54 protein-coding genes (1 of these 54 only partly in view) are annotated in these 57,297 nt (G+C 66.6%); 29 read left to right on the top strand and 25 right to left on the bottom strand.

From position 1 onward, the window contains the following. The 3 genes in view from ACWEO2_RS14565 to ACWEO2_RS14555 are tightly spaced (each overlapping or abutting the next) and all read left to right on the top strand, a layout consistent with a single transcriptional unit that may run on beyond the window. Positions 1 to 489, top strand: the 3' portion of a protein-coding gene (locus ACWEO2_RS14565) for a CoA transferase subunit A (RefSeq protein ID WP_452405746.1). Its footprint begins 384 nt before the window's first position; the window shows 489 of its 873 coding nt (coding positions 385–873); its start codon lies beyond the left edge, outside the window; it ends in the stop codon at positions 487 to 489. Next, positions 486 to 1,295, top strand: coding sequence for a CoA-transferase subunit beta (locus ACWEO2_RS14560; RefSeq protein ID WP_452405745.1), 810 nt, complete (start codon positions 486 to 488; stop codon positions 1,293 to 1,295). Before ACWEO2_RS14565 ends, ACWEO2_RS14560 begins: the two co-directional genes overlap by 4 nt. Further along, a complete protein-coding gene (locus ACWEO2_RS14555; RefSeq protein ID WP_452405744.1) occupies positions 1,292 to 2,377 on the top strand; it encodes an NAD(P)H-dependent flavin oxidoreductase in 1,086 nt (361 codons plus the stop codon). Before ACWEO2_RS14560 ends, ACWEO2_RS14555 begins: the two co-directional genes overlap by 4 nt. 319 nt (positions 2,378 to 2,696) lie before the next feature. Here ACWEO2_RS14555 and ACWEO2_RS14550 read toward each other — a convergent pair whose 3' ends face one another. After that, on the bottom strand, positions 2,697 to 3,671 hold the full coding sequence (locus ACWEO2_RS14550) for a DJ-1/PfpI family protein (protein ID WP_452405743.1): 975 nt from the start codon (positions 3,669 to 3,671) through the stop codon (positions 2,697 to 2,699). 98 nt (positions 3,672 to 3,769) lie between these two features. Here ACWEO2_RS14550 and ACWEO2_RS14545 point away from each other — a divergent pair, with 98 nt between their 5' ends. Next, positions 3,770 to 4,717: a GlxA family transcriptional regulator gene (locus tag ACWEO2_RS14545; protein ID WP_452405742.1), complete on the top strand. Its 948-nt coding sequence runs from the start codon at positions 3,770 to 3,772 to the stop codon at positions 4,715 to 4,717. A gap of 168 nt (positions 4,718 to 4,885) precedes the next feature. Here the strand turns inward: ACWEO2_RS14545 and ACWEO2_RS14540 are convergent, their stop codons facing one another. From ACWEO2_RS14540 to ACWEO2_RS14520, 5 genes are all read right to left on the bottom strand, one after another. Continuing rightward, positions 4,886 to 6,076: an acetyl-CoA C-acetyltransferase gene (locus tag ACWEO2_RS14540; RefSeq protein WP_452405741.1), complete on the bottom strand. Its 1,191-nt coding sequence runs from the start codon at positions 6,074 to 6,076 to the stop codon at positions 4,886 to 4,888. An 86-nt stretch (positions 6,077 to 6,162) separates the two neighbouring features. Beyond that, the gene (locus ACWEO2_RS14535) at positions 6,163 to 6,768 is read right to left on the bottom strand and encodes a TetR/AcrR family transcriptional regulator (protein ID WP_354954432.1); all 606 of its coding nucleotides are present in this window, start codon (positions 6,766 to 6,768) and stop codon (positions 6,163 to 6,165) included. Positions 6,769 to 6,806: 38 nt separating this feature from the next. After that, entirely contained in the window at positions 6,807 to 7,538 is a 732-nt protein-coding gene (locus ACWEO2_RS14530) for a hypothetical protein (protein WP_452405740.1), read from the bottom strand. 261 nt (positions 7,539 to 7,799) lie between these two features. Further along, the gene (locus ACWEO2_RS14525) at positions 7,800 to 8,624 is read right to left on the bottom strand and encodes an SDR family oxidoreductase (protein WP_452405916.1); all 825 of its coding nucleotides are present in this window, start codon (positions 8,622 to 8,624) and stop codon (positions 7,800 to 7,802) included. 23 nt (positions 8,625 to 8,647) lie between these two features. Further along, positions 8,648 to 9,775: an acyl-CoA dehydrogenase family protein gene (locus ACWEO2_RS14520; protein ID WP_452405915.1), complete on the bottom strand. Its 1,128-nt coding sequence runs from the start codon at positions 9,773 to 9,775 to the stop codon at positions 8,648 to 8,650. 199 nt (positions 9,776 to 9,974) lie between these two features. On the opposite strand from ACWEO2_RS14520, the gene ACWEO2_RS14515 reads away from it, so the two are divergent. The 9 genes from ACWEO2_RS14515 (at position 9,975) to ACWEO2_RS14475 (ending at position 18,274) form a co-directional block, all read left to right on the top strand. Then, positions 9,975 to 11,528 carry a FadD3 family acyl-CoA ligase gene (locus ACWEO2_RS14515; protein WP_452405739.1) on the top strand — a complete coding sequence of 518 codons (1,554 nt, stop codon included), beginning with the start codon at positions 9,975 to 9,977 and terminating at the stop codon, positions 11,526 to 11,528. After that, a complete protein-coding gene (locus ACWEO2_RS14510) occupies positions 11,528 to 12,454 on the top strand; it encodes an enoyl-CoA hydratase (RefSeq protein WP_452405738.1) in 927 nt (308 codons plus the stop codon). Before ACWEO2_RS14515 ends, ACWEO2_RS14510 begins: the two co-directional genes overlap by 1 nt. Then, positions 12,454 to 13,596: an acyl-CoA dehydrogenase family protein gene (locus tag ACWEO2_RS14505; RefSeq protein WP_452405737.1), complete on the top strand. Its 1,143-nt coding sequence runs from the start codon at positions 12,454 to 12,456 to the stop codon at positions 13,594 to 13,596. Before ACWEO2_RS14510 ends, ACWEO2_RS14505 begins: the two co-directional genes overlap by 1 nt. After that, on the top strand, positions 13,593 to 14,609 hold the full coding sequence (locus ACWEO2_RS14500) for an acyl-CoA dehydrogenase family protein (RefSeq protein ID WP_452405736.1): 1,017 nt from the start codon (positions 13,593 to 13,595) through the stop codon (positions 14,607 to 14,609). The genes ACWEO2_RS14505 and ACWEO2_RS14500 overlap by 4 nt, the downstream gene beginning before the upstream one ends. A gap of 138 nt (positions 14,610 to 14,747) precedes the next feature. Beyond that, on the top strand, positions 14,748 to 15,803 hold the full coding sequence (locus tag ACWEO2_RS14495) for an acyl-CoA dehydrogenase family protein (RefSeq protein WP_452405735.1): 1,056 nt from the start codon (positions 14,748 to 14,750) through the stop codon (positions 15,801 to 15,803). A 124-nt stretch (positions 15,804 to 15,927) separates the two neighbouring features. Next, the gene (locus tag ACWEO2_RS14490; protein WP_452405734.1) at positions 15,928 to 16,386 is read left to right on the top strand and encodes a MarR family winged helix-turn-helix transcriptional regulator; all 459 of its coding nucleotides are present in this window, start codon (positions 15,928 to 15,930) and stop codon (positions 16,384 to 16,386) included. A gap of 53 nt (positions 16,387 to 16,439) precedes the next feature. Beyond that, on the top strand, positions 16,440 to 16,634 hold the full coding sequence (locus ACWEO2_RS14485; RefSeq protein WP_452405733.1) for a hypothetical protein: 195 nt from the start codon (positions 16,440 to 16,442) through the stop codon (positions 16,632 to 16,634). Then, entirely contained in the window at positions 16,618 to 17,091 is a 474-nt protein-coding gene (locus tag ACWEO2_RS14480; protein WP_452405732.1) for an NUDIX hydrolase, read from the top strand. The genes ACWEO2_RS14485 and ACWEO2_RS14480 overlap by 17 nt, the downstream gene beginning before the upstream one ends. A 430-nt stretch (positions 17,092 to 17,521) precedes the next feature. Continuing rightward, a complete protein-coding gene (locus ACWEO2_RS14475; protein ID WP_452405731.1) occupies positions 17,522 to 18,274 on the top strand; it encodes a DUF427 domain-containing protein in 753 nt (250 codons plus the stop codon). 182 nt (positions 18,275 to 18,456) lie between these two features. On the opposite strand, the gene ACWEO2_RS14470 is transcribed toward ACWEO2_RS14475, so the two are convergent. From ACWEO2_RS14470 to ACWEO2_RS14460, 3 genes are all read right to left on the bottom strand, one after another. Then, positions 18,457 to 19,377: an AraC family transcriptional regulator gene (locus ACWEO2_RS14470; protein WP_452405730.1), complete on the bottom strand. Its 921-nt coding sequence runs from the start codon at positions 19,375 to 19,377 to the stop codon at positions 18,457 to 18,459. A gap of 10 nt (positions 19,378 to 19,387) precedes the next feature. Beyond that, the gene (locus ACWEO2_RS14465) at positions 19,388 to 21,997 is read right to left on the bottom strand and encodes a LuxR C-terminal-related transcriptional regulator (protein WP_452405729.1); all 2,610 of its coding nucleotides are present in this window, start codon (positions 21,995 to 21,997) and stop codon (positions 19,388 to 19,390) included. Between the two features lie 80 nt (positions 21,998 to 22,077). Then, positions 22,078 to 23,367: an adenylosuccinate synthase gene (locus ACWEO2_RS14460; protein ID WP_452405728.1), complete on the bottom strand. Its 1,290-nt coding sequence runs from the start codon at positions 23,365 to 23,367 to the stop codon at positions 22,078 to 22,080. A 304-nt stretch (positions 23,368 to 23,671) separates the two neighbouring features. Between ACWEO2_RS14460 and ACWEO2_RS14455 the strand changes: the two genes are divergently transcribed. From ACWEO2_RS14455 to ACWEO2_RS14445, 3 genes are all read left to right on the top strand, one after another. Further along, on the top strand, positions 23,672 to 24,331 hold the full coding sequence (locus ACWEO2_RS14455; RefSeq protein WP_452405727.1) for a hypothetical protein: 660 nt from the start codon (positions 23,672 to 23,674) through the stop codon (positions 24,329 to 24,331). Next, positions 24,328 to 25,116 (top strand): site-2 protease family protein, encoded by a 789-nt coding sequence (locus ACWEO2_RS14450; protein ID WP_452405726.1) that lies wholly within the window; start codon positions 24,328 to 24,330, stop codon positions 25,114 to 25,116. Before ACWEO2_RS14455 ends, ACWEO2_RS14450 begins: the two co-directional genes overlap by 4 nt. Before the next feature lie 299 nt (positions 25,117 to 25,415). Then, positions 25,416 to 26,264 carry a glycosyltransferase family 2 protein gene (locus ACWEO2_RS14445; protein ID WP_452405725.1) on the top strand — a complete coding sequence of 283 codons (849 nt, stop codon included), beginning with the start codon at positions 25,416 to 25,418 and terminating at the stop codon, positions 26,262 to 26,264. A 292-nt stretch (positions 26,265 to 26,556) separates the two neighbouring features. Here the strand turns inward: ACWEO2_RS14445 and ACWEO2_RS14440 are convergent, their stop codons facing one another. The 3 genes from ACWEO2_RS14440 to ACWEO2_RS14430 all read right to left on the bottom strand — a co-directional run bounded on the left by ACWEO2_RS14440 (position 26,557) and on the right by ACWEO2_RS14430 (position 30,303). Then, positions 26,557 to 27,660, bottom strand: coding sequence for an FUSC family protein (locus tag ACWEO2_RS14440; RefSeq protein ID WP_355181912.1), 1,104 nt, complete (start codon positions 27,658 to 27,660; stop codon positions 26,557 to 26,559). 105 nt (positions 27,661 to 27,765) lie between these two features. After that, entirely contained in the window at positions 27,766 to 28,215 is a 450-nt protein-coding gene (locus ACWEO2_RS14435) for a DUF3151 domain-containing protein (RefSeq protein ID WP_452405724.1), read from the bottom strand. A gap of 87 nt (positions 28,216 to 28,302) precedes the next feature. Further along, positions 28,303 to 30,303: a hypothetical protein gene (locus tag ACWEO2_RS14430; protein ID WP_452405723.1), complete on the bottom strand. Its 2,001-nt coding sequence runs from the start codon at positions 30,301 to 30,303 to the stop codon at positions 28,303 to 28,305. A gap of 13 nt (positions 30,304 to 30,316) precedes the next feature. On the opposite strand from ACWEO2_RS14430, the gene ACWEO2_RS14425 reads away from it, so the two are divergent. Further along, on the top strand, positions 30,317 to 31,417 hold the full coding sequence (locus ACWEO2_RS14425; protein WP_452405722.1) for an Rv0361 family membrane protein: 1,101 nt from the start codon (positions 30,317 to 30,319) through the stop codon (positions 31,415 to 31,417). A gap of 144 nt (positions 31,418 to 31,561) precedes the next feature. Further along, positions 31,562 to 32,587, top strand: a complete 1,026-nt coding sequence (locus ACWEO2_RS14420) for a fused (3R)-hydroxyacyl-ACP dehydratase subunits HadA/HadB (RefSeq protein ID WP_452405721.1) — start codon at positions 31,562 to 31,564, stop codon at positions 32,585 to 32,587. Between the two features lie 10 nt (positions 32,588 to 32,597). Here the strand turns inward: ACWEO2_RS14420 and ACWEO2_RS14415 are convergent, their stop codons facing one another. Further along, positions 32,598 to 34,055, bottom strand: a complete 1,458-nt coding sequence (locus ACWEO2_RS14415) for a DUF4185 domain-containing protein (protein WP_452405720.1) — start codon at positions 34,053 to 34,055, stop codon at positions 32,598 to 32,600. Positions 34,056 to 34,370: 315 nt separating this feature from the next. Between ACWEO2_RS14415 and ACWEO2_RS14410 the strand changes: the two genes are divergently transcribed. Next, entirely contained in the window at positions 34,371 to 34,706 is a 336-nt protein-coding gene (locus ACWEO2_RS14410) for an excalibur calcium-binding domain-containing protein (RefSeq protein WP_452405719.1), read from the top strand. Positions 34,707 to 34,749: 43 nt separating this feature from the next. Continuing rightward, the gene (locus ACWEO2_RS14405; protein WP_452405718.1) at positions 34,750 to 35,085 is read left to right on the top strand and encodes an excalibur calcium-binding domain-containing protein; all 336 of its coding nucleotides are present in this window, start codon (positions 34,750 to 34,752) and stop codon (positions 35,083 to 35,085) included. 55 nt (positions 35,086 to 35,140) lie between these two features. Here ACWEO2_RS14405 and ACWEO2_RS14400 read toward each other — a convergent pair whose 3' ends face one another. Further along, a complete protein-coding gene (locus ACWEO2_RS14400; protein WP_452405717.1) occupies positions 35,141 to 36,259 on the bottom strand; it encodes a BTAD domain-containing putative transcriptional regulator in 1,119 nt (372 codons plus the stop codon). Between the two features lie 154 nt (positions 36,260 to 36,413). Further along, positions 36,414 to 37,448 (bottom strand): class II fructose-bisphosphate aldolase, encoded by a 1,035-nt coding sequence (gene fbaA / locus ACWEO2_RS14395; RefSeq protein WP_452405716.1) that lies wholly within the window; start codon positions 37,446 to 37,448, stop codon positions 36,414 to 36,416. Positions 37,449 to 37,772: 324 nt separating this feature from the next. On the opposite strand from fbaA, the gene ACWEO2_RS14390 reads away from it, so the two are divergent. Further along, positions 37,773 to 38,429 (top strand): DedA family protein, encoded by a 657-nt coding sequence (locus ACWEO2_RS14390; RefSeq protein WP_452405914.1) that lies wholly within the window; start codon positions 37,773 to 37,775, stop codon positions 38,427 to 38,429. 19 nt (positions 38,430 to 38,448) lie between these two features. Continuing rightward, positions 38,449 to 39,132 (top strand): DedA family protein, encoded by a 684-nt coding sequence (locus ACWEO2_RS14385; protein WP_452405913.1) that lies wholly within the window; start codon positions 38,449 to 38,451, stop codon positions 39,130 to 39,132. Positions 39,133 to 39,135: 3 nt separating this feature from the next. On the opposite strand, the gene ACWEO2_RS14380 is transcribed toward ACWEO2_RS14385, so the two are convergent. The 3 genes from ACWEO2_RS14380 to ACWEO2_RS14370 all read right to left on the bottom strand — a co-directional run bounded on the left by ACWEO2_RS14380 (position 39,136) and on the right by ACWEO2_RS14370 (position 41,386). Beyond that, positions 39,136 to 40,224 carry a glycoside hydrolase family 76 protein gene (locus ACWEO2_RS14380; protein ID WP_452405912.1) on the bottom strand — a complete coding sequence of 363 codons (1,089 nt, stop codon included), beginning with the start codon at positions 40,222 to 40,224 and terminating at the stop codon, positions 39,136 to 39,138. Positions 40,225 to 40,341: 117 nt separating this feature from the next. Beyond that, positions 40,342 to 41,022: a TrmH family RNA methyltransferase gene (locus tag ACWEO2_RS14375; RefSeq protein WP_355181620.1), complete on the bottom strand. Its 681-nt coding sequence runs from the start codon at positions 41,020 to 41,022 to the stop codon at positions 40,342 to 40,344. 28 nt (positions 41,023 to 41,050) lie between these two features. Then, positions 41,051 to 41,386: a DUF4190 domain-containing protein gene (locus ACWEO2_RS14370; RefSeq protein WP_452405715.1), complete on the bottom strand. Its 336-nt coding sequence runs from the start codon at positions 41,384 to 41,386 to the stop codon at positions 41,051 to 41,053. Positions 41,387 to 41,481: 95 nt separating this feature from the next. Here ACWEO2_RS14370 and ACWEO2_RS14365 point away from each other — a divergent pair, with 95 nt between their 5' ends. The 3 genes from ACWEO2_RS14365 (at position 41,482) to ACWEO2_RS14355 (ending at position 44,162) form a co-directional block, all read left to right on the top strand. Continuing rightward, positions 41,482 to 42,846 (top strand): sensor histidine kinase, encoded by a 1,365-nt coding sequence (locus ACWEO2_RS14365; protein ID WP_452405714.1) that lies wholly within the window; start codon positions 41,482 to 41,484, stop codon positions 42,844 to 42,846. Next, positions 42,843 to 43,496 (top strand): response regulator transcription factor, encoded by a 654-nt coding sequence (locus tag ACWEO2_RS14360; protein ID WP_354954488.1) that lies wholly within the window; start codon positions 42,843 to 42,845, stop codon positions 43,494 to 43,496. The genes ACWEO2_RS14365 and ACWEO2_RS14360 overlap by 4 nt, the downstream gene beginning before the upstream one ends. Before the next feature lie 213 nt (positions 43,497 to 43,709). Then, the gene (locus tag ACWEO2_RS14355) at positions 43,710 to 44,162 is read left to right on the top strand and encodes a hypothetical protein (RefSeq protein WP_452405713.1); all 453 of its coding nucleotides are present in this window, start codon (positions 43,710 to 43,712) and stop codon (positions 44,160 to 44,162) included. On the opposite strand, the gene ACWEO2_RS14350 is transcribed toward ACWEO2_RS14355, so the two are convergent. After that, positions 44,140 to 44,874 (bottom strand): lysoplasmalogenase, encoded by a 735-nt coding sequence (locus ACWEO2_RS14350; protein ID WP_452405911.1) that lies wholly within the window; start codon positions 44,872 to 44,874, stop codon positions 44,140 to 44,142. The two genes, ACWEO2_RS14355 and ACWEO2_RS14350, sit on opposite strands and share 23 nt — an antisense overlap. 2 nt (positions 44,875 to 44,876) lie before the next feature. Beyond that, complete coding sequence (locus ACWEO2_RS14345; RefSeq protein WP_452405712.1) at positions 44,877 to 45,935, bottom strand: beta-ketoacyl-ACP synthase 3; 1,059 nt, start codon at positions 45,933 to 45,935, stop codon at positions 44,877 to 44,879. A gap of 299 nt (positions 45,936 to 46,234) precedes the next feature. On the opposite strand from ACWEO2_RS14345, the gene ACWEO2_RS14340 reads away from it, so the two are divergent. Beyond that, complete coding sequence (locus ACWEO2_RS14340) at positions 46,235 to 46,528, top strand: putative quinol monooxygenase (protein WP_355181609.1); 294 nt, start codon at positions 46,235 to 46,237, stop codon at positions 46,526 to 46,528. 106 nt (positions 46,529 to 46,634) lie between these two features. Here the strand turns inward: ACWEO2_RS14340 and pyrE are convergent, their stop codons facing one another. From pyrE to clpB, 5 genes are all read right to left on the bottom strand, one after another. Then, positions 46,635 to 47,201, bottom strand: a complete 567-nt coding sequence (gene pyrE / locus ACWEO2_RS14335; protein ID WP_452405711.1) for an orotate phosphoribosyltransferase — start codon at positions 47,199 to 47,201, stop codon at positions 46,635 to 46,637. Between the two features lie 5 nt (positions 47,202 to 47,206). Next, positions 47,207 to 48,067, bottom strand: a complete 861-nt coding sequence (locus ACWEO2_RS14330) for an SDR family NAD(P)-dependent oxidoreductase (protein WP_452405710.1) — start codon at positions 48,065 to 48,067, stop codon at positions 47,207 to 47,209. A 69-nt stretch (positions 48,068 to 48,136) separates the two neighbouring features. Next, positions 48,137 to 49,276 (bottom strand): hypothetical protein, encoded by a 1,140-nt coding sequence (locus ACWEO2_RS14325; protein WP_452405709.1) that lies wholly within the window; start codon positions 49,274 to 49,276, stop codon positions 48,137 to 48,139. Between the two features lie 158 nt (positions 49,277 to 49,434). Next, positions 49,435 to 50,274, bottom strand: a complete 840-nt coding sequence (locus ACWEO2_RS14320) for a DUF5666 domain-containing protein (RefSeq protein WP_452405708.1) — start codon at positions 50,272 to 50,274, stop codon at positions 49,435 to 49,437. Positions 50,275 to 50,750: 476 nt separating this feature from the next. Beyond that, positions 50,751 to 53,309 carry an ATP-dependent chaperone ClpB gene (gene clpB, locus ACWEO2_RS14315; RefSeq protein ID WP_452405707.1) on the bottom strand — a complete coding sequence of 853 codons (2,559 nt, stop codon included), beginning with the start codon at positions 53,307 to 53,309 and terminating at the stop codon, positions 50,751 to 50,753. A gap of 300 nt (positions 53,310 to 53,609) precedes the next feature. On the opposite strand from clpB, the gene ACWEO2_RS14310 reads away from it, so the two are divergent. From ACWEO2_RS14310 to ACWEO2_RS14300, 3 genes are all read left to right on the top strand, one after another. After that, positions 53,610 to 54,545, top strand: coding sequence for an NADP-dependent oxidoreductase (locus ACWEO2_RS14310; protein ID WP_452405706.1), 936 nt, complete (start codon positions 53,610 to 53,612; stop codon positions 54,543 to 54,545). Positions 54,546 to 55,103: 558 nt separating this feature from the next. After that, a complete protein-coding gene (locus tag ACWEO2_RS14305; RefSeq protein WP_452405705.1) occupies positions 55,104 to 56,261 on the top strand; it encodes an FAD-binding oxidoreductase in 1,158 nt (385 codons plus the stop codon). A gap of 8 nt (positions 56,262 to 56,269) precedes the next feature. Further along, a complete protein-coding gene (locus ACWEO2_RS14300) occupies positions 56,270 to 57,046 on the top strand; it encodes an FAD-binding oxidoreductase (protein WP_452405704.1) in 777 nt (258 codons plus the stop codon). Positions 57,047 to 57,297 lie beyond the last annotated feature (251 nt).

Raw genomic sequence — 57,297 nt, 5'->3', positions numbered from 1 at the left:
GTCGTCAATTTCTGGGATGGCGAGCTGAAGACCGTCGCTTCGCCCTACGCGGACGGCGAAACACTCATCGCAATGCCCGCGCTGAATCTCGATGCGGCACTTGTCCATCTGAATATCGGCGATAAGCACGGCAATGCCGCTTACACCGGTGTCGATCCGTACTTCGACGATCTGTACTGTCTGGCCGCCGAGCGTCGCTATGTATCGGTGGAGCGGGTGGTGGAGACCGAGGAGCTGGTGAAAGCCGTTCCGCTGCAGTCGTTATTGCTCAACCGGATGCTGGTCGACGGTGTGGTCGAGGCGCCCGGCGGCGCGCACTTCACGCTGGCCGCGGACAGCTACGGCCGGGACGAGAAGTTCCAGAAGCACTATGTGGAAGCGGCCAAGACGCCGGAGTCCTGGCAGCGGTTCGTCGACAAATATCTCGCGGTTTCCGAAGACGAGTACCAAGCCGCGGTTCGCGAGTTCGCACAGGAGGTACAAAAATGACAGCATCGCGTAGCGATTCCGTGCGGGGTGGCGGTCGGGCGACGGGTGGGCCGACAACCGAAACCGTTACCCGGGCCGAGATCTGCGCGGTGGCCTGTGCCGAGATCTTCAGCGGCGCGGGGGAAATCATGGCCTCGCCGATGTCGCCGATGTCGATCATCGGTGCGCGCCTTGCCAAGTTGACCACCGAACCCGATCTGCTGCTCTCCGATGGCGAAGCGCTGTTCTTCGCCGACACTCCCCCGCTGGGCGGCAAGGCGCCGACCGAGGGGTGGATTCCGTTCCGCAAGGTCTTCGATGTGGTGGCCTCCGGTCGCCGCCATGTGGTGATGGGGGCCAACCAGATCGATCGGTTCGGCAATCAGAACCTGTCGGCATTCGGCCCATTGCAGCAGCCGACCAGGCAGATGTTCGGTGTGCGCGGCGCACCGGGCAACACCATCAATCATCCGACCAGCTACTGGGTTTCGCGGCATAACCGCCGGGTCTTCGTGGATCGGGTCGATATCGTCTCCGGCGTCGGCTACGACAAGGTCGATCCGACCAATCCGGCGTATCGGTTCCACCACCTGCACCGGGTGGTCACCAATCTGGGCGTATTCGATTTCGAAGGGCCCGAGCACACCATGCGGGCACGCAGTCTGCATCCGGGCGTCACCGCCGCCGAGGTCGCCGAGAACACCTCGTTCGAGATCGCGGGTCTAGGCGATGCGGGTGAGACCCGGCTGCCGACCGCGGAAGAGCTGCGGTTGATCCGGGATGTGCTCGATCCCAAAAAGGTTCGGGAATCGGAGGTGCCGTCGTGAGCGTGCTGCGGACACCGCTGACCGAGCTGGTCGGCATCGAACATCCGATCGTGCAGACCGGTATGGGCTGGGTGGCCGGGCCGAGTCTGGTCTCGGCCACCGCCGAGGCGGGTGGGCTCGGGATTCTGGCCTCGGCGACCATGACCTTCGCCGAATTGGAAGCCGCGATCGCGAAGACCAAGGCGCATACCGACAAGCCGTTCGGCGTCAATATCCGCGCGGACGCCTCGGACGCACCCGAACGGATCGATCTGCTCATCCGCGAGCAGATCGCCGTCGCGTCATTCGCGCTCGCACCCAAGCAGGAGCTCATTGCCAAGCTGAAAGATGCCGGCGTGGTTGTGATTCCGTCGATCGGCGCCGCCAAACACGCGGTGAAGGTGGCCTCCTGGGGTGCCGACGCGGTGATCGTGCAGGGCGGCGAGGGCGGTGGGCACACCGGTCCGGTGGCCACCACGCTGCTGCTGCCCTCGGTGCTGGACGCGGTCGATATTCCGGTCGTCGCGGCGGGCGGATTCTTCGATGGCCGTGGTTTGGCGGCCGCGCTGGCCTACGGCGCAGCGGGTGTCGCGATGGGTACGCGCTTCCTGCTCACCAAGGAGAGCACCGTCCCCGATGCCGTCAAACAGGAATACCTGAAGCGGCAACTACAGGACACCGTCGTCTCGCTCAAGGTCGACGGTATGCCACATCGCGTGCTGAACACCGAACTCGTCGACCGTCTGGAACATTCCGGCCGCTGGCGCGGCCTCACCGCCGCGGTATCGAACGCTGCGAAGTTCAAGGGCATGACCGGCATGAAGTGGTCGACCATGGTCCGCGACGGCCTGGCCATGCGAAAGGCCAAGGACCTCACCTGGTCCCAGGTGATCATGGCCGCCAACACCCCCATGCTCCTGCGCGCCGGTCTGGTCGAGGGCAACACCCAGGCCGGTGTCCTGGCCGCAGGCCAGGTAACCGGCATCATCGACGACCTCCCCACCTGCAAGGAACTCATCGACCGCATAGTCGCCGAAGCCGTCACCCGAATCGACACCATCGCCAGCCTCACCACAGACTCCGGCGCAACCCCGAGCACGTAGAAACGGCAGCGCGGCCTCGATCCACCAAAGGCCGCCCCGAGTCCTCTTGGCCGGGGCGGCCTTTCACATGCCGGTCCCGCCGATAACGAAGGGTGCTCGACCACAGCAGATGTCGCGATCGGCGGCGGCCTTGCCGAGGCCGGGGCGACGGCGGGTGCACGCAGGGATGCTGCTGAGGATGCCGTCGTTGCTTTTCCTGCGGTGACTCTCGCTCGTCTTCGGTCGGCCTCGGTGATGAGCCGGTGGCATTTCTCGACGAGTGTGGATCGCCGGGCAGCTGCTACGAATGTAGGCATGTACCTCCGGATTGCATTGTGTGTCAGAAATATTCGTCGGTAACCCGATACAGAGCCGGGTGGGCCGTCGCGATCGCTCGCGCCTCGTCGACGGAGGCCACGACGGTTCGATTTAGACCGGCTGCCTCGCATGCTTCGACGCTGTCCCAATGTGCGATGTTGACGAGTTGGAACCGCGCGTCCGGCAGTATCGCCCGGTGCAGGCGGACATCACGGAATCCGGGCGCCGTCCGCATGAGCGCGGCACGTTCACGCCACTGTTCGACGAATTCTTCGATCCGCTCGGCAGGGAGTTCGATGGCATTGACGAATGTGACGCCCTCGGTCGTCGGGTGCTCGTCTCCGTCCTGGGTAGGCGACAGCTCTGCCGCCGGGGCAGGTCGTGCTGGTCGTCCGCGACCACCGTCACGACTTGCACTCCAGACAGCGCTGCGGCGTTCGTGCTCGAGAACCTCTTCGGCGAACCGCGCGGTCTCGGCTCCGAAGAGCCGTTCGACAAGCCACAGGCCGAGGTCGATACCGGAGGTGACCCCCGCTGAGGTGACCAGGTCGCCGTCATCGACGACGCGATCGCCGACCACGATCGCACCTTGCCGCCGGAGATCGTTCTCGGCGACATGGTGCGTCGTGCACGGTCGTCCGGTGGTGATCCCGGCCGCCGACAGCAGCAGTGTTCCAGTGCAGGTGGCCGCGAGGATCAGTCCTGGACGCCGGGCCTCGGCCAATGCACGAGGCAACGCGCCACGGCGGATCTGCTCCTGGACGGAAGATCCTTCGCCATAGCCGCCGCCGGGTACCACGATCAGGTCGGCGGAATCCGGAGACCACTGCGAACGGATGGTGACCTCGAGACCTGCGGCGGTAGTGACGATGCCGGGACCGTCGACGGTGACGAAGCTGTGTTGTACATCATCCACGACGCCGAGCGCCGTAGCCGGGCCGATGAAGTCCTGGTCCTCCACCCCGTCGTAGAGCACCGTGTGCACGCAGAGAGTCATCGAATCCTCCAGTAGGAGTTGCGGTTACCTCCTGAGTATCTCGGTGATCGACCCGATCGAACAGTGGCGTTATCGACATGGTTGCGTAAGATCTGGCCATGCATTCTGTCGCCGTGCTGGCCGTTGACGGAGTCGTAGGTTTCGAGCTGGCCATTCCGTGCCAGGTCTTTTCCATCGCGCCCGGTTACCGGGTTCGGGTGTGTGCCCAGCGAAAGAGGAACGTGATCGCAACGGCCGCAGGGGAGGAGGCGTTCCGCGTCTCCTCGCGCTATGGCCTCGACGATGTACTCGATGCTCAGACGGTGATCGTCCCTGGCGCCGACCCCGATCTGGTTCCCGACCCGCGCATCCTGCGAGTGTTGCGGGCGGCGGCGGACCGCGGCGCACGAGTGGCGTCGATCTGCACAGGGGCGTTCGTGCTGGCTGCTGCGGGACTGCTGGACGGCCGGAAAGCGACAACGCACTGGATGCTCGCCGACTGCCTCGCCGACCGGTACCCGGCCGTGACCGTGGATCCGTCGGTCCTGTTCATCGATGACGAAACGATCCTGACATCGGCGGGTGTCGCCGCGGGTCTCGATCTGTGCTTGCATATGGTGCGCCGTGACCTGGGTGCGGCGGTGGCGGCCGACACGGCGCGCCAGATCGTGATGCCACCGCAAAGGGCAGGCGGGCAAGCGCAATTCATCGAGCGCCCCGCACCTGCCGCGCAAACCGATGACCTCGGACCGACACTGCAATGGATGCAGGACAACCTGGACACACCGATGGCCTTGGCCGACATCGCGGCCAAGGCATCGATGAGCACCCGCAGCCTGTCGCGGCGATTCCGCGCCCATACCGGTACGACACCGGCGCGATGGCTGCTCGACCGCCGCCTCCACTGGGCGAGGGAATTACTAGAGACGACCACTGTCCCCGTAGAGCGCATCGCCGAGATGACAGGTTTCGGATCGATCGAAACCCTGCGATACCACTTCACCCGACACGTCGGCACCACTCCCACGGCCTACCGGTCGGCATTCCAAACGAATCCGCCCACGTAACTGCCCAATTGGCCACAGAACACACGTTGATGTCGGCCCCATGGCCAGCGGCTATGTGTTCGGCGAGCACACTGGTAACTCGTCGGGTACGCCCAAACGTTCACCCCGCACTCGACGCAGGACCTCGAAAAGCCGTGCGGCTCTTACTTGTACGGCCTAAATATCCGGTTAGGCGGACAAGCGTTCGATGATTGTTGCGTTGGCGGTGCCGCCGCCTTCGCAGATGGTGAGCAGGCCGTAGCGGCCGTTGACGCGTTCCAGTTCGTTGAGGAGGGTGGCGAAAAGCTTTGCGCCGGTGGCGCCGAGGGGGTGGCCGAGGGCGATCGCGCCGCCGTTGATGTTCACCTTGTCCGGATCGGCGCCGGTCTCCCGCAGCCAGGCGAGTACGACCGGGGCGAAGGCCTCGTTGATCTCGATGACATCGATATCGTCGATGGTCAGGCCGGTCTTCTCCAACGCCCACTTGGTGGCGGGGATGGGGCCGGTGAGCATCATGATCGGGTCGGCGCCGCGGGCGCTGACGTGGTGGATGCGGGCGCGCGGGCGCAATCCGTATGCCTCGACGGCCCATTCGGAGGCGAGCAGGGTCGCGCTCGCGCCGTCGGAGATCTGGCTGGCGACCGCGGCGGTCAGCGTTCCGCCCTCGGCGAGCACCGGCAGCGACGCCATCTTCTCGAGTGTGGTCTCGCGCGGGCACTGGTCGATCCAGAATTCGCCGACCGGCACGATCTCCCGATCGAAGCGGCCGTTCTTGATGGCATCGCGGGCGCGCTCATGGCTGCGCAATGCCCAGCGCTCCATCTCTTCTCGGCTGATATTCCACTTATCGGCAATCATCTGCGCGCCGTTGAACTGCGAAACCTCGCCCGTGCCATAGCGATGGTCCCAGCCCTGCGCACCGACGAACGGCGAATCGAACCCATACTCCTTGCCCGCCAGCATGGCCGCCGAGATCGGAATGGCGCTCATATTCTGCACACCGCCCGCGACGACCACCTCGGCCGTGCCGCTCATAATGGCCTGCGCGGCGAAATTGATGGCCTGCTGGGAGGATCCGCACTGCCGGTCGACGGTGACTCCGGGAACCTCCTCCGGATATCCGGCGGTCAGCCACATGGTGCGGCCGATATTGCCCGCCTGCGGGCCGATGTTGTCGACACAGCCGACGATCACATCGTCGACCACCGCCGGATCGATCGGATTGCGGTCCAGCAGACCTCGCAGCGCAGCCGCGCCGAGATCGGCCGGATGCACCGTGGCCAGCGCGCCATTGCGCTTGCCGACCGGAGTGCGCACGGCATCGATCACATAGGCATCCCGCAGCGGGGCGTATGGGCGGCGAGCGGATGGTGCTGACATCTAGAACTCCTACTTGGTGTGCTGCCCGGCCGGAAGCGACGGGCCCGGAGGCGGTGCTCGGATAACCACCGCCCGCCGAAATGGACTTACGGCACGGTGAGGCCGTCGAGCACGATGGTCAGATACTGCTTGGCGAGATTCTCGACGGTGATCGCGCCGCCGGGCTCGTACCACCGGACCGCAACCCACACCGTGTCGCGCAGGAATCGGTAGGCCAGTTCGACGTCGAGTTCCGGCCGGAAGGTGCCGTCCTCGACGCCATTGATCAGTACCCGATGCCACAGCTCGCGGAATTCGCGGTTGTAGTCCGCGATATAGGTGAACCGCTCCGAATCGCGCAGGCGCTTGGCCTCGGCCTGATAGATCGCCACCGCCGCGTGCGAGCGGTCGAAGGATTCATAGGACGCGATCACCAAGGCTTCCAAGGTATCTCGCGAGCTCAGCCCGGAAGCGACGATCTCCCGGTACCGCCCGAACAGATCGTCGAGGAAGCCGCGCAGAATCTCGTCGACCATCGACTCCTTGGAATCGAAGTGGTGATAGAGGCTCCCCGATAGAATCCCGGCCGCATCGGCGATATCGCGCACGGTCGTCGCACGCAGTCCACGCTCGGCGAACAGTTGGGCCGCGAGCGCGAGCAGTTCATTGCGCCGTGCTGATTTCGAGGCGTCTGATGCGGTCACACGGGCCATAATACAACCAAGCATTTGCTTGGGGAACCCGGGAGGTATCAGCGCATGGAATAGCGCAGCGGTGAGGACACGGACAGATCCGCCAGCAGTCGATCGCAGATCACCACCGGTGAGATCCCCGCACGTGCCATCCGGGCGACCAAAGCGAGTCGGCGCTCGCAGCTGTCCCATTCGACGGTCAGCGGGCCGCGATCGGGTCCTGCGTCGACGGTGGCCATTACCCGCGGTGGACCGAACTGGACCGGTTCCTCGATGAGTTTGAGGACCATGCCGCGCTGCCAGGCGCGGTAGGTGTCCATATCCGCGCCGACGACCAGTTTGTCGGTGGCGGCGCAGAGACCCTGCGCGATCTCATCGGCGAATGCGACGCGATCGAAGCGGAATTTGCGGCATTTGCGAACAACGTCGAGCAGATCTGCTCGCACTTCACACAACAATTCCGTCTGCCGTTGCCGTCGCCGGTCCTGTTCCGAACCGGCACCCGATTCGGCGGTGAGTCCGATTCGGCTGGCACGCTCGTGATCTCGCGCAATATCGGCACGCAACGCGCCACGCGGATCACGGGCGACCGCGGTTTCGTCAATGGCGTACTGTTCGAGAATTTGGGCCGCCCTGGTCGCGGTCGCGCGTTCGGAGGTGTGGTCCATGAGTTCGGCGCCAAGGGTGAGCGCCGCTAGCACCAAGCTGTCCAGCCGTCGCCTGGCCAGCACGACTTCGCGTACCAACTCGAGTTCCAGTTGTTCGCGGGCATGTGGGCGATCCGGGCCCATAGCCATCGCCCCTTAGGGAGTGCGGGATCCGACCATATCCAGCATGGCACACCTGGATGCGCCACGTCCCGACCTTTTTTACCTGATCAGACGCCCACTAGAGGTCCAAGGTCGCAGTGGCCGAAAGGCGATCGCACTACTGCGCTGTGTCCAATTTGCCGCGCGTACGCGCGGCGGGTTCGCGGCCCCTCGCCTTCGCACGGCCGCGCGACGGCCGCGAACTCCTCGCGCGTCGAACTCGCTCCGTGGCAGCCGGGTTGATCAGGCGCGCTGGCTGCTGATCGAGACCACTTCGCCCGTGAGATAGGTGGTGTAATCACTCGCCAGCATGGCGATGGTGGCGGCGACTTCCCATGGTTCCGCGGCGCGGCCGAAGGCTTCGCCCTCGGAGAGGCGGTCGAGCAGTTCGGTCGAACTGACCTTGTCCAGGAAGGCGTGCCTGGCAATGCTCGGGGCGACCGCATTGATCCGGACACCGAATTCGGCGGCCTCGACGGCGCTGCAGCGGGTCAGGGCCATGACGCCCGCTTTGGCGGCGGCGTAGTGGGCCTGGCCGTATTGCGCGCGCCAGCCGAGCACGCTGGCGTTGTTCACGATGACACCGCCGTGGCCCGCGTCGCGGAAGTAGCCGAGGGCCGCGCGGGTGCAGCGGAAGGTGCCGTTGAGGGTGATATCGAGGACGCGATCCCACTGCTCGTCGGTCATATCAACGACCGGGGTCTCGCCGCCGAGTCCGGCATTGTTGACCATGATGTCGATGCGGCCCAATGCCGTTGCCGCACCGCGGATCAGCTCATCGACCTGTTCGGTGCTCTGCACATCACAGGCGATCGATGCGACCCGGCGATCCGGGAATTCGGCCTTCAGTTCGACCGCGGTTTCGGCCAGCCGCCGCTCGTGCCAGTCGGATACGACGACATCGGCGCCCTCGGCGAGCAGCCTGCGCGCGGTGGCCGAGCCGATGCCGGTGCCCGCGGCGGCGGTGATCACGGCCATGCGTCCGGTCAGCAGACCGTGGCCCGGAATGGGCTGGGGTGCAACGGAAAGCGGACCCCGCCCACCCGTCGCCCGACCGCCACCCCCCATGGAATCGCTATGCGGTGCTGCACTCATGGCCGAGCCTCCCGCGGCAACCCGAGCACACGCTCGGCGATGATATTGCGCTGCACTTCGTTCGAACCTCCGTAGATCGTATCGGCGCGGGTGAACAGATACAGCCGCTGCCATTCATTGAGATCGTCCGCATCGGCGACCAGTCCGGCGGGACCGAGCACGGCCATGGCGAGTTCGCCCAAGCCGCGATGCCAGTTGGCCCACAGCAGTTTGGAGACCGAGGCCTGTCCGCCATCATCGGCGGTCGTATCGGCCATGGTGCGCAGCGCATGCGCACGCAGCACGCGCAGGCCGACCCACGCCTTATCGATCCGGTCGGCGATGAGCGGGTCGTCGGCCGCGCCGGTGCGGCGGGCCAGCGCCTCGATATCGGCGAGTTCGCGGGCGAAGCGGATCTGCTGGCCGAGGGTGGAGATGCCGCGCTCGAAGGTCAACGTGCCCATGGCAATTCGCCAGCCGTCGCCCGGATCGCCGACGACCAGGTCCGCGGCGGTGCGCGCATTGTCGAAGAAGACCTCATTGAATTCCGAGGTGCCGGTCAACTGGATGATCGGGCGGACCTCGATGCCTGGCTGATGCATGGGAACCAGCAGGTAGGACAGGCCCTTGTGTCGGGTCGACCCCTTTTCGGTGCGCGCGACCACAAAGCACCAGTCGGCCACATGGGCCAGCGAAGTCCAGATCTTCTGGCCGTTGATCGACCATTCGTCGCCGTCGAGATGGGCGCTGGTGGTGATGGCCGCCAGGTCGGACCCCGCGCCGGGTTCGGAGTAGCCCTGGCACCACAGCTCGGTCACATTCCGGACCCCGGGCAGGAAGCGCTGCTTCTGCGCCTGGGTCCCGAAGGCGAGCACGGTCGGACCGAGCAGTTCCTCACCGACATGGGAAACCCGGGCCGGCGCATTCGCTTTGGCGTACTCCTCATGGAAGATCACCTGCTGGCGCACCGAGGCCTCGCGGCCGCCCCATTCCCTGGGCCAGCCGAGACAGGTCCATCCGGACGCGGCCAGGTGCCGGTCCCAGGCGAGGCGCTCCTCGAAGGCCTCGTGCTCGCGGCCGGGTCCGCCGAGTCCGCGCAGTGCGCGGAACTCGCCATTGAGGTTCTCGGCCAACCACTCGCGCACTTCTGCGGAAAACCGCGCGTCCTGTGCGGCAGTATTGTCCCCACCCCCCTGCCCTTCGGGCCCGCCCCCCTTGTCGGAATCTGATGTCTGGATCGCACCCACGCCGGTAGGATAACCTACCAAGCACTTGCTTTGTTAGAGGCTGACCACTTTGATCGAGCAAAGGCAGCAAAAGACCCCGCCGACGGTGAGGACAACCGTGACAACCCCTGCACAAACGACACCCATGGCACTGCACGATGCCGCGCGCACCTTCGGCGCCGCACCCGCCCTCGGCGACGGCGAGGTTCGGCTCGACTGGACGCAGTTGCTCGCGGCGGTGCAGGAGGTGGCGCGGGCGCTGATCGCCCGCGGCGTGCAGTCGGGCGACCGGGTCGCCATGTGGGCGCCGAACACCTATCACTGGGTGGTCGCCGCGCTGGGCGCGCACTACGCGGGCGCGGCCTTGGTGCCGCTCAATACCCGTTATGTCGCCGATGAGGCCGCCGATGTGCTCGCGCGCGTCGAGGCCAAGGCGCTGTTCATCGCCGGAACCTTCCTCGGCCGGGATCGACTGGCCGAATTACGCTCCGCCGCACCGGAATTGCGCATCGACACGGTGGTGGTGATCCCCGTGGAGCCGGAAACCGAGACCACCGACGCCGCGGCCGTCAACTGGTCGCAGCTCGCCGAAATCGCCGAATCGGTCTCCGTGGCCGATGCCGTGCAGCGCGCCGAGGGCGTCGACCCGGAGGATATTTCCGACATCCTGTTCACCTCCGGCACCACCGGGCGCAGCAAGGGCACCCTGGTCGCGCATCGGCAGGCGCTGTCGGTGGTGCGGGCGTGGGCCGAATGCACCACCTTGACCGGCTCCGATCGCTATCTGGTTGTCAGCCCGTTCTTCCACAACTTCGGTTACAAGGCGGGCATACTCGCCTGCCTGGTGACCGGCGCGACGATCATTCCGCAGGCGACCTTCGATGTGCCGGCGACCATGCGCCTGGTCGGCGACGAGAAGATCACGGTGCTGCCCGGACCGCCGACCATCTACCAGACCATCCTCGACTTCCCGGACCGGGACAGCTACGACCTGAGCACCTTGCGCGTCGCCGTGACCGGTGCCGCGACGGTGCCGGTGGTACTGGTCGAGCGCATGCGCTCGGAACTCGATTTCACTGTCGTCATCACCGGCTACGGACTTTCCGAGGCCGCCGGATTCGGCACCATGTGCCGCGCCGATGACGATGCCGCCACCATCGCGGGCACCTGTGGCCGCCCGATCGCCGATTTCGAATTGCGGCTGAGCCCAGAAGGTGAGGTATTGCTGCGCGGGCCGAATGTGATGCTCGGCTACCTCAACGATCCGGAAAGCACCGCCGAAACCATTGATGCCGAAGGCTGGCTGCACACCGGCGATATCGGCACGCTCGACGAGCGCGGGTACCTGAAGATCACCGACCGGCTCAAGGATATGTACATCTCCGGCGGTTTCAATGTGTATCCGGCGGAGATCGAGCAGGCGCTGGCCCGGCTCGACGGCGTGGCCGAATCCGCGGTCATCGGGGTGCCGGATACCCGAATGGGTGAGGTGGGCAAGGCATTTGTAGTGCGCAAACCCGGCGCCGCGCTCACCGAGGAGCAAGTGCGCGCGCACGCGAGCACCGTGCTGGCCAATTTCAAGGTGCCCCGATTCATCGAATTCCGGGACCAACTGCCCTATAGCGCGGCCGGGAAAGTGCTCAAGCGTCAACTACGTGAGGAGAAGTCGTAATGTCCGACGAGAACGGTGTTCCCGATGAGGGAGACGTCGTCACCTACGAGCGGCGCGGCCCGATCGCGATCGTCACGCTGAACCGGCCGGACTACCGCAACGCGCAGAATTCGGTGATGACCTATGCCCTCGATGCCGCATTCGAGCGTGCTGTCGAAGACGCCGAGGTCAAGGTGATCGTCCTGGCGGGCAACGGAAAGCATTTCAGCGCGGGCCATGACATCGGCACGCCAGGACGCGATCACCATGTGCGCTATCCGAACAAGGCCGCGCTGTGGTGGGACCATGTGGACCGGGTCGGCGGCGATCAGCGCTTCGCCCGCGAGACCGAGGTGTACCTGGGGATGTGCCGCCGCTGGCGGGAAATCCCCAAGCCGACCATCGCGATGGTGCAGGGCGCGTGTATCGCGGGCGGGCTCATGCTGGCCTGGGTCTGCGACCTCATTATCGCCTCCGATGATGCGTTCTTCTCCGATCCCGTTGTCCGCATGGGCATTCCGGGTGTGGAGTATTTCGCGCACCCGTGGGTGATGGGGCCACGCGCGGCCAAGGAATTCCTGTTCACCGGGGACCGCTTCGATGCGGCCCAGGCCAAGGAATGGGGCATGGTCAATCGCGTCGTGCCGCGCGCCGAACTCGAAACCGAAACCCTGGCGCTGGCCGAAAAGATCGCCACCATGCCGCAATTCGGGCTGGCGCTGACCAAGAAGGCGGTCAACCAGGCCGAGGATCTGATGGGTATGCGCGCGGGCATGGATTCGGCATTCGGCCTGCACCATTTCGCGCACGCACACAATGCCGAGGTCGGCGCGGATTCGCTCGGCGGCATGACCGCCAAGTCGATGAAGAGCACGGCGACCGCTTCGGCATCCGCGTCGGCCTCGGTGACCACCGAGTCGACGTCCGAGCAGAATGGGACAACGTAGTGGATCTGGATCTCGATGAGGCGACCCGCGAATTCCAACAGGAAGTTCGCGAATTCCTCGCCGCCAACAAACCCGCGAAACCGCTGCCCTCCATGGATACCAAGGCCGGCTTCGAGGCACATCGCGAATGGGAACGCACCCTCGCCGACGGGCGCCTGTCGGTCGTCTCCTGGCAGCGGGAGTACGGCGGACGCGATGCCTCGCTGCTGGAGTGGGTGCTCTTCGAGCAGGAGTATTACGCCGCCGGTGCGCCGGGGCGGGTCAGCCAGAACGGCATCTTCCTATTGGCGCCGACGCTTTTCGAGCACGGCACCCCGGAACAGTTGGACCGGATCATGCCGCGGATGGCGCGCGGCGACGATATCTGGGCGCAGGCCTGGTCCGAGCCGGAGGCGGGCAGCGATCTGGCCGGTATCCGCTCGACCGCGCGCCGCACCACCGGCGGCTGGCTATTGAGCGGGCAGAAGACCTGGAGTTCGCGGGCGTCGTTCGCGGACTGGGCCTTCGGGCTGTTCCGCAGTGATCCCGAGGCCGAACGGCATCGCGGACTCACCTATGTGATGTTCCCGCTCTCGGCGGATGGTGTTTCGGTGCGGCCGATCCCGCAGTTGGACGGTGAGCCCGGATTCGCGGAGATCTTCCTCGACGACGTCTTCGTCCCGGATCGCGATGTGATCGGCGAGCCTGGTGAGGGGTGGCGGGTCGCGATGAGCACCTCGAGCAATGAGCGCGGCCTGTCGCTGCGCAGTCCGGGCCGCTTCAGCGCGACCGCGCAGCGGCTGATCGACCTGTGGCTCGACACCGGCGATCACACCAACACCGCACAGCGCGATGCGGTGGTCGATGCCTGGATCGGCAGTGAGGCCTACCGGCTGCACACCTTCGGCACGGTCACCCGGCTCAATGAGGGCGGCAAACTGGGCGCGGAATCGTCGATTACCAAGGTGTTCTGGTCCGAACTCGATATCGCCATGCACGAAACCGCACTGGAGGTACTGGGCGGCGCGGCCGAACGGTCCGGGCCGTGGACCGATGGCTATCTGTTCTCGCTGTCCGGTCCGATCTATGCCGGTACCAACGAGATTCAGCGCAATATCATCGCCGAGCGACTGCTCGGACTACCGAGAGGGAGCAGCCGATGAGATTCGCGCTCAGCCCGGAACAACTCGACTTCGGCACCAGCCTGCGCAAGCTGCTCGATGCTGGACGCACGCCCGCGGCCGTACGGTCCTGGGCCAGTGGGGATCCTGAGCCCGGCCGCGGGCTCATCCGGCAGCTGGCCGGTGCGGGAGCGCTCGGCCTTGCCATCGAGGAACGGCACGGCGGCATGGGCGCGGAGCCGATCGATCTGGTCGTCGCGTTCCAGGAGATCGGCCGGTCCGCCGCGCCCGGCCCCCTGGTGGCGACGGCGGCCGCGATACCCGCACTGCTGCAGGCCCTTCCGGATACCGCGCTGGCCGCGCGCTGGCTGCCCGGCTTCGCCGACGGTGCGGCGCTGGGCACGCTGGCGTTCGCGTCACCCGCGCATGGCACGGTCGCATTGGACGCGGATATCGCCGAGGTGGTGCTGATCGCGGACGGTGATCAACTCCGCACCGCGCACCGGACGGAGCTGGTGCGGTCGGTCGATCCGGCGCGACGACTGTTCACCGTCGAGGCCGATGCGGTGGTTGCCGAGGGCGATCATGTCCGCGACGCCATTGCCGCCGCCTTCGATGCCGGGGCGCTGGCCAATGCGGCGCAGCTGCTCGGCGCGGGTCGGGCGCTGTTGGCCGCGGTGACCGAATATGCCAAGCAGCGCAAGCAGTTCGGCAAGCCGATCGGTGAGTTCCAGGCCGTGAAGCAGAAGTTGGCCGATGTGCTGATCGGGCTGGATCTGGCCGAGCCGCTGCTCTACCGGGCGGCGCTGACCATGGGTGACACCACCCGCGGCCGCGATGTTTCGGCAGCGGTGATCGCCTGCGGTGACGCGGCCTATCGCGCCGCGCGTGCGGCGCTGCAGGTACACGGCGCCATCGGCTACACCGCCGAGTACGACCTGTCGCTGTGGCTGACCAGGGTGACCGCGCTTCGATCGGCGTGGGGCACACCGGATCTGCATCGCGCCCGGATCGCCGCGGCGCTGCGGGATCGCGACCTGCGGGGGTCCGCGTGATCAGCGTCGAGATCCATCAACCCGCCGCCGGATTCGGCCGCACACCGCGCCGCAGCCGTGTCCCGTATCCGACCCGCCATCGCCCGAACGACTCGCGCGCTCGCGACGTATCGTGCGATCGCCCATACGAGGTTTCGCATGACCAGCACTGAACATCAGGAATTCATCGCATCGGTGCGGGCGCTGCTGACCAAGCACGCGGGCTCCGCGGCGGTGCGCGCGGGTATGGATACCGAGCTCGGCTACGACGAGAAGCTGTGGCGGCTACTGTGCGAGCAGGTCGGCGTCGCCGCGCTGGCGATTCCGGAGGAGTACGGCGGATTCGGCGCGAGTCTGGTCGAATCCCTGCTGGTGGTCACCGAATTGGGCCGCACACTCGCCGGGGTGCCAATGCTCGGTTCGGCCGTGCTCGGTGCGCAGGCGGTGCTGTTGTCCGGTGACGTCGACGCATGTGAGCGGCTGCTGCCGGAGGTCGCCGAGGGCGCGAGAACGATCGCCCTCTGCTGGGCGGGCCCGGACGGCTGGGATGCGCCCGGCGTGCATGCCGATGGCGAAATTCTGTCCGGCACAGCACATTACGTACTCGATGGGCTGCACGCCGACACTCTCGTGGTGGTGACGCCGACGGGACTTTTCGAGGTCGATGCCGCGGCCGATGGCGTGTCCCGGCATTCGGTGCCGACCATGGATCCGACCCGTAAGCTCGCCGAAATCACCTTCACCGGCGTCGCAGGGCGACGGCTCGGGACCGGCGATCCCGCCGCCGTCACCGCGCGACTGCACGAAATCGCCTGGGCCGCCGTCGCGGCCGAGCAGGTGGGCGCGGCCGAGCGCTGCCTGGAGCTGACGGTGGAGTACACCAAGTCACGGGTGCAGTTCGGTCGCGCGATCGGCAGCTTCCAGGCGCTCAAGCACCGCATGGCGGATATGTACGTGCTGGTGGAATCGGCCAAGTCCAGCTCCTATGCGGCGACCACCGCCGTCGCGGAGCGGTCGTCATCGGCGGCCGAGGATGTCTGGGCGGCTCGCCTGCACTGTTCGGAGGCGTTCAGCACGATCGTCGCCGAGATGGTGCAGTTGCACGGCGGCATTGCCATTACCTGGGAGCACGACGCGCACCTGTTCTTCAAGCGCGCACACGGTGACGCCCAGCTGTTCGGCACGCCGCACCGGCCGCTCGTCCAGCCCGCGTAGTCACCACACCGGCAGCGCCCCGGCAGAGCTCTCCCACTCTCCGGGGCGCTGCCGTTTCCGCAGGTAGAGCGGATCGAAACGCACTTGATCGAGATAGATAATTAGGTTATGCAATAATAACGGCGTGCAGCAGACACCGGTGACATCCGCAGAGGACAGCGTCGTCAATCTACTTGTCACCGCCGGTCGGCTGACCCGGCTGGCCGGGGTGATCAGCGGCGAGGACCTACCACGGGCCGTTATGCGGGCACTGGCGGTGCTCGATGAACACGGCGCCGTGCGGGTCAGCGAATTCGCCCGCATCGATCGATGTTCGCAACCGGCGGCAACGGCGCTGATCGGGCGACTCGTCGCGGACGGATTCGCCACCCGACGCAAGGACCCGCAGGATTCGCGGGCCGTCGTCGTCGAACTCACCCCGGCCGGACGTGACCGCCTGCAGCGCGCGCGACGCGCCTTCGGCACCGCACTCGCGACCCGACTGCCCGAATTCGATACCGCCCGCCTCGCCCGCATGGAGACAGATCTGACAGAACTGCTGGACGCCCTCAAAAAGGCTGCGCCACAGCACTATTCGACCTGAGGTGAGCGACGTGTGCCGCCGTGGCCGGTGCCGCGAGGCAAGACAACAACTCGGTGTTCAGGTTCGATGACCTGATGTTGGTGACGCCGTACCTGGTTCGAGCGCGGGGTTATCAGCACCCCGCGCTCTACCTCCGAAAGCTCTCCCCGTACGGGCTGTTCGCATCGTTCGAAGACCAATTCGAACAGATCTGGGGAACCGTAACCCCGTACCTGCAAGAGGTGAATCCCGATGGGCTCACGGCGTGACTACTACCGAGATCCGAACGCACCCAGGCCGAACAGCTTGGTCCCCGGAGGTTCGGCACTGGTCGTCGACGACCGGGGGGCCATCCTCATGCAGCGCCGAAGCGACTCCGGGAACTGGTCGTTCCCCGGAGGAATCATGGAGATCGGAGAAACGCTCGAACAGTGCGTGATCCGTGAGACCAAAGAGGAATCCGGACTGGATATCGAGATCACCGGGATACTCGGTATCTATACCGACCCTCAGCACGTGATCGCCTACGCGGACGGCGAGATCCGCCAAGAGTTCAACATCACGTTCTACGGCAGGGTGATCGGTGGCCGGATCGAGGTCAGTTCCGAGTCGACGGAAGTGAAATTCCTTCGGCTCGAAGAACTCGAGACACTGCCGGTACACCAGACGGTTCGGCTCCGGTTGCAGCACCACGCCGAACAACGCTCGACGCCGTATCTGGGATGAGCGACGCATAGGCCGCGCTGGCATTGTTCGCCGCCGACCTGGCCTGCTACCCGATGACAAGCCGGTGCTGATCGCCGGGACCGTCCCGGCGGGCCTGTTATCGCCATCAACAACACGCTGATCACCGAGGCCATCATGATCTCGGCGCCGGTGGAACGCGGCGACCGCATCCGCCGCGTACAGTTTCGTCCGCTTCGCTGGCGGCGCCGCGGCCCCCACCTGGCGGGCAAGCTCGGCAAACACAGCATCGGCCTGCCGTTCCGGGCGGGTCCGGCGGGCGCCGTGGCCTGGTGCTCGTGCTGCTCACCGGGCGTTGCGCGCTGGCCCATACCGATGGCCACGACCCAGCGCCGCACGGCGTCGATGAGGCGCAGGCGATCAGTCGGCGACCGACCTGCCAGGTAACCCGCGCGGAGTACGGTCGGAAGGTATGACTGATGAGACGCGGGGCCGGGTGAAGGTCGAGACCGGCCAGAAACGGGTGCGGGTGTACCTGCGTGGACAGCTGGTCGCCGACACCATACGACCGGTGCTGGTATGGGAAGGACCGCACTATCCGACCTACTACCTGCCGGTCGCGGATCTGCACGCGAAGCTCGAGCCCAATGGCAGGACCAAACATTCCCCCAGTCGCGGGGATGCGACCGAATACGATGTGCTGCTCAACGGTGTGACCGCGCCGGGCGCCGCACTGCGCCACCATGATTCGCCGATTCCCGAACTCGACGAACTGGTACGGCTGGACTGGAATTCGATGGACGAGTGGTTCGAGGAAGACGAGCCGGTCTACGTCCACCCGCGCGATCCGTATTCGCGGGTCGATATCCTCGCCAGCTCGCGCCACGTCCGCGTCGAGATCGACGGTGTCACCGTCGCCGACTCCCACTCCCCGCGCATCCTCTTCGAAACCGGACTTCCCGCGCGGTACTACCTCCCGCTGACCGACGTCCGCATGGACCTGCTGAGCCCCTCCACAACCCACACCCGCTGCCCGTACAAAGGCACCGCCGAGTACTGGACCGTCCGCATCGCGGACAAGGACCACCCGGACATTGTCTGGACCTACCGCACCCCACTCCCGGAAAGCCAGAAGATCGCGGGCCTGGCCTGCTTCTACAACGAAAAGGTCGATATCTTCGTGGACGGCGAACTCCAGCCCCGCCCGCACACCCCATTCAGCTGATTCACCTCGAGCTGGCTCTCGAAGCCACGGAAATCCGTGCTGCTGGCCGAACCTGTCGGCACGCTGCGCAGATCGCTCGATGCCGCATCACGTCCGACCGATTCGGTCAGAGCGCCGCAGGTTCGTCAGGAAGCTCGACTGCGCCGCCAGCGCACAGGGCTGGCCCCGAGGCCGGGTGAGCTTCAGACCGCGATCAGCGGTGGCTGATCATCGGCGCGGCGGTATTGGCCCGGCGGCAAGCCGTATTCGCGTTTGAAGGCCTTGGCGAAGGCGAATTCCGAGGTGTAGCCGACCTTTCGGGCCACGGCGCCGAGGGGGCTGTCGGTATCGCGCAGCAGGCGGGCGGCGGTGAGCATGCGCCAGCGGGTGACGTAGGCCAGCGGCGGTTCACCGATGGTGGCGGCGAAGCGACGGGCCAGGGTGGCGCGCGATACGCCAGCGATATCGCTGAGGTCGGGGACGGTCCAGCTGCGGCCGGGTTCTTCGTGCACGGCGCGCAGGGCGGCGGCGACCGCCGGATCGGCGAACGCACCAGCCCAACCCGTTGCCGGTTCGCCGGTGGCCTGTTCGTCGAACCAGGCGCGCAGGATGAACAGGAGCAGGGTCTCCAGAATGGCGGGAACGGCGGCATCGCTGCCCTGTTTCGGTTCGGCGACCTCGGCGGCGAGCAGCTCGACGGCGGCGCGCAGGGACGGGTGCCGACCGGGACGCGCCGGGAGATGGATGAATTCGGGGAGTTCGTCGAGCAGCGGGTGGCTGCGCTGCCCGCCGAGTTCGTATGCGCCGCACAGCAACGCGGTGCGGACGCCGGGTCCGATTATCTCGCGCGACTCACCCGGCTGCGCCTTCTCGGTGACCGGACTGTCGAGGCGGTCGACCAGATCGTGGTCGGCACCACGCGGCATGAACAGGACATCGCCCACCTCGAGAGCGATCGGTTCCCCGCCATAGGGCACCGCCAGGCACGAACCCTGCAGCACCACATGGAAACCCGCGCCGGGGACCACCGGATAGGCGCGGCCCCACGGCGCGTGCCGGACGAACAGACCGGAGGTCGGGTTGCCCGTGCGGATGGCCGCGATGGTCTCGCTGAGGATGTCCACCTGCTCTCCCTCAGCTGGCTCCGCCGGAGGACTCACCGCGCATGAGCGCTCCTAGGGTTTCCCGGTCCGTCACGTCCATCTTGATGCAGGCGCGGTAGAGGTGGCCCTCCACGGTGCGGACCGAAACGGTCAGGCGGTCGGCGATCTGCCGGTTGGACAGTCCTGCCGCAACGAGATTCGCGATTTCACGTTCGCGGGAGGTGAGCGGTAAGGGCTGGGCGGCTTGGCGCAGGGCGGGGGTGCTCGCACCGCCGCAGGCCGCGGCCAGGCGGTTCGCAGTGGCGGCGGATTCCAGCAGGCGGCGGCGGTCTCCGGCTCGTTCATGGGCCGATGCCGCTTGGGCGGCGGCGTCGGCGGCCGAGAGCAAGGCACCGATGCGCTCGAATTGGGCCGCGGCCGCATCCAGGCCGGGTCCGTCGTGGGCGGCCAAGGCCACCGCATGGCTGGCCTGGATCTGCACCAAACCACCGTCGACCCGAACCGCCAGATCGGCGAGTCGGCCTGCCGCGGAATGGTCGCCGAAGCGGGCGGCCGCATGCAGTGCCATGGCCTCGATGGCGTGCTGATGTGAGCGTGCCGCCGCATCGGCGGCGCCCATGGCCAGTCGGATGGCCGGGGTGACGGTGCCCTCCGCGGCAGCGACGCAGGCCCGTGCGATCTCCAACTGCGGGTCGTAGACCGCGCTGTGCCTGCCGCCGCGCGCAATCGCCTCGGCAATGGATTCGGCGGCCTCCGGCGCCCGGCCGAGTGCCGAATATGCTTCGGCCAAACGGATTCTCGCCGGAATATGCCAGGCGGCGGCGCCCTCCGCGGTGAGCGCGGCCACTGCCTGTTCGAGATGTTCGATCCCGTCCAGGAAGCGGCCCTGTGCCACATCGACGGTCCCCTGCAGGATTTTCGACATGCCCCAAGCCAGGTACTGACCTGCCGACGAATAGCCGAAATGCCCTGCGGCACAACGGCGTGCGGCCTCGAGATCACCGGTGAAGGTCAGCGCGAGCACCTCGGCGTGGGTGGAGATGTACCGGTTGAGTCCGTCGATATGCGACTCCACCTGATGCCCGCGGGCCGCGTACTGCCGCGCCGCCTCGCCCTTGCCCATCAGCGCCAGCGCCAGCCCGCCGCCGAAGGAGGCCCACCAAACCGCCCACGGCGGTGCGCCCTTGGTCTCCATCACCGCCTCGGCCGCGGAAAATGCGTCCTCGAGCCGATTTTCATTGACCGCACACGCCGAGGCCAGGCCATCGAAGGTCGCGACGATCTTCGGATGCCGCACCTTGGTCCGCAACATCGCGAGCACCTCATCGGCCCGCTCGGCATCGCCCATGGCCCAGAACAGATTCGACACCCGGGTGCTGCCCCAGCGGGCCAGCTGCACCTCGTTCATATGATCCGGATCGAAGCTGGCCAGGGTGCGTTCGGCCTCGATGCGATGGCCCTGCCACAGCAGCGCGCGCGCCAGCAGATCCGCGGCCTCCACCCCACCGCGACGTTCCACCGCGGCCCTTGCGAAACGCTCACCGAGCGGCAGATTGGCCAACCCGATCGCATCGGCGGCGGCCGCCTCGAAGAGTTCGAGATCGGCGGATTTATCACTGTCCAAGGCCAATTCGGCCAACCGGATGCGGTCCGGGGCGGAATTGATCGGCCGTTCCTTGAGCGAGGAGTACAGCCGACCACGCAGTCGCCGCGCCGAGGCGATGCCGAGCCGACGCCGGATCACCTCACCGAACAGCGGATGGTTGTAGCGCACGATCAGCTGGTTGGCATTCTCGACAACCCGGATGAGACCACGGGTTTCGGCGGCCTCCACGGCCTCCTCACCCGCCACTTCGGCGAGCACGTCGAGGTCGATGGGCTCGCAGAAGGTGAGCAGTTCGAGCACCCGCAACACCGAATCGGGCAGCTGTTCGACCCGATCCTCGAGTAGCGCAGCCAATTCCGAGGTCACCGCGGCCCGGCCGCGCAGCTGCCAGACCCCGTTCACCTGCCGCAGCGAACCCGCCTCCAGCGCGCCCTCCACCAAGTGCCGGAGGAACAGGGCATTTCCGCCGGAGGACTCCCACATCAGATTGGCGGTGAAACCCTCGAGCTGTCCGCCGAGCATCTGCTCGACCAGATCGACGCTCTGCTGCTGGCTGAACGGGTTGAGATCGACGCGCAGCAGGTGGCCGTCTTTCCACAGCGAAGTGACCGCATCGGGCACCTGCACCCCGCTGCGCACGGTCGCGACGATATGTGCCGCCTTATCGATGGCCAACTGCAGCAATAGTGTCGCCGAGAGCTGGTCGAGCAGGTGTGCGTCATCGACGCCGATGATCGCGTGCCCGTCGGCGAGCAGTGCCTCGCGCGCGGCGGACATGAACGTCACCGGATCGTGCGCGGTATAAACGCCGACCATATGGGCGAATACGCCGAGCGGGATGCTGCGGGCCGATTCCGTGCCCGCAACCCACCGGATATTGCCGCCCACGGCCGCCGTCGCGTGTCTGGCCAGTGTCGTCTTTCCGACACCGGCGTCTCCGGTCAGTACCGCACCGACATATTCGGTACCGGTGAGTGCTGCGCGGATCGCTTCGAACTCGGTCTCGCGCTCGATCATCGGCCAGTTCCGAGCCATAGCTCTTACTTTAGTTCGTCCCGGATCATGATCGATGACAACGAACGATGAACGGGCGCACCGATTCCGCTCTTGTAGCCCTAGCCGAGTACGTCGTGGCGGACAATCGTCTGGTCACGCCCCGGTCCGACGCCGATGCAGGAAATACGGGCGCCGGACAACTCCTCCAGGCGCAGCACATAGGCCTGCGCGTTGGCGGGCAGTTCCTCGAAGGTCTGCACGTGCGAGATGTCCTCCCACCAACCGGGCATCTCCTCGTAAATCGGCTTGGCGTGGTGGAATTCGGTCTGTGTGGTCGGCATCTGCTCGACCCGCTTGCCGTCGATCTCGTAGGCGACACAGATCGGCACCCGCTCCAGACTCGACAGCACGTCCAGCTTGGTGAGGAAGTAATCGGTGATGCCGTTGACCCGGGTCGCGTAGCGCGCGATGACCGCGTCGAACCAGCCGCACCGGCGGGCCCGGCCGGTGGTCACACCGACCTCGCCGCCCTGTTTGGCCAGGAATTCACCGAAGTTGTCGAACAGTTCGGTCGGGAACGGACCCGAACCGACGCGGGTGGTGTAGCACTTCAGGATGCCGAGCACCGTATTGATCTTGTTGGGTCCGATGCCGGCGCCGACCGCCGCACCGCCCGAGGTCGGGTTGGACGAGGTGACATACGGATACGTGCCGTGGTCCACATCGAGCAGGGTGCCCTGCGAACCCTCCAACAGCACGGTTTCGCCGCGCTCCAGCGCCAGATTCAACTCCAGCCGGGTGTCGGCGATGCGGTGCTTGAAGCTGTCCGCCTGCTCGAGCACCTCGTCCACCACCTGCTGCGGGTCGAGCGCGCGGCGGTTGTAGATCTTCACCAGCACCTGGTTCTTGAACTCCAGGGCGGCTTCGACCTTCTGCGTCAGGATCTTCTCGTCGAGCACATCGGCGACCCGCACGCCGACCCGGGCGACCTTGTCCTGGTAGCACGGACCGATACCGCGGCCGGTGGTGCCGATCTTCTTATTGCCGAGGAAGCGTTCGGTGACCTTATCGATGGCCACGTGGTACGGCATGATCAGGTGCGCGTCGGCCGAGAGCAGCAGACCCGAGGTGTCGACGCCGCGCTCCTCCAGTCCGGCCAGCTCTGCGAGCAGGACGCCGGGATCGACCACGACACCGTTGCCGATGACATTCGTCACGCCGGGGGTGAGGATGCCGGACGGGATCAGATGCAGTGCGAACTTATCGCCATTGGGCAGCACGACGGTGTGACCGGCGTTATTGCCGCCTTGGTAGCGAACCACCCATTGCAACCTGCCACCGAGCAGATCGGTTGCTTTGCCCTTACCCTCGTCGCCCCATTGGGCGCCGATCAGGACGATTGCCGGCATGGTCGTGTCTCCTACGGTTCGACGCGCAACACCCCGGGCGATGGCAGTCGGCGCGGCCGACCGGGTGGATGAACACCTGTGCTGCAGCTACCTGCCGTACTGAGGCGGTGGCCGGAAGCACAGTCTACCCAAAGCGTTCGAGGCGGCATCGAACCGGATCGCACCGTAGGCTCGGCAACCGTGTGGCCGTAGTCGGGCAGGGCTATGGTTGCGTGGCACTGGCGGACGAGCAGGTATCCGACCGGGGAAGTGGCGAGGGTGGCCGACGGGTTTGTCGGCCGAACCGAGGAGGGTGTACCGCAGTTTGAGTACCCACGTTCTCTGTTGCGACGGCGCACCAGTACCCATCGCCCTCGCGTCACTGCCGATCTCACAGACGACCGCCATCCCGGACACCAGCGTGATCGATGAGCTACTACCCGTCCTCGCCGCCGACAGCCTGCCCCGGCTGATCGTGCTCGGCGACGACGCCGCCCTGGCCTCGGTGCTGACCCATCTGATGCGCACCGAACGACTCCATGTGGAGATCGGCTATGTGCCCGTCGACAAGACCTACGGCTCCCGCGCCTACCAGACCGGAACCGGCAATGCCGCCGCCAAGCGGGCGGTGGAGGGCCGGGCATCCGAAGTCCCGCTGATCCGTGACGACACCGGAACGGTGCTGGTCGGACGGGCCGTGGTCACCGGCCCCGGCGGCGGGAAACTCGAGGGTGAGGCCTACGTGGACGACGCCCAATTGTTCTCCGGCAAGGTCAACGCGATGCTCGTGTCCCCGACACTCGAACTGCCGGGTGTGCGGGCGGCCGTGCCAAGGTTCCTGCGCCGACGTCACTGGCTGGCGGGACGGGCCGCGCAGCTGGGCACACCGGGGGCGGTGGTGACCCGCGACGGCATTGCCAATGAGCGGATTCTGCCGCGCTCGTCGTTCTATCGGCATCACGAAAACTGGCTACTGGTTCGATGACGATTCCATTCCCGAAAGACCGCCGCTCTGGACTCGGCGCCGTGCGCCCGAGCCCGGTATTCCTACTGGTGATCGCGATCTCCGTGGCGGGCGGGGTGCTGGCCTGGAATGCCGACGCGCAGTCCACGCGGGCGAAGTTCGGGGTATTTCTGCTCGTCGTCTTCGGCTGGATCGTCACACTGTGTCTGCACGAGTTCGCGCACGCGTTCACGGCCTGGCGGGCGGGCGACCGCGAGGTGGAATTGCGGGGGTATCTCACGCTGAATCCACTGAAATACAGCCATCCGCTGCTGTCGATCGTGTTCCCGATGGTGTTCATCGCGCTCGGCGGTATCGGATTGCCGGGCGGTGCGGTGTATGTGCACACACATAACGTCAGCCCACGCATGCAGCGCATCATCAGTGGTGCCGGGCCCGCGGTGAACGCGGTGTGTGCGGTGCTGCTGTTGGTGGTTGTGCGGTACTTCGGCAGCGACACGTCGCATCGCGCGTTCTGGTACGGCCTGAGCTTCCTGGCGTTTCTGCAAATCACCGCAACGCTTTTGAACATTCTGCCGGTGCCCGGGTTGGACGGGTACGGCCTGATCGAGCCGTCGCTGAGTTATCAGACCCGGCGTGCGCTCGATCAGTTCAAGCCCTTCGGCATGCTGATCCTGTTTGCGCTGCTGTTCACGCCATCGATCAACAAGGTGTTCTTCGACGCGGTCTACTCGCTGTACGAATTGTCCGGGGTCGACGCGGATTGGTCGCGGTTCGGCAGCTGGCTGACCCGGTTCTGGACGTAGCCGGTTTCGGAACCGGTCGGTCCGATCTGTTCCCAGTGCTGGGGATCCCGCTGTTCACCCGCGCCAACTATCGTCCCGGACACCCGTTCAAGAAGTTTGAGCGGTTAGGTTGCGAGAAAGAACGCCCCGGTCGATCGCGACGAGCGGCGCGTTCAACTCGCGCCTGACAAACACCATGGCGACGGCACTCTCCGACTCGCCCAGACCCCCCGTAGACAGCGCTGTCCTACCTCCGACCGCCCGAAACAATCCAGGCGGTCGTCATCTCCAGCTTGTGCTCGACCCTTTGGAGCTATGCCATGACTGGCACGCCATCCCTCATCACCTTGTCGGTGGTCATCCCCGTTCTCGACGAAGCCGCGCTCATACTGCAGTGCCTGGAACGACTCGTGGACCAGGAAGCGATCAGTGAAATCATCGTCGTCGACAACGGCAGCACCGACGGCACCGACGCGATCGTGCGTGAATACGCGGCCGCACATCCGAAGGTCGAACTCGTCTACGAGGAAACGCGGGGTCTCATCCCCGCACGCAATACCGGACTGGCAAAGGCGCGCGGTGATTTCATCGCCCGCATCGACGCCGACACCTTCGTCGAGCCGTACTGGGGTGCGGCCATCCGCGATTATGCGTCCGCACATCCGGATGTCGCCGCGACGACCGGCATCTTCACCTACCACGACTCGCCGGTCCCCTTCTTCCTGGACATCGGCGTCTGGGCGAAGCTGAAGCTCGGCATGTTCGGCGGCCCGGTCGGCAATATGCACGGTGCGAATATGGCCATCCGCCGCACCGCATGGGATGAAGTCAAGGACGACACCACCACTCGGACCGATATCCACGAGGATCTGGATCTGGCACTGTGCCTGTCGATAAAGGGGCTGCACATTCAACAGCTCCCGGATCAGCGGGTGCGGATCTCGGCCCGGCGGCGCCGGACCAATCCCCGTGAATTCTGGACCTATCAGTTGCGTGGACTGGACGCCCTCACGAATCGGGGATATCACCTCCTGCCGGTGACCCGGGTCTACGCCAGCTTGGCCTGGCTGGGGCACACCCTGCAATGGCCGATCTATCGGCTATGGGATTTCGATCGTCGCCGCTTCACTTTGCGCGGCAGTCCGGAACGCCTGTCCCCGGTGGACTGAATCGCGGGTTCCGGTCGCCCGGTCCTCTGGGACCGGGCGACCTCTTCGCTCGACCACGGTGCGCCCCTACCCGCCCGGCCACCACACCATATGGCCGGTAGGGCGTCTCGCCATCGTGCGAAGCCGCTGAACCGCAATACCCCTCGTCACCGCGGTTACCTCTCGAGGCTATGACCGCGACGACGTGCGAACACGAGTAGCGCACTACGCGATGATCGCCGGTTCGCGCGCCGGGGATCGCGCAGGCGTTCCCGCACGACGGAAAATGGCTGAAATCCGCTGAGTAGTCGTGCTATTGCTCGGGCGGCACATGCGGATTCGGGACCGTCGGAGGCAGCATCGCCATTGCGGAGATGCGCTGCATACCGCAGACCTGCATGAGATCGACCAGCATGGAACGCATCTGTGCGAAGACCACATGCGCCGAAAGTCCCGCGCCGTCAACGAGTTCCGGCCGCGTGGCCTTGGCGACGCCGCGCAGCACCCTGGCGGCCTCGGCCTGATCCGGCTGCTGGCCGGGATCGGCGAGCATCATTCGGCGCACCACGTCGACGGCCTGGGCCAGGCGCTCGAGTTCCTCGATGAGTCGGGGATCGAGAATTTCGTCGTCCTGCACCAGCGTCAGCGAACGGCGCAGCAGCACCCTGGTGTTGCGGACCGCGTTATCGAGCGGATCGGCGGTGGCGCGGATGCGGTCGAGGCGCGCGCGCGAATTCCAGTAGAGCGGAGAGATCCGGCTGATCTCGCGACCGCCCTCCAGGGTGGAGCGCAGGCCGTCGATCTGCGGCTGTGTCTTGCGGGCGGCGGTCAGGGCGAGGCGGATCTTCTCCTGATCCTGTTCGAGCAGTCCGTCGGCGCACTCGTGCAGCGATTTGCCCATCACCGCAAGGACTTCCGCGGCCTGCTCACGGGCCCGGCGCACCGGATGCAGCGGGATCGAGGCGACCACGACCACGCCGACCAGTCCGCCGACCAGCGCGTCGATCATGCGCGAGAAGCCGCCGCCCGCCGAGGGCGGCAGCAGGGTGGCCACCAGCACCGCGGAACCGGCGGCCTGCATGGTGATGATCGACCCGCCGTCCAGGAAGACCGCGAGCGCCATGGCCACCGCGACCACCAGGGCGATCTGCCAGACGCCGGTGCCCGCGCGCGTGATGAACAGGTCGCCGATGCCGATGCCGACCGCGACGCCGACCACCAGTTCCACCGACCTGCGCAGCCGCGCACCGAAGGAAATGCCGATCGAGACCACGGCCGCGGTCGGTGCGAAGAACGGCTGGGTATGCCCGACTATCTTGTGCGCGATAAACCAGGCCAGCGCCGCACCGACCGCGCACTGCAGAATCGGCAGCGCGGACAGCCGCAACCGCGCCCACGAACTGCGCAACTTCTCCATAGTGCTGGCGCGGGCGACACCAACGGGGGAATTCGGATCGAGCCCACCCGTCGCCCGACCGCCACCCCCCTTCGAATCGCTACGCGATGCTGTTTTCACGCTGTCTCAGTCGAGCCCGAGCTCCGCAGCTGCGCGTGGGTCGCAGTCCTCCAACAGATCCAGGCAGCGCGCGTACTCCTCGGTCTCGCCGATAGCCCTGGCCGCGCGCGCGAGCGCGGCGACGCTGCGCAGGAAACCGCGATTGGGCTCATGGCTCCACGGCACCGGCCCGAAACCCTTCCAGCCATTGCGTCGCAAGGAATCGAGGCCGCGGTGGTAGCCGGTGCGCGCGAACGCGTACGCGGCGACGATGTCGTGGTTGACCACCTGGGCGTCGCCCTCGGCCCCACCGCGCGCCAACGCGGCCTCGGCAAGATGGGCCCATGCGATCGAGGCCGCCGGATGCGCGGCCGCGACCTGCACCGGATCGGCCTTCTCGAGCAGCGCCTCCTCCGCTTCGGAGTCTTCGGGCAGGAGTACCGGTTGCGGTCCGAGCAAGTCACCGAACGAGGTCATGCGGTTCATTGTGCACCGACCGCCCGGGTCGTGGCGCGGGGGAATCCTCACAGTTGGACGAATTGCTGATTAGGCTGGCCGTCGAGTTCAACTGTTCCGCCCGACCGAGGGGTAGTAGGTGTCCGATCCGAACGACGAGAAGAGCCCGGCACAAGATACCGGCCGACCCGCCGGAGCGGCCGGTAACGCAAGCCCCGGCGCACCCGCGGACCGGACACCCGCATCGAACGCCAGCTCGTCCCCGGCGAACTCCGGCGCGCCCGGAGCGACCGGCGCATCGTCGAAGCCCGGCGCTGCCGCGGACCGCACTGCCGCTGGCCAACGGGCAGCCGCCCCGCCGACGCGACCGATTCCAGCCCCGACCGGTTCGGCGCCATCGTCGAATCCGACGCCGTCGGCGGGTTCGAAGCCATCGCCGGGATCAACACCATCGTCCGGATCAACGCCGTCGCCCGGCTCGACACCGTCGCAGGGATCAACACCATCGTCCGGATCAACGCCGTCGCCCGGCTCGACACCGTCGCAGGGATCAACGCCGTCGTCCGGCTCGAGGCCATCGCCGGGACCTGGCACGTCTGGGGGATCTGGCGCAACCACCGAGGAACGGGCGGCCGCCGCGCCGACTCGGCCGATCGCGACACCGTCGACTCCGAAACAACCGCCTGGTACCACGCCGACGCGCGTCTCGGATGCCTCAACAGGGGATATCGCGGCGCTCGGCAAGCCTGCCGAGGCCGCGGCCGCTCGAACGACGCCACCTTCCGCCGCCACTCCCAACCAACCGGCCAGATCCGCAGGTGCACAACCGCCCACATCCGCTGCAGGCGGCCCGACCAAGCCCGCCGCGGCAGGCCGGTCCGCTAGCGGCTCGGGCCGACCCGGCGCAACGAAACCGGCCACCGGCAGCACTGCAAGTGGTCCCGCCGCTGCGACGCCGACTTCCGAAGCGAAGACCGTAGCGATCCCGCGCGGCGTCACCGAGGCCAAAGCGCCTGCCAAAGAATCAGCTGCCGCCACGACGGCTACTGCCGCAGCAAGCACCGCCGCACCCGCCGCGAACCCCGCCGCCAAGCCGGCACCAACAACTGGCGGACCCACCGAGGCACCGACCGCCGCTGCCACCCGACCGGGCGCACCGAGTACTGCAGCTCCCTCCGGCAGGCCCGCACCAACCGCTGGCGGCCCCACCAACGCACCAACTCCCGCCAGCGCCGCCACACCCACCACTCCGTCCGACAAGCCGACACCAACCGCTGGCGACCCCACCAACGCACCGACCAACGTCGCCGCCCGACCTGGCACAGCGCCCGCGGCGAGCACTGCCGCCGCACCAGCCGCGCGTCCCTCCGGCAAGCCGACACCAGCACCTGGCAGCCCCACCAACGCACCGGCCGCCACTCCCCCCGGCAAAACGACGCCAACAGCTAGCGGACCCACCAACGCACCGACCAACGTCGCCGCCCGACCGGGCACCCCGCCCGCCGCACCGGCCGCGCCTCCCTCCGGCAAGCCGACACCAGCACCTGGCAGCCCCACCAACGCACCGACCGCAACTCCCCCCGGCAAAACGACGCCAACAGCTAGCGGCCCAACCGACGCACCAACCAAGGCTGCGGCCGGACCCAACGCACCGACTGCTGCGATCGAAGAGGGCGGTCCTGCGGTCCGATCCGCAAGTGCGGCAGTGACATCCGCCGCCGCGGGCGGTTCGGCAGCTGGCCGACCGGCCGATACGGGTAAGGGATCCGCCCCGGCCGCCGCCAAATCCTCACCCAACGAACCCACCGCGACCGCTGCCACGAAACCCGGTGCTCCGGCGGGTGCCAAGTCGGCCGGCCCGGCGGCACCGTCCGGCAGCGCTACCGCACCAGTTGGCGACTCCGCAGCGTCGAGCCGGACCACCACCCCGTCCGGTGCCACACCTGCTCCGGCCAGCGGCGCAAGCCCAGCTGCCGCATCATCGGGCCGCACCACCCCGGCCGCTGATACGGCTGAACCAGCCAGCGGTGCCGCCGCCGTATCGTCCGGCAGCGCTGCCACGCAATCCGGCGCAGCCGCAGCCGGTGCGGCACCGTCCGCCGGATCCACGGCGGAAACCGTTGTGATTCGGCGGGATTCGAATGCCAGCGGGTCCGCGGTACCCGCCGATGCGAACGCGGATCAGGTCGATGACGCTGCGGGGGCCGATGCGGCGACCACGGTGATGCCGCGGATCGAACTGGTGCAGCCGTCGGCGGGCGATAAGGATGCGGCCTCGACTTCTCCGGAGGAGACGACCGGCGACGAGCCCGATCTGACCGGGGCCGATGACAAGACCGTCGCCATGCCGGTGGTTTCGAAGTTGGATGCCGAGAAGACCATGGCATTGCCGATTCAGCAGCCGGTCGATAAGGACGCGACGCAGCGGATGCGGACCGGATCGAAGCCCGGTGCCACCGATCGGGTCGTACCACCCCCGGCGCGCCCCGGGCCGGTCACCAAGCCGCCGAGTACGCCGCGTCCGGCGGCCGGGCCGAAGCAGGCCGGAGCCCAAGGACCCGCGCAGGGACCCGGGGTCGAGGAGACCGCCCCGTCGGCACCGCGCCCGCCAGCTCGCCAGCGTCAGGTCGCGTCGGCGCCGTCGCCGGCGGATACCCAACTGACCCGGCCCGCACAGCCGGTCCAGCCACGGCCGCCGCAGCCACGGCCGATGGCGCAACCGCAGCGGATCACGCCCTCCGGCCAGCAGGCCGCGGCCACTGCCGAAGCACCGGCGGGGTCGAAGCGCCGGTTGTTCGTGGTGCTCGGGGCGGCCGCGGTCGCCATCATCGCGGTGATCGCACTCGCGGTCGTCCTGGTCGGGAATCGGGGCGACAACTCCCCAGAGGCCAAGGTGCGCGCCAGCATCACCGATTACACCGACGCACTGAAGTCCGGCGATCTCGCGGCACTGCGCAAGTCCACGTGCGGGCAGCTGCACGACTTCTACCAGGGCATTCCGGAGGACCAGTTCGCAGGCGTGCACCGGCTATCGATGGATCGCAAGAACATTCCGGTGGTGGCGAGCGTCGATGCGGTCCGGATCACCGATAAGTCCGCGATTGCACAGGCCACCGTCTATACCGATGCGGATCCGTCGAAGCGATCGGCCAGGACCTTCGATCTGGAGCGGACCGACGCCGGCTGGAAGGTCTGCGACCCGCCGACCGCAGGGACGCCCTAGACGGCCGACGCCATAACCGAAAGGCAAGCCCTCTAACCGGTAGCGAACGTCACATTCACCTGGTCAATGGACCGGTTCGCCAGTAGCATGGCCCGGATCATGGTCAGGGAGCAGACAATCGCACAGCCGGAAAACGATGTAGTTGTGCAGACAGACACAATGGCTGGGCGCCGGTTCCGGGTGCGCGAGCTCTATGCGGTCGGCCGGGAGAAGGTCCGCGAATTCGCCCGCGCAACGCAGAGTCAGCACGGCGCGCATTACTTCGAACCCGATGCGGACAAGCTCGGCTACGACACGATCGTCGCGCCGCCGACATTCGCCTCGGTCATCGGCATCAGTGCGACCCGGGCGCTGCTCGAAACGGTGCTGGCCGATTACGACCTGTCCCAGATCCTGCAGACCGACCAGGTCTTCGAACTCACCCGGCCGATCGTGGCGGGCGATCGGCTCAGCACCGAGGTCGTGATCGAATCGATCCGGCAGTTCGGCGATAACGACTTCATCCTGGTGACGTTCTCGCTGACCAACCAGCACGGCGAGATCGTGCAGTCGGGTTCGACCACCATCGTGGCGCGCCGCGGTGTCGAGGTCGACCCGAATATCGCCGACGCCGTCGAGAACATCATGATGCACTCACGCCCGGTGACGGTCGGTGATATCACGGTCCCCGACAGCGGGCCGCTGGTCGCCCTGGCCGCGGATGCCCCGCCCCCCGGAGCGCCCGCGGTGCCGAGCGAATTCGTGCACACCATCCCGGACTTCGACCAACTATCCGTCGGCGACCAGCTCCCGGCCGCAACCGCACAGGTGACGCGCGGCGATCTGGCCAACTACGCCGGAGTTTCCGGCGATCCCAACCCGATTCACTTCAGCGAGCGTGCGGCCCAACTGGCCGGACTCCCGACGGTGGTGGCGCACGGGATGCTGACCATGAGCCTGGCGGGCGGTTATCTGACCTCCTGGCTCGGCGATCCGACGGCCATCGAGAAGTTCAGCGTGCGGTTCTCCGGATTCGTCCCGGTGACGTCCGAGGCACCGAGCAACGTGGAGTTCAGCGGCAAGATCAAATCGCTCGATCCGCAACGGCGCACCGCCACCATTCTGCTCGCGGGCGCGTCGGAGGGCCGCAAGCTCTTCGGCCGGGCCATCGCCGAGGTCCGCTTCGCCTAGCGGCGCAACCTCATTCGATGGTCGCGTGCATGAGATACACGTTGTAGTCGCTCCAGGTCGACATATTGAAGTAGAGATCCGAACCCGAGGACCAGGGGTGGATGAATCCGCCGTACAGCTCCGGGTAGTCGCTCACCCGCACCGTCGGCGCGGCATCGGACCACACGCCCTGCGGTGAATTCGATTCGCGGACGACCAGAGCCACCTTCGCGGTATCGAGATAGCTCATCTGCCAAACATTTCGGGCGGCGTCGAAGCGCACGGACAGCTCACCGGCCGGTCCGTCGACGATCGGGCTCGCGGAGCCGAATCCACCCACCGGAGTCCAGTTTCCGTCGCGCCAGTACTGATAGGCCGTGGTATTGAGCAGCTGATCCTTCGGTACCCGGGCGAGGCCGACCGCCGCGAGCCGAGTATTGGGCGTGCCGAACATGTATACGTAGTCGCCCTGTGGAACCATCGCGCTCACTTGGAAATTCGCGAGTCCGAAGATGTTGTCCCAACGCGCGTAGGGATCCTTGGTCCAGGTCTGGCCGTGGTCATCGGAATAGGCGATGCCGCCGTAATTGGTGAAGAACGTACCGGGAAAGCTGTTCCAGGTGCGAATCGACATATAGCTCAGATACTGCCGCCCGCCGAGCGCGAATCCGGAGGTCGGAATCGTGGTGACCTCGACATTGTCGAGTTTGCGGCTGGAGAGCACTTCCGCCGCGTGGCAGCGGTCGTCGGTCACCATCCGGTCGTAGGTCATACCGTCGGACAGGTCCCGGTCGGTGCTGAAGGCCAGCACATTGCTGCGCCAATCCATCCCCACCCCGCCCGGTGGGCGGAAGCCGCGCCCGATGGTGTCACCGAAGGCGGTGGCGATCTCCCCCGGCGCGCTCTCCCACATGATCCCGAGGTCGGTGCCGTCCACCTGCCAACGCTTATCGGTGCGATTCACCGAATTCGCGCCGGTCTGCTTGGCCACCTCGGTGACCGAACCGATGCGCGGCGCGGGCCGGGCCGCGGACAGCGGGGCGGGCTCGGTCGGCGGATCCACTGGCGGCGGGGGCGGCGGCACCGCACCCGGATCCGGTCCTGGTCCGGGTATCGCGAAGTGGAAGGGCTTGGGACTCAGAAGAATTTCCGGAATGCCGAGTCGGCTGGCCAGGCTCGGCGGCGGTGTCGGCGCATCGGTCAGATCCGGGCACGGGTTGGTGCACGGATTCGACGGCAACTCCATCTCCGTCCGCGTCGGCGGTGCTGCGGGCCGATCCGGCGGCAGCACGGTGATCACCGGATACGGGATCGGCACCTCGAACGTCTTGGGCACCAGGCCCTCATGCTGCGCGGGCGGATCGCTCACACACGGACCGGGCACCGGCCCGATTGCCTCCGGCGTGGCACCAGCGGGTCGACCCGTGAACGTCTGTGCCGCGGCCGTGCACACGACCGCAGCGAGCACCGCCACCCACCGCCGAGTCATCCTCAACCCCTTGATATCTCGCGCAAAATGGACATCCGTCTCCCGGCCACCGCGCCGCATCGATGCCCTTCGCGATGCCGTGCACCAGCGCCCGACCCTACCTGTTCTGCCCCCTTGACCTCGTCCGACTTACCGACCGGAGCACCATCCACCGCATTGACATCCAGAATTAACAGCAAACTCCCACTCCATTTTCAGGACCGCAGCGCGACTGCCCTGCTACCTTCCACGAAGCGACAACTCGAGTCGGGGTGAGTGGCCGTCCACCGGGGGAGCAAGGGGCCCCCGGTGGTTCCATTCGACCAGAGCACGCCCATGAAACCTGCTCTGCAGCCCGGGTCGCTGCTCGGAACCGCTTCGGCGATCCTGATCGCCTCCGCCGCAATCGCATTCGCGGTACCGACGGCGTCCGCCGATCCGCTCAGCGACCTGCTGTGCAACTCGGGCTCCGCCCAGTGCCCGCCCGCCCAACCGCAGCAGAACGTGCCGAACCACCCGCCGCCCGGCACACAACCGCCCCAGGCGCAACCGGCGCCCTACTACCGAAATTGCGACGAGGTCCGCCGAGCCGGTAAGGCTCCGCTGCACCGGGGTGACCCGGGATACGCATCCCACCTGGACCGCGACAACGATGGAATCGCCTGCGAATAAACGGCACTGACAGCGGCACGGGAAGCGGAGCAGGATGGAGCATGTGAAAGCTTCACTGATCTATCACCGCGCTGTGCCCGCGCTCGGTGCCGCCTGTCTGGTGATCGGCGGCCTCGCGATCGCGTCGCCGATCGCCGCCGCCGGTTCGTCCACCGTCCAATTCGTTGCCGGGCCCGATAGTTCGCTTCCGGTGCCCAGCTATCGGCCCGGTCCGAAGGGATCGAACGTCCCGCCACCGGAGACGTCGAAGGAAGAGTCGCCGAGGTACTACACCGATTGCGATCAGGTGCGAGCGGCAGGAAAGCTCCCGCTCTACCGCGGCCAGCCCGGCTACACGCCGTACCTCGATCCGGACGGCGACGGTATCGCCTGCGACTGAGAGCGGCCCGCAGGAGGCTGCGCCGAGCAGGCCGCCTGGCTCGCGACCGGGCGAGCTACTGCACCGCTTGGAACACCAGTACCGTCGCGCCGATGCGGATGGTGTCACCGTCGGCGAGCAGCGCACCGTTGTCGATCGCGCCATCGTTGACGTACACGCCATTGGCCGAATGCAGATCCTTGATCAGCAGTCCGGCCCGGCTCGGCATGATGTGCGCGTGATAGCGACTGGCCTTCGGATCGTCGAGGACCAGATCGTTATCGGTCATCCGGCCGATTCGCATGCCGCCCTGCGCGATTGCCATGACCCGACCGTCCGGCATGCGCAGCTGTCCGCTGCGGACCGCACGCGGCATCTCGGTGACGGTCTCGGTCATCGCTGCGGCCAGCCGCTCGGTGCGCTTGAGTTCCATTGTGCTCAGCGGCTCCTGGCGCAGCACCCGCTGTTCCAGATCGACCAGCACCGGGCCCGGGTCGATGCCGAGTTCCTCCGCGAGCACCGTGCGCACCCGGCGGCACGCGTCCAGCGCGTCGGCCTGCCGACCGGACAGATACAGCGCGGTGATCAGCTGACCCCAGAGCGGCTCGCGCAGCGGCTGCTCATTGGTCATCGAGACCAGCTCGCCGATCACCGATGCGGCACGCCCACAGGCGATTTCGGCATCGATGCGGGCCGAAGCGGCCTGCAGCCGCTCCTCGTCCATCGCGGTGGCGAAGCCGTCGGCGAACTGCAATCCGGCCAGATCGGCCAGTGCCCGACCGCTCCACTCGCGCAACGCATTCCCGAACAGCTGCGCCGCACCGACGTGATCGCCGACCTCGGCGGCGCGCGCTCCCGCATCCCTGGCCGCCTCGAAGCGTCCGAGATCGCAGGCATCCTCCGAGATCTCGAGCCGATAGCCCGATGATTCGGTGCGCAGCACCAGGGCCGGATCCACACCCGAATTACGCAGCGCCTTGCGGATATTCGAGACGAATACCTGCAGGCTGGCGGCGTAGGAGTCGGGCGGATCCTCGTTCCACACCATATCGGCCAGCGCAGCCGAAGCCACCGCGCGCCGTCGATTGACGGTCAGCGCGGCGAGCAAGGCTCGCGGCTTGGGCCCGCCGACCGCTACCGGTTCACCACCGACCAGCAGTCGTACGGGCCCGAGCACGCGCACATCCAGACTCATGTGCTAAATGCCCCCGTTTCCAATTGCGGTGTCCGCGGGCCCTACGTAGGCCCGCCCGTCTCCCACCGCCACCCTCAACGGGCGGCCTGCGGCCGGCTGTACTTGTCCGGGCACTGCTGCCTCCGGACCTGACGCGTACACCGCGGGGAAAGGGTCAGGCGCTGATCGAGCGACCCGCGGACTTCAGATCATTGCACGCCTCGACGACACGTGCCGCCATGGCGGATTCGGCCTTCTTCAGGTAGCTGCGCGGATCGTAGGTCTTCTTGTTGCCGACCTCACCATCGATCTTGAGCACGCCGTCGTAGTTGGTGAACATATGCGCGGCGACCGGCCGGGTGAACGCGTACTGGGTATCGGTGTCGACATTCATCTTCACCACGCCGAAACGCAGCGAATCCTCGATCTCCGACTTCAGTGAGCCCGAACCGCCGTGGAAGACGAAATCGAACGGCTGCGCGTCGGCCGCCAGGCCGAGCTTGGCCGCCGCGACGCGCTGGCCCTCGGCGAGTACCTCGGGCTTGAGCACCACATTGCCCGGCTTGTACACGCCGTGCACATTGCCGAAGGTCGCGGCGAGCAGGTACTTGCCGTTCTCGCCGGCGCCGAGCGCGTCGATGGTCTTCTCGAAGTCCTCGGGGGAGGTGTAGAGCTTCTCGTTGATCTCGGCCTCGACACCGTCCTCTTCACCGCCGACGACGCCGATCTCGACCTCGAGGATGATGTTCGCCGCGTGCGTCGCCTTGAGCAGTTCCTTGGCGATCTCCAGGTTCTCATCGATCGGAATCGCGGAGCCGTCCCACATATGCGACTGGAAGAGCGGGTTGCGGCCCGAGTTCACCCGCTCCTGGGAGATCGCGATGAGCGGACGCACGAAGGTGCCCAGCTTGTCCTTCGGGCAGTGGTCGGTGTGCAGCGCGATGGTCACGTCGTAGCGCGCGGCGACCACGTGCGCGAACTCGGCGAGCGCGACGGCGCCGACAACCATGTCCTTCACACCCAGGCCCGAGCCGAACTCCGCGCCACCGGTGGAGAACTGGATGATGCCATCGCTGCCCGCGTCGGCGAAGCCCTTGATAGCGGCATTGACGGTTTCCGAGGAGGTGCAGTTGATGGCCGGAAAGGCAAAGGAGTTCGCTTTGGCCCGACCGAGCATCTCGGCGTAGACCTCCGGAGTCGCGATGGGCACTGTGAAGACCTCCGTGTTGTGCGGAAAAAGACAATTCTGTCAGCCCTCAGAGTAGGCCAGCGCGCTTTCGCACGATGTCACGGGACCTTCCTGCGCGGCGGCGGGACCATCCGAACCGGCCGGTCGGCCGGTACGAACTTTTCGCACAGCGAGAGGTTTCTCAGTTGGACCCGGTACTGTTGGCCGCGTAATTGCGCTGGCAGCTTCCGATGCGGTGGCAAAGCAATGCAGCCAGCCGTACCCGGGACAGGAGGCCGCGTGATTCTGCTGGCAGCGACAGAATCGGTGACGAGCAACGTCGCATTGACCCAGTTGCTGGACCCGATGCACCTGCTTACGGAGACGTGGCTGAAGAACGCGGTGCTCCCGGCGATCCTGGTGATCGTCTTCATCGAGACCGGTCTGCTCTTCCCGATCCTGCCCGGCGACTCGCTGCTGTTCACCGGTGGCCTGCTCTCGGCGACGGACAATCCGCCGGTATCGATCTGGGTGCTTTTGCCCGCCGTCATGGTGACCGCCTTCGCCGGTGACCAGTGCGCCTATTGGATCGGCAGGGCGATCGGGCCCGCGCTGTTCCACAAGGAAGACACCCGGTTGTTCAAGAAGCATTACGTCACCGAGACGCACGCCTTCTTCGAAAAGCACGGTCCGAAGACGATCATCCTGGCCCGCTTCGTGCCGATCGTGCGCACCTTCATGCCGGTGCTCGCGGGTGTGTCCAAAATGGATTACCGCAAGTTCGTCACCTTCGATATCGTCGGCGCGATCCTGTGGGGCGGCGGTGTCACGGTACTGGGCTACTTCCTCGGCAACATCGAATTCATTCGCAAGAACATCGAGCCGATCTTCCTGCTCATCGTCCTGCTCTCGGTCCTGCCCGGCATCATCACCGTGGCGAAGAAAGTCCTGAACCGCGGTGCGGACGAGGCCGGTCAGCAAGACGCCGCGCTGACCGCCTCGACGAACGAGCCGACCCACTGAGCCGGTGTCCACGGCGCAGTTGCCCCTAGCAGTGGGCAGTTTCGATCCGCTGACCTCGGCGGGCCCCGCGCTCGTGTGGACGGTGGTGCTCACCTTCGTCTTCCTCGAATGCGCACTGATCATCGGGCTGTTCCTGCCCGGTGACTCGATGTTGATCACCGCAGGCATCGTGATGGCCTCCAATGCGACCGGCGAGGCCCATGTCTGGGCGCTGTCGGTGGGCGCGATGATCGCGGCCATCGCGGGCAACCAGGTGGGTTATGTGATCGGCCACCGCACCGGCCATCATCTGGTGGCCAGGAAGAACGGCCGCTATATCAACACCCGCAATCTGCAGCGGGTCACCGATTTGCTGCAGCGGCACGGATTCCTCGCGGTGCTCATTTCGCGCTGGATTCCGTGGGTGCGCACGCTGTGCCCGATGGTCGCGGGCGCGGCGCAGATGGACCACCGCAAATACACCGTGGCCAGCACGATCGGCGCCATCATCTGGGCACCGGTGCTACTGCTCATCGGCTACTACGCGGGCAGTTTCCTGCAGCGGGTGCCGTGGCTCATGCCGGGGGTCATCGGGACGCTGGTGGTCGGGCTGATCATCGGAACGGCGCTCGGCATCCGGCATTACCGGCAGGAGATCGCCAAACCCGCCGAGGATTTCGATCTCGATGCCGCGCCCACCGGCGTGGTCGAATCGGAGTGCTGATTCCTAAAGTCCGGCAGCACTGACCTGGAACGCCGCCTCCATCAGCAGCCAGCCCGACAGCTGTACCGACATATCGCGTTCGGGCACCTGTGACGAGGTCACCGAGCCGCCCGCGGTGAAATATCCGGCGCCGGACGGGCCACCGGGTAGCTGTGCGGGCTGGTTCCAGTCGTGCCCGAACAGCGGTTCACCCTCGACCTCCAGCCGGTTGGCCCAGGCCGCCGTGGCGCTGGCGCGCACGATATCCGCCGCGGTGCGCCGATCGGCCGCCTGCTCCCGATCGTCGCCGGGCAGCATCAGCGCGACCACCGCCAGATAGCGGGCCAGAATGCCGTTGAACAGACCGCCGTCGCCACCACCGCCACCATTGATCACCCCGTCGGTGGTCATGTGTTCCTCGACCGCGGCGAGCAGCCGGTGCACCCGTTCGGTATGGCGCGGCTCGCCGGTGTGCACCGCGAGTTCGGCCTCCAGGCCCAGCACCACGCCCTGGCAGTAGGTGAAAGTCGGGCTCTCGATCTCACCGGAGGGCAGATGGATGCCGTCGAGGATCAGGTCGGATTCCTTATCGCGCAGCGTCGCATCGATCCAGTCCGCCATCTCCTGTGCGCGGGCCTGGCGACCCAGGCGCAGCAGCGCGATCGCAGCCGGTCCGTTGGCGGGTGCGTTGAAGTAGTCCGAGCCGACCCGCCACGGCACGCCGCCGCCGCGCGCCGGATCCCATGCCCCGTACAGCTCCTTCTCGAGTGCGACCAGACCGCCGCGCACCTCGGTGATGCCCTGGGTCCGCTCGGCGCGCTCCAAAGCGATAGCCAGCCAAGCCATATCGTCGTAGTAGCTATTGGTCCAGCCGGTGATATTGCGGATCCGGTGCGCACGCGCGATGGCGGCAATGCGCTTGCGGCGCTGCGGAGTCGGCACCCGGTTTGCGGCATCGACCGCGCAGTCGATCAGATGCGCCTGCCACCAGTAGTGCCAGGAGACGAAGACGCGCTCGCGACTGGTCGCGGGCCAGCCCACCACACCCAATTCGGTTCCGGGACAACCCCATAGGGCACGCAGGTGCCGAGAGACGATCGCGGCTTCGGCCATATCCGCCCGGTGCGACCACAGCGCGGACGGGGATGTAGCGTCGCGCCCGCTCTCCGGGCTCCGCGAGGTCATGGGTCAATGGTGCCAGCTTCGCGCCGGTTCAAGGGGATCTTTTCGTTACCAAGCCGACGTCAAATCGGCATGTTGCCGGATCCACGCGTGCATGGCGATACCGGCAGCGACTCCGGCATTGATACTGCGGGTCGAACCGAACTGCGCGATCGAAACCGTCAGCGCGGCCGCACCCTTCGCATGTTCGGTGACACCGGGCCCCTCCTGTCCGAACAGCAGCAGGCAGCGGCGTGGCAATTCGACGGTTTCCAGCGGGACCGAGCCGGGCACGTTGTCCACCGCGACCACGGTCAGCCGCTCTCGCTCGGCGAACGCGATGAGCTCGCCGATATCGGTGTGATGTTCGATGTGCTGATAGCGGTCGGTGACCATGGCGCCGCGCCGATTCCAGCGCCGCCTACCGACGATGTGCACCGCCGCCGCGGCGAAGGCGTTGGCGGTGCGTACCACGGTGCCGATATTGGCGTCGTGCCCGAAGTTCTCGATGGCCACATGGAACGGATGCCTGCGCCGGTCGATATCGGCGACGATCGCATCCCGCGACCAGTAGCGGTAGGCGTCCACGACATTGCGGCGGTCGCCGCCCGCCAGTAGCTCCGGGTCGTAGCGGGGATCGGTCGGCGGCGCCCCGTCGTGCTCCTCGGCCCATGGCCCGACTCCGTGCGGGTGCTCGCCCCATTCGGTGGGTCCTGGCTGTTCAGCCGTATCCGGCGCGGGGTGGTTCACGCCGATGATGCTAATTCCCCCGGTGCGGCTAGTAGGTCGAGGACGAACTGCCCAGGACGCCGACAGCGGCGAGGATCACCATGCCGATGATGAACAGAATGGTCAGGATCAGCAGGAGCGAGGAGATGATGCCGCAGACATATCCGGCCATGACGCTGCTCCGACCGCCGATCGCACCGCCGGACGCGTCGATCTCGTTGAGGGCCTTCTTGCCCATAATCCACGCGACCGGTCCGAGGAACTGGCACAGCAGCAAGCCGAGAATCCCCAGAATCATGATCGTGATGGCCTGCGGGTGATCCTGTGGCCCATAGGCTGGGTAGCCATACGGCGAACCGTACTGCGGTGGCGGCGGGTAGTTCATGCGCAGGATGCTAGTTGGTGGTGTAGCTGGCTACACCACGGATTCGGCGGTCAGCTCCATCGAACGCCGCCCCGATCGCGACAACCATGGAGCCCATGACCGAGACACAAACCCTCGTGCTCGACGCGCCGACCGGCAAGCCCGGTACCGACGCGCGCGATGTGCTGCGCGCGGTGCTGCGGGCACCGTTTCAGGCTCGTACCTGGAAGCAACTCGCCTATGTCTTCACGGTTTTCGTGATCGGCGTACTCGCCATCGGCTATCTGTTCTTCGGATTCGGCGGCGGACTGTACGCCTCGATCGTCCTCATCGGCATTCCGGTACTGGCACTGGTGATTCTCGGCGGGCGAATCTGGGGGAAGGTCTATCGCGCGCTGGCCAGGGATCTGCTCGATACGCCGGTCGACGGGCCGCCGCCTTACGTCTCGCAACCGGGCTTCCTCGGATTCCTGAAGAGCGCGTTCACCGATCGCGCGAGCTGGCGGGCCATCCTGTTCTTGTTCGCACAGGCCGTACTCGGTGTGGTCAGCGGCTATTTCGTGCTCGTCGCGGTCGCCGTGACCGTATTCACGGCCCTGTCGCCCATTCCATGGGTACTCTTCGATCCGATAAACGTCGATGACAATGGCGTCGAACACCATTCACTCGCCCAGTTCGGTTCCTTCTACATCGAAACCTGGCCAAGGGTTTTGCTGATGTCGGCGGTCGGCATCATCGGCTGCCTCGCCCTGCCGTGGCTGCTGCGCGCGGTCTGCTGGATCCACGGGCTGCTCACCATCGCGTTGCTTTCCGCGACCGCGCGGGACCGGCAGCTGGTCGAGTTGCAGGCGAGCAGGCGTGCGGCGGTGGAGGATTCGGCGGCGACGCTGCGCCGGGTGGAGCGGGATCTGCACGACGGTACCCAGGCGCGGTTGGTCACCATGGCGATGGCGCTCGGCCGGGCCGAGGAGCGGCTGGCCACGGGCGGCGATGCCCGCGATCTGATCGCCGACGCGCGCGCCAACGCCAAGGAGGCATTGACCGAATTGCGTGAACTGGTGCGCGGAATCCATCCGCCCGCACTCGAATTGGGGCTCGAGCCCGCGCTGGAAACGCTGGCGTCACGGTGTGCCGTTGCGGTGCAGCTGCGGGTGCACCTGCCGCAGCGGCCGAATCCGGCCATCGAGGCGATCGCCTACTTCTCGGTCGCCGAACTGCTCACCAATGTGGTCAAACACGCGAATGCCACCAGTGCCTGGGTGTCGGTGCTGCCAACCGATGCGCATACCATCGCGGTCTCGGTACGCGACAACGGAATCGGAGGTGTGCTGCAGCCGATGACCGGGGAACATGCCGCAGGCAGCGGACTCTCGGGGCTGGCGGCGCGGGCCCGCGCAGTGGACGGCACGCTCACTGTGCAGAGCCCGACCGGCGGGCCGACCGTGGTGACCATCCTGCTGCCGATGGCCGGACCACGATGAGTACGCCGTTGCGGGTGGTCATCGCCGAGGACAGCGTGATCCTGCGCAACGGTCTGGCCGGGCTGCTGACCGAGCGCGGCCACGAGGTGGTCGCCATGGTCGGCGACGCCAGCACCCTGAGCGATGTGGTCGGCACCTACAACCCCGACGTTGCCGTTGTCGATGTCCGGATGCCGCCGACCTTCACCGACGAGGGGCTGCTCGCCGCGATCGAACTGCGCCGCAAATATCCGCTCACCGGCGTACTGGTGTTCTCCCAGTGGATCGAAACCCGCTATGCCACTGAACTTCTCGCCGGTGGCGCGAGCGGCGTCGGCTATCTGCTCAAGGACCGGGTGGCCGACGTGGGCGACTTCGTCGACGCACTCGACCGCGTCGCGACCGGCGGCACCGCACTCGACCCGGAGGTGGTGAGTCAGCTGATGGGTGCTTCGCGCCAACAGGATTCGCTCGCTCGGCTCACCCCACGCGAGCGCGAGGTCCTCGAACTGATGGCACAGGGCCTGTCCAATAACGCGATCGCGTCCGCGCTGACGGTCACCGAACGTGCCGTCGAGAAGCACATCGGCAATATCTTCACCAAACTCGATCTGCCGCCCTCGGATACCCATCACCGCCGGGTGCTCGCGGTACTGCGGTTGAAGGGCTGAGTCGGCCCACGACGCCACCGAGAGCAGCACGGCGGCATCGAGGGGTGTCGCCGAGCCACCGTTGGCGACGCAGGTGGACCCGCCGTCGAGCCGGCGGTCACCGCGATGACAGTGCACTGGATACAAGCAGGTCACAGCTCTGGTCAAGGCGCATTCACACCGGACCGGGCGGACCTATCCTGGAGATGCAGGGCAGTCGGGGTGGAGGCTGGTATGGACCACGCACGCATTCTCCGCATAGTGCTCGGGGTGACCGCCGGGTATTTGGTGCTGCTCGGATTGTGGCTGGGCTGGCTGCTTCCGCATACGCCTCCGGGCACCGCGCCCTATCAGATCATCGCGCTGGTCGGCCTGTTCGGTTCGTGCTGCGGCATCGGAATGCTGCTGGCCGCCCGGCCATCGCGCGCGGATCGGCAGCTGTGGCGGCACGGGCTGGAGGGCTGGGCGACCATCGAGGGCGCGCATACGCTACAGCGCACCGATCATCACACCGAGTTGACCGAATTCGATCTCGAGCTCGTCGTGCCCGGATCCGAAAGTTACCGTGGCACCATTGTTTTCGATGTCACCCCGGCCGACAAACCGCGGCTCACGGTCGGCGAGACGATTTCGATCCGAGTCGATCCGGCCAATCGCGATCGGATCATTCTCGTTCTGGGACAATAACTTTCGCGCCGACCCCGCAGCCGTCGACGTTCGCATGGGCGCGTGGATCGGCGAGCAGGTATTGCGCGGCCGCGTAGGTCGACAGAATGACGCCTTCGACGACCCGCCGCGAACGCTCGCCCCGCGCGAAGAGCCGACGCAGCACGATCAACCCATCGGAGACGGTGAACAGCAGCGCACCGAGGCCGAGCCGACTGCGTGGATCCACACCCGGAATATTGAGCCCGGCAACGTTTTTCGCCTCCGGAGCCAAACCGGGATCGGAGGCGAGCACCGCCGCACTGCCCAACGTCGCGCCATAGGCCGTCAGTGGGACCGCCACGGTCGGCGCCTTGGCCCGCATCAGCGCCGCGGCCCCGAGCCAGGCCACCACTCGTGGCAGCGCGATCTCCGGACGCGGCCGTCCACCGCGCCGCCACCAGAGCACCGAATACCCGGTCTGCATCACCGCGAACGACGTGGCGCCGGTGATCAAACGGCGATCGTTATCCGGCTCGATCAGCAGCACATCGCCGACCGTCGCGGCGCCGAGCGCGCCGAGCAGGACCGTCCGGTCGACCGGGTCGAGCGCCGCCCGATCGGCCGCCACATCGGCCGCCAATAGCGGCATCATCAGCGGTTTGGCGATCCACTGCAGTTTGTCGCGGCCGGTGACTGCGCCGTACACAGTCGCCGCCGCCACCGCTAGAAAAGCGGCGCGAAAAGGACGCATCATCAGAAGCTCGGCTCTTTCGGGGCGGGCGGCAGGGTGACGACTTGGCCCGCATAGCTCAGCCCGGCGCCGAAGCCGAGCAGCAGCGCCGTCTGGCCCCCCTTGGCCTTACCGGTCACCAACATCTCCTCGATTGCCAGCGGAATCGACGCGGCGGAGGTATTGCCGGTGTTCTCGATGTCATTGGCCACCGGGATGTCATCGGACAGCCCGAGGTTCTTCTTCATCAGATCGTTGATGCGGGCATTGGCCTGGTGCGGAATGAAGACCTCGATGTCCTCCTTGGACACCCCGGAAACCTCCAGTGCCGAGGCCAGCGCGCGCGGCAAAGTGACCGCGGCCCAACGGAATACCCGCGGACCCTCCATCCGCAGCGACATCCGGCCGATGGGCTCGATGGCCGGATCGGTGCCCTGCAGCGCCTGCGCCCGCTGCATGTACTCGAGGAAGTCGACATCCTGCGCGATCGCCGAGGCGTTCTCGCCGTCGCTGCCCCAGACCGTCGGGGAGATACCGTTCTCCTCACTCGGGCCGACCACCACCGCGCCCGCGCCGTCACCGAAGATCATCGCGGTGCCGCGATCGGTCGGATCGAGTCCGACGGTCATCGTCTCGGCGCCGATGAGCAGCACATAATCGGCCGAGCCCGCTCGGATCAGATCCGCGGCGACACCGAGGCCGTAGCCGAAACCGCCGCAGCCGGAGGTCAGATCGAAGGCGGCGATACCGTTCATCCCCAGGTCATCGGCGACCTTCGGGGCGCCGTGCGGGGTCAGCGTCAGCCAGCTCGAGGTGGCCAGGATGAGCGCACCGATCTTGGACCGGTCGATACCGCTATTGACGATCGCGCGCTCACCGGCGGCCGCCGCGATCGACTGCAGCGTCTCATCACCGCTGATCCACCGGCGGTTGCGCACGCCGGTGCGCTCGTAGATCCATTCCGGGGTCGAGTCGAGTACCTCGCACACCTCTTCATTGCTGACCAGGCGTTTCGGACGGTAAGCACCGATACCGAGCATCGCGACATTCGCGCGACTCTTATTGACTGCAATGCTCACCACAGGTAACTCACACGACCCTTCACTGTCTCCGAACGCCTCGCTGCGTTCGGCGCATGCATCCCCTTATCGGGTCGCACCACCATCGGCGTTTCAGCACAATCCATCGCTGCGACCACCAGCGATTGCGACCCGGGACCGCACTCGAAGTTTACAGCGCGCGTGCAGACTCCCCTCGAGAGTCCGTGACGCCGTCCTTCACGGACGTCCGATATCCAACCCGATGTGAGGCGGTCCGAGCTGGCGGGTTGACTAAACCACCGGACAGGGTCCGAACGGCACGTGTGATCTACTGTGCGGGAATGGATTCCCCTTTGCTCATCATCGCCGATGCGTGGTCCCGTCCCGAAGATGCCGACGAATTGGGCCACGCGCTGCGACAAGTCGCCCGCGCTTGCCTTGCCGAGCCGGGCTGTGTGTCGTTCGAGGTTCTCCGTTCTGTCGACAACCCGGAGCGTTACGTCACCATCGAGAAATATGCCGATTTCGAGGCTCTCTCCGCCCACCCCTCGTTCTCCCGGGTCCAGTCGATCGCACTCGGTGGACATGTGCCGATCGTCCGCGCCGCAGACGCTCGCCGATTCAACGACGGCTGATTCTCACCGGCTGAAGTGAGCCCACAGCTCCAACGGCCCATCACCATCCATCGACGACGATGTCGTGGGCCGTTGTCGGTGGCGGGTCGGAGTTCCCAGACCGCACTCAGCCAAGGGCGAGATCCTTCAATCCCAGGATGGACCGGTACTCCAGCCCCTCGGCCGCGATCACCTGATCCGCACCGGTCTCCCGATCCACCACGGTCGCGACGCCGACCACGGTGGCGCCCGCCTCGCGCAGCGCGCGCACGGCGGTCAGCGGCGAGTTGCCGGTGGTGGTGGTGTCCTCGACGACGAGCACCCGCTTGCCGACGATATCCGGGCCCTCGATCTGGCGCTGCATGCCGTGGGTCTTGGCGGCCTTGCGCACCACGAAGGCATCGATCGGGCGGCCCGGCGCGTGCATGACGGCGAGCGCGACCGGATCCGCGCCCATGGTGAGACCGCCGACGGCCTCGAAATCCCAATCCGCCACGAGTTCGCGCAGCAGCTTGCCGATCAGCGGTCCCGCGCCGTGGTGCAGGGTGGCGCGGCGCAGGTCGACGTAGTAGTCGGCCTCCTTGCCCGAGGACAGGGTGACCCGGCCGTGTACGACGGCGAGTTCACGCACCAGCGCGGCCAATTTGTCGCGGTCTTCCGTCGCGACGGTCGCATTGCTTGCCTGGTCGATCATCTGTATTAAGTCCTTCCGCGTGCGTTGAACATGCCGCGATTCAGTCGGGCCGCCAGGGTCCGCGGGATCATTCCGGCGGCGGTGGTGAGCACTTTGTACTGCACACCGGGCACGCTGAGCACCCGGCCCTTCTCCAGATCATGCAGCGAACCGGCGACCACCTGGTCGACGCTCAGCCACAGCTGCTTGGGTAGCGACGACATCTCGATGCCGGCCCGCTCATGGAATTCGGTGTGCACGAATCCGGGGCACAGGGCCTGTACTCGGACACCGGTTCCGGCCAGTCCACCCGCCAACCCTTCCGTGAAGGATACGACGTAGGCCTTGGAGGCCGAATAGGTCGAGCCACGCCCCGGGATCAGACCGGCGACGCTGGCGACATTGACGACCGACCCCTTGGCGGCCGCGATCATCGCGGGTAGCGCGGCCCTGGTCAGCTGCACCACCGACGTGACATTGACGTCGAGCTGAGCCTGCACCGCCGCGGGCGACTGGGTCCAGAACTCCCCCGACTGCCCGAATCCCGCATTGTTGACCAGGAATTCGACGCCGTCGGCGGCGCGCGCCGCAACCCGCTCCCGATCGGCGGCCTCGGCCAGATCGGCGACCAGCACCTCCGAGCGGGTGGCGAATCTTCGTTCCAGCTCCGCAGCCAGCGCGTCCAGCCGCTCCTTGTCGCGGGCGACGAGAACCAGGTCGTAGCCGAGGGCGGCGAGCCGCTCGGCGAATCCGTGCCCGATGCCGGAGGTCGGTCCGGTGATCAGTGCGACGGGACGGATCGCGCCGGGCAGGCGCGCAGGACTATCACTCCCGCCCGTCACCCGACCACCGCCCCCGATCGAATCGCTATCCGATGCTGAGTTCATTGCACAATCCTGGTCGACGGGACCCACGGCTGATCTTTTCGAGCGACCTGCAAACAATCGCTACGGTCATCACTGCGGCACGGGTCCCTGGTACGGACGGAATCCAGGGTGGAACGGACCGCCGGGCTGTTCCGTGTGCTCGGCGGGCGGCCAATCGTCCTCGTCCGACTCGGGCCGGATGGACTCGGGCTGGGCGGGTTTGCGTGCCGCCGGACGGTCATCCGACGGCCAGTTGTCCTCCGACTCGGCTGCCCAGCGGTCATCGCGGGCCCGCGAGCGGGAGTCGGGGACCACGGCGAGGCTCGGGCGGCGCGGCGGTTCAGGAGCCGCGGCCGGTTCGTCGTCGTAGTCGTCGTAGTCGGAGTACTGCGACTCCTGGTACTTCGGCCGATCGAAATCGCTGTCGTCATAAGACGATTCGTCGTAGGACGAATCCGACTCGGCGTAGTCCGGATCGTCGTGGTCGCCCTTGCGCAGCTCCGGCGCGGCGCCCCGGCTCGCACCCGCCGGCGGATCGGCCTGGTCCGACGCGGCCGAGCGCGATTTGCGCGGATGCGGCCGACCCGGATCGTGACCACCCGAGTCCACCCCGCGCACCTCACTGACCGGCGGCAGCACATGCAACAGACCCGACAGCCGCAGCACCGCATCGATGGCGGTCTCCCAATCCTTGGCCGCCGTACCGACATTCAGCATGCCGAGGGTCCAGTTGCCCTCACTCCAGAGCATTTGCACGGTATCGGCCAGCGATTCGATGAAGGCGACCATGCGCTGGTCGACGGCATGCCTGGCGATCTCCGGATTGGTCGCGAACACCACCCGGTCGCCGATCGCGCCGAGTAGCTCCAGATCGGCGTCCTTGGGTGGCGAGGCGGTCTTGAGCCGCATATCCACATCGATATCCGAACCGATCTGCCTGCGCACCGCGACCAGTGTCGCCGCATCCTCGAGATCGAAGAGGACGAACTTCTCGCCCTTGCGAATTCCGGACACCACGTCCACCGCGGATAGATAGCCGAGTTTGGCCAGCGCACCGCGGCGCCAGGTCGACGCGAGCGCCGGTTCCACCGACACATACGTATAGCCCTGGGCCTTCGCCCAGACCTGGCGCGCATGACCGGTCCGCTGTCGCTGGACCCGATCGAAATAGAGCAGCACGATCGCACCAACGAGCGCGATCGCCGCCAACCCGAACCACATTGCCGTCATCGTCGCCTACCCTAATATGCGCAGTCGGACGAAGTCCGACATAAGCCCCGCGCCGGGCCGATCGAAGGTGAGGCATTCGCCTATCGAGCCGACCGAGCGATCGCGCGTCACTGTCCCCGGGTTGCTCGGGTCGCCCGTATTCTTCCCCCGCTGCCGTCTCACCGCGTTCCTCCTGGCAGTGCGGTGCTGATGATGATCTTCGCGTCGATCGAGCCATCGGCGGCCTTATCGCCCTGCACCATGACCATGTCGCCGACCGGCAGATCGGCCGCCTTGCCGCCTTTCAGCGAGATCACCTGGGTCTTATCAGTGGTGCGCACCGTGACCTTGGAGCCGCCGAGAGTGTCCAGGGTCAGCTGGCCGCCGGAGTTGGCGGAAATGGTGCCCATGGTCGCGCCGAGGTTATCGATGCCGCCGAGCCCCGGAAGGCTCGGGATGGCCTGGGTCGGCGTCGGCTGACCCGATGGGGCCGTACCGGTTGGGCGGCCCGCGGTCGGCAACGCCGAGGTGCTCGCGGCGGTGCTCGACGAGGAATCCTTATCGCCGAGCACCACGCCGGCGACCACACCGACCGCGCCGATCAACAGGACCACACCGAGGCCGAGGGCAATCCATAGGGCGGTATTGCGCTTACGCGGCGGCTGCTCGTCGGGCGGTAGTGGAGCGCCCGGCGGACCCGGCGGGTACTGCGCGCCCGCTTGGGGATACGCACCGACCTGGGTCGGATCCTGCCCCCCGGCCCACGGTTCGCCGTACGAGCCCCACTGCGGCTGGCTCTCGTACGGCGGGAATTCCTTGGTGGCGTTGGCTGGCGGCGGTGCCCACGGATCGAATTGTTCGGTGGACGGATAAACCGACGTCGCACCGCCCGGCCCGTACGCCTCGGTGTGGTCCGTCGAATGCGACGCCTGCCCGAACCCCGACTTACCCGGCGGACCGATATGTTCCGTCGGCGCATCCTCCGGTCGCTGTGCCCAAGGATCGTTGGGATTCGTCATGGCCTCCAGGGTAGGCTGTGACACTTTGCCGCGCCTGCGGCGCGGCGTGTTCGCGGCCCCCGAATATTCAGCATCGCGTAGCGATTCGATGAGGGGTGGTGGTCGGGCGACGGGTGGGCCTCGCGTCCGAGCAGTCGAGACTCGCGCCTTCGGCGCATGCGCTTCGACTACTCGGACGCGAGACGGGCCGCGAACGGTCGCTCGTAAGACTCGCTCCGTGGTAGTTACGGAAGCGGCCGGGCTGCGGACTGATCGCGAACCGGGCTGCGGGATAGCACGCAATTCGGTACCGATGGCCGAGATTCATGGCCGCGGTACAGGTGCTTCGACGACTCGACCGAGTCGCTGGCCCGGCCTTCGCGCGGGTTCGAGATGGCCGCGGGCGTCGCTCGCATGACTCGCTCTGCCGTGGATACAACGGCGGCCCGGTCGCGATTGATCGCGAGCCGGGCCGCGCGAGTGGGCGGGCGGTTGGGTCAGCCGCGGCCGACTATCAGGCCCTCGCCGTTCGGGGTCACGTTGACCGCGACGGTGTCGCCGTCGGTGACCTCACCGGCGAGCAGTTCCTTGGCGAGGGTGTCGCCGATGGACTGCTGGATCAGGCGGCGCAGCGGGCGGGCGCCGTAGACCGGGTCGTAGCCGCGCACCGCGAGCCAGAACCGGGCCGAATCGCTGACGTCCAGCTTCAGCCTGCGCTGCGACAGCCGCTTCTGTAGCTGGTCGAGCTGGATGTCGACGATGGATTCCAGCTGCTCCTCGTCGAGGGCGTGGAACATGACCACATCGTCGAGGCGGTTCAGGAATTCCGGTTTGAAGGCCGCGCGGACCGCGTTCATGACGAAGTCCCGATCGCCACCCGCACCCAGATTCGAGGTCAGGATGAGGATGGTGTTGCGGAAGTCCACCGTGCGGCCCTGGCCGTCGGTCAGGCGACCCTCGTCGAGTACGGCGAGCAGGATGTCGAAGACATCCGGATGCGCCTTCTCGATCTCGTCGAACAGCACCACGGTGTACGGCCTGCGCCGCACCGCCTCGGTCAGCTGACCGCCCTGGTCGTAACCGACGTAGCCGGGCGGGGCGCCGACCAGCCGCGCGACGGAGTGCTTTTCGCTGTACTCGCTCATATCGATGCGGACCATGGCGCGTTCGTCGTCGAACAGGAAGTCCGCCAACGCCTTTGCCAGCTCGGTCTTACCGACACCGGTCGGGCCGACGAACATGAACGAACCCGTCGGCCGGTTCGGATCCGCGACTCCGGCTCGGGCCCGGCGCACCGCATCGGAGACCGCCTGCACCGCCTCGGCCTGGCCGACGACGCGCTTGCCCAACTCCTGCTCCATCCGCAGCAGCTTCTGGGTTTCGCCCTCCATCATGCGGCCGACCGGAATACCGGTCCAGGACGAGACCACCTCGGCGATATCGTCGGGGCCGACCTCCTCCTTGAGCATCACCTCGCCGTCACCGGCTGTCGCAGAGGCCTTTTCGGCCTCGGCGAGCTGCTTCTCCAGTGCCGGGATCCGCCCGTAACGCAGTTCGGCGGCCTTGCCGAGATCACCATCGCGTTCGGCGCGCTCGGATTCACCGCGCAGCGATTCCAACTCCTCCTTGAGGACTCGGACCTGATCGATGGCACTCTTCTCGTTCTGCCAGCGGGTCATCAGCTGGTTGAGCTTCTCGCGGTCGTCGGCGAGTTCCTGGCGCAACTTGTCCAAACGCTGTTTGGAGGCCGCATCGGTCTCCTTCTCCAGCGCGACCTCTTCGATCTCGAGGCGACGCACTGCGCGCTCGACCTCGTCGATTTCCACTGGGCGCGAATCGATTTCCATGCGCAGCCGCGACGCCGACTCATCGACCAGGTCGATCGCCTTATCCGGTAGGAACCGGGAGGTGATGTAGCGGTCGCTGAGGGTGGCCGCGGCCACCAGCGCGGAGTCGGTGATGCGCACACCGTGGTGCACCTCGTAGCGCTCCTTGATGCCGCGCAGAATGCCGATGGTGTCCTCCACCGACGGTTCGCCGACCAGCACCTGCTGGAAGCGGCGCTCCAGGGCGGCGTCCTTCTCGATGAACTTGCGATACTCCTCCAGCGTGGTGGCACCGACCAGGCGCAGTTCACCGCGGGCGAGCATCGGCTTGATCATATTGCCGGCGTCCATGGCGGATTCGCCGGTCGCGCCGGCGCCGACAATGGTGTGCAGCTCATCGATGAAGGTAATGATCTGCCCCGCACTGCTTTTGATCTCCTCGAGTACGGCCTTGAGCCGCTCCTCGAATTCACCCCGGTACTTCGCGCCGGCCACCATCGCACCGAGGTCGAGCGAGACAACGGACTTGCCGCGCAACGACTCCGGCACATCACCGGCCACGATGCGCTGGGCCAAACCCTCGACGATGGCGGTCTTGCCGACGCCCGGCTCGCCGATGAGCACCGGGTTGTTCTTGGTGCGACGGCTCAAAACCTGTACGACACGGCGGATTTCGGTATCGCGGCCGATGACCGGGTCGAGTTTGCCGGAGCGGGCGGCCGCGGTGAGGTCGGTCGAATACTTCTCCAGCGCTTGGTAGCTGCCCTCCGGATCCGGACTGGTCACCCGCGCGCTGCCGCGCACCGCGGTGAACGCCTCACGCAGCGCGTCGGGGGTCGCGCCGTATTTCTTCAGCAGCATGGTTACATCCGAATCGCCCTCGGCCAGGCCGACCAGGACGTGTTCGGTCGAGACGTATTCGTCGCCGAGTTCGGTGGCCAGGCGCTGGGCGGCGGTGATCGCGGCCAGTGCCTCCCGGCCGAGCTGCGGTGTCGTGGTCGCACCGGTTGCGCGCGGCAGCCGGTCGACAATGTCGCGCGCCTCGTGTCGAACCGTCGCCGGATCCACCGCGACGGCCTTGAGCAACGGGGCGGCGATGCCATCGGTTTGATCCAGCAACGCCACCAGCAAGTGCGCCGGACGAATCTCCGGATTGCCCGCGGCCGAGGCGGCCTGCAGGGCGGCGGTCAGGGCCGCCTGGGTCTTGGTGGTGGGATTGAACGAGTCCACAAGTCACCTTCCTACTAGTCGATGCGCGGTGTCGAGTTCGCCGGAATCCACGCGGTTCCACCGCGCGGCTCGCACCGCTTCGCACCGTTCAACGTCCGAAAGGTTGAGTCTGTTCCGCTCAACTTTAGTTTTTTGAACGAACCGCACCGATTCGCCCGACACCTGAACAGACTCGTGATGAACGCTACGCCGCGACACTGCCGAATGGCATCAATCACAGGGTCTATGGCATAAGGATGCCTACGATGGCCTTTGCCCTGGTTTATGCACCACAATCCAGCCCAACCCGAGGAGCGATGGATGCGCGCGATCGTGGTACGAAGCTTCGGAGCAACACCCGAATTGGCCGAAATGCCGATGCCCGAGCCGAGCGTGGGCGCGGTGCGAGTGCAACTGGAGGCGGCGGGCGTCAACCCCTTCGACCAGAAGATGGCCAATGGCATTCTGGACGGCAAGCTGCCGCACGATTTCCCGATGATCCTCGGTGTCGACGGCGCGGGCACGGTGTCCTCGATCGGCCCCGGCGTCACCGGATTCGCCGTCGGCGACCGTGTCGTCGGCAAATTCCTGGTCCCGCCCGTCGGCCACGGCAGTTTCGCGGAGTATGCGGTACTGCCCGAGAACGCCACACTGGTTCGGATCCCGGACCGGGTCCCGACCGTGGCGGCCGCGGCCCTACCGACCGCGGGCGTCACCGCCCAGGACATCGTGGACGCCAGCAAGATCGAACCGGGTCAGACGGTGTTGATCATCGGCGCGACCGGCGGTGTCGGCTCGTTCCTGGTGCAGTTGGCGAATATGGCGGGTGCGCACGTCATCGCGACCGCCCGCGGCGCGGCCGCCGACCAGGTGACCCGGCTGGGCGCGGCCGAGACCGTCGACTACACCCGGGGCCCGATCGCGGAGCAGATCGCCGCCGCACATCCCGGCGGGGTCGACGTGCTCTTCGACCTGGTCAGCCCGCCCGAAACGCTGGCCGAGCTGACCGCGCTGGTCCGCGACGGCGGCACCGTCTACTCCACCATCTGGGCCGCCGACGAGCAGGCGCTGCGCAACCGCGGGATCAATGGCGGCAATATCGAATCCTCCGGCCGCGCACCGGAATTGACGCGCCTGCTCGAGCGCGTCGCGGAGGGCGATGTGGTGGTGCCGATCGACGCCACCGTCCCGCTGGCCTCGGCCGCCGCGGTCATCGGCGCCGCCGGGGCGCGCGGCAAGACCGTGCTAGCCATCTGAAACGTCGGAATGTCGGCGTGCGCACCCGCGACAAGCCATCCCGTCCACCGAATTCGGCCTCTTCCTGATTCCGGAGGCCGATAACCTCCAGCCGGAAGCCGCCGCCGCGGCGCAGCGCGACCCGCGCCATCCGCCGGGTCTACAACCTCTCCGGCACCATCACCGATGACGGCACCGACCACGGCTTTCTGGAGGGGCCCGAGCGCTGGGTAGACGACCTGTCCGCCCTGCACCGCGACCAGCGCATCGACGCATTCATCTGCTGGCCGACCGAGGGCGACCCCGTCGAACAGGTGCACCGCTACGCCGAATCGGTCGCCCCGGCGGTGCGCGCCAACGTGGCGAGTTGACCCAGCGGTAACCCGCCTGCCAGGCTGTTCGCCTATCCTGCATGTCAGGCCCACAGCAGACCCGATTTGCCCACGGATTACCGTTGGCGCGGGCGTGATCGGCCATACCCACACGACCACGGGACTTTCAGGGATACTTGACGGCGGAGGACCGCCGGTTACGGACATGTCCCTGGGCAGCACATAGAGGGAAAGGAAGCTCCACCTCGTGGATGCGCGTTCGGCAGCGCTGGTCCGCGCCAACTTCCGCTCGGTGATCGAATCGCCGAACGGACCCGAGCGGTTGGTCAGTGCGTTCTATGGTCATCTGTTCGCAGAGAAGCCAGAGTTGCGGGAGTTGTTCCCGCCCGCGATGGAGATGCAGGCCAAGCGCCTGGTGACCGCCATCCATTTCGTACTCGACAATCTCGAGGACTGGGGACGGGCGCAGAAGTTCCTGGAGCAGCTGGCGCGCGATCACCGCAAATTCGGTGTCATCGCCGCGCACTACGATATCGCCGGGCGGGCACTGCTGGCCGCGTTTCGGGTGTTCAACGGGCCGATGTGGAATCGCGCGCTCGAGGAGGGCTGGCGCGATATCACCATACTGATCTCCGCATCCATGGCCATCGGCGCCAACTCCGACAAGTCGCAGCCGTATTGGGAGGCGACCGTCGTCGGCCATCGCCGGGTGCTCGAGGATCTGGCCATCGTGCGGCTGCAATCCGATAGTCCGATCCCGTATCAGGCCGGGCAGTATGTGCCGATCTCGCTGCCGCAGCGGCCGAAGATGTGGCGCTACCTATCGCCCGCCATTCCCGCGAATCCGTATGGCGAGATCGAATTCCATGTTCGCAAGATCCGCGGCGGCTGGGTGAGCCCGGCCATTGTCAATGAGACCAGGGTCGGCGACCGTTGGATGATCGCGGGTCCGCTCGGCGGCCTGCACATCGATCGCGAAAGCGGCCGCGATGTGCTGCTGATCGGCGCGGGCACCGGCATCGCCCCGCTGCGCGCACAACTGATCGAGATGGGCCAGCGCGGTATCAACCCGCGCGTGCATTTCTTCATCGGCGGGCGCTACCCCTGCGATCTGTACGACGTCGAGAACATGTGGCAGCTCTCGCAGAGCAATCCCTGGCTGACCGTGGTCCCGGTGTGCGAACAGAAGACCAACCCGTGGTGGTATCCGCATCCGCCGCAGGAAGAGCCGTACGGCATGCACCGCCGCCTGATCGGAAATCTGGGCGCGGTGGTGGCCAGCTTCGGTTCCTGGGCCGACCGCCAGATCCAGATCTCCGGGTCGGCCCGCATGATCGCCGATACCCGCCGTGCCCTCATGGCGGTCGGCACCCCAGAGTGGGCAATCAGCTCAGATCCCGTGTGAGAGAAGCAATGACAATAGATCCGAGCTCGCTCGGCAATGGTTCCGCGCCCGAATGGAAGGCGACGGTGGTCGGTCACCATCGGCTGCGCCACGATGTCGCGGTGATCCGCTTGATCGGCGAGTACGTCCCGTTCCTCGCGGGGCAGTCCGTCGAGGTCCGGGTGCCGCAGCATCCCGGCATGCGCCGCAGATTCTCCCCTGCGCTGCCGCCGTCGCTGGACGGCAAGTTGGAGTTCCATGTGCGCACGGTGCCCGGCGGCTGGTGCAGCGGCAGCATCGTCACCGATACCAAACCCGGCGACGAATGGCAGATCGGCGCTCCCCTTGGCACTTTCAATGTCGACCCGTACGGCGATGAGGTGGTGATGATCGCGGGCGGCACCGGCCTGGCCCCGATGCGCGCCCAGATCCTCGAACTCGCCCGACACGAGGATCCGCCGCCCACCTATCTGTTCACCGGCGGCCGCTCCCCGCGCGATCTGTACGCCGACGACATGCTGTTCCTGCTGGCGAACGAGTTGCCCTGGCTCACTGTGATTCCCGTCATCGAGAGCCCGGAGGACCCGGGTTGGGTCGACGAGTGGTACGAGCATTCGCGGGTGGATATCGGATTCCCGCTCGATGACATGCTCTTCGGCACGCTCGCGGATGTGGTTGCTTCACACGGCGCGTTCAACAACCATCAGGTGCTGGTCTGCGGCTCACCGAATATGGTCCGGGTGACCTTGGATCGGCTGGTGGAAACCGGAACTCCCGCTGCCGCAATACAATTCGAGGGACTTTAACAACCGGACCCGACCACCACGGAGCGAGTCTTACGAGCGACCGTTCGCGGCCCGTCTCGCGTCCGAGTCGTCGAAGCGCATGCGCCGCAGGCGCGAGTCTCGGCCATTGCGCGGTGCACCTCGAGCGCCGAACTGCCCGCACGAGGCGACCACAAGGGAGCGAGTCTTACGAGCGACCCGTTCGCGGCCCGTCTCGCGTCCGAGTCGTCGAAGCGCATGCGACGCAGTCGCAAGTCTCGACGGCTCGGACG

Source organism: Nocardia sp. NPDC004278 (assembly GCF_053602975.1).
Note: the sequence above shows the minus strand (reverse complement) of the source record. Positions and strands in the feature narration are given on the sequence as shown.

Bases quoted from the DNA above. Each gene is read 5' to 3' on its own strand.
- ACWEO2_RS14560 (WP_452405745.1), top strand. From the start codon at position 486: ATGACAGCATCGCGTAGCGATTCCGTGCGGGGTGGCGGTCGGGCGACG.
- ACWEO2_RS14550 (WP_452405743.1), bottom strand. From the start codon at position 3,671: ATGACTCTCTGCGTGCACACGGTGCTCTACGACGGGGTGGAGGACCAG.
- ACWEO2_RS14545 (WP_452405742.1), top strand. From the start codon at position 3,770: ATGCATTCTGTCGCCGTGCTGGCCGTTGACGGAGTCGTAGGTTTCGAG.
- ACWEO2_RS14540 (WP_452405741.1), bottom strand. From the start codon at position 6,076: ATGTCAGCACCATCCGCTCGCCGCCCATACGCCCCGCTGCGGGATGCC.
- ACWEO2_RS14535 (WP_354954432.1), bottom strand. From the start codon at position 6,768: ATGGCCCGTGTGACCGCATCAGACGCCTCGAAATCAGCACGGCGCAAT.
- ACWEO2_RS14530 (WP_452405740.1), bottom strand. From the start codon at position 7,538: ATGGGCCCGGATCGCCCACATGCCCGCGAACAACTGGAACTCGAGTTG.
- ACWEO2_RS14525 (WP_452405916.1), bottom strand. From the start codon at position 8,624: ATGGGGGGTGGCGGTCGGGCGACGGGTGGGCGGGGTCCGCTTTCCGTT.
- ACWEO2_RS14510 (WP_452405738.1), top strand. From the start codon at position 11,528: ATGTCCGACGAGAACGGTGTTCCCGATGAGGGAGACGTCGTCACCTAC.
- ACWEO2_RS14500 (WP_452405736.1), top strand. From the start codon at position 13,593: ATGAGATTCGCGCTCAGCCCGGAACAACTCGACTTCGGCACCAGCCTG.
- ACWEO2_RS14495 (WP_452405735.1), top strand. From the start codon at position 14,748: ATGACCAGCACTGAACATCAGGAATTCATCGCATCGGTGCGGGCGCTG.
- ACWEO2_RS14480 (WP_452405732.1), top strand. From the start codon at position 16,618: ATGGGCTCACGGCGTGACTACTACCGAGATCCGAACGCACCCAGGCCG.
- ACWEO2_RS14475 (WP_452405731.1), top strand. From the start codon at position 17,522: ATGACTGATGAGACGCGGGGCCGGGTGAAGGTCGAGACCGGCCAGAAA.
- ACWEO2_RS14465 (WP_452405729.1), bottom strand. From the start codon at position 21,997: ATGGCTCGGAACTGGCCGATGATCGAGCGCGAGACCGAGTTCGAAGCG.
- ACWEO2_RS14460 (WP_452405728.1), bottom strand. From the start codon at position 23,367: ATGCCGGCAATCGTCCTGATCGGCGCCCAATGGGGCGACGAGGGTAAG.
- ACWEO2_RS14450 (WP_452405726.1), top strand. From the start codon at position 24,328: ATGACGATTCCATTCCCGAAAGACCGCCGCTCTGGACTCGGCGCCGTG.
- ACWEO2_RS14445 (WP_452405725.1), top strand. From the start codon at position 25,416: ATGACTGGCACGCCATCCCTCATCACCTTGTCGGTGGTCATCCCCGTT.
- ACWEO2_RS14440 (WP_355181912.1), bottom strand. From the start codon at position 27,660: ATGGAGAAGTTGCGCAGTTCGTGGGCGCGGTTGCGGCTGTCCGCGCTG.
- ACWEO2_RS14435 (WP_452405724.1), bottom strand. From the start codon at position 28,215: ATGACCTCGTTCGGTGACTTGCTCGGACCGCAACCGGTACTCCTGCCC.
- ACWEO2_RS14415 (WP_452405720.1), bottom strand. From the start codon at position 34,055: ATGACTCGGCGGTGGGTGGCGGTGCTCGCTGCGGTCGTGTGCACGGCC.
- ACWEO2_RS14410 (WP_452405719.1), top strand. From the start codon at position 34,371: ATGAAACCTGCTCTGCAGCCCGGGTCGCTGCTCGGAACCGCTTCGGCG.
- ACWEO2_RS14400 (WP_452405717.1), bottom strand. From the start codon at position 36,259: ATGAGTCTGGATGTGCGCGTGCTCGGGCCCGTACGACTGCTGGTCGGT.
- ACWEO2_RS14390 (WP_452405914.1), top strand. From the start codon at position 37,773: ATGCACCTGCTTACGGAGACGTGGCTGAAGAACGCGGTGCTCCCGGCG.
- ACWEO2_RS14380 (WP_452405912.1), bottom strand. From the start codon at position 40,224: ATGGCCGAAGCCGCGATCGTCTCTCGGCACCTGCGTGCCCTATGGGGT.
- ACWEO2_RS14370 (WP_452405715.1), bottom strand. From the start codon at position 41,386: ATGAACTACCCGCCGCCACCGCAGTACGGTTCGCCGTATGGCTACCCA.
- ACWEO2_RS14365 (WP_452405714.1), top strand. From the start codon at position 41,482: ATGACCGAGACACAAACCCTCGTGCTCGACGCGCCGACCGGCAAGCCC.
- ACWEO2_RS14360 (WP_354954488.1), top strand. From the start codon at position 42,843: ATGAGTACGCCGTTGCGGGTGGTCATCGCCGAGGACAGCGTGATCCTG.
- ACWEO2_RS14355 (WP_452405713.1), top strand. From the start codon at position 43,710: ATGGACCACGCACGCATTCTCCGCATAGTGCTCGGGGTGACCGCCGGG.
- ACWEO2_RS14350 (WP_452405911.1), bottom strand. From the start codon at position 44,874: ATGCGTCCTTTTCGCGCCGCTTTTCTAGCGGTGGCGGCGGCGACTGTG.
- ACWEO2_RS14340 (WP_355181609.1), top strand. From the start codon at position 46,235: ATGGATTCCCCTTTGCTCATCATCGCCGATGCGTGGTCCCGTCCCGAA.
- pyrE (WP_452405711.1), bottom strand. From the start codon at position 47,201: ATGATCGACCAGGCAAGCAATGCGACCGTCGCGACGGAAGACCGCGAC.
- ACWEO2_RS14330 (WP_452405710.1), bottom strand. From the start codon at position 48,067: ATGAACTCAGCATCGGATAGCGATTCGATCGGGGGCGGTGGTCGGGTG.
- ACWEO2_RS14325 (WP_452405709.1), bottom strand. From the start codon at position 49,276: ATGACGGCAATGTGGTTCGGGTTGGCGGCGATCGCGCTCGTTGGTGCG.
- ACWEO2_RS14320 (WP_452405708.1), bottom strand. From the start codon at position 50,274: ATGACGAATCCCAACGATCCTTGGGCACAGCGACCGGAGGATGCGCCG.
- ACWEO2_RS14310 (WP_452405706.1), top strand. From the start codon at position 53,610: ATGCGCGCGATCGTGGTACGAAGCTTCGGAGCAACACCCGAATTGGCC.
- ACWEO2_RS14300 (WP_452405704.1), top strand. From the start codon at position 56,270: ATGACAATAGATCCGAGCTCGCTCGGCAATGGTTCCGCGCCCGAATGG.